Source organism: Vibrio sp. M250220 (genome assembly GCF_036533795.1).
Classification (GTDB): Bacteria; Pseudomonadota; Gammaproteobacteria; order Enterobacterales; family Vibrionaceae; genus Vibrio.
The window spans coordinates 1-57,671 of the sequence record NZ_JATABI010000006.1; the positions used below are offsets into that span (position 1 = coordinate 1).

The window sequence follows — 57,671 nt, forward strand, 5'->3', positions numbered from 1 at the left end:
GTAAGCGTTCACCAGCAGTCCATTGACAAAAAGTGTGAGTTAACGCAATTGATCCAACATTCCTAATTGAGTGATCATTTCTAGCCGTCATGCTTAATGCATGAAGAAGAAAAAATCTAAATTCTCATCTTCGCCGCCCGTGGCCTCAGATATCAACGAAGCGAATGCGCTGATTGTTGAGCTCTGGGAGCAGTTGCGCCACTATGAGGACAAGCTCAAAACTAGCAGCGCTAATTCATCCAAATCACCATCATCCGATGGGCCTAAAGAGCGGGCTGAAAGAAAAAAGCTCAAAGCTCTAGTGGTCGCAATCCGAGAGGAGCTACACAAGGTCACTCAGGGCACAAACGACAACTCTCAGAATTAAAACCATCTGATACCTTTGTTGAATGTTACCCAGATAGTGCCTGTTCTTGTTGTGGCGATACGAACCTTAAGATGAGTGATAAACCTTTTTATCGACATCAGGTTCATGAAATTCCCAAACCGACAATGGATATTACCGAGTATCGGCTCTTTTCTGGTAAATGCTCTCAGTGTGGCGAAACCGCGAGGGCCAGAAAGCCGAGCGATATACCTCAAGGCATCATGGGCCCCAATCTATTGAGTCATATCGCGATCTTGGCTGGTCAATATCATCTGAGCGTGCGTAAAATACGCTCTTTACTTAAGGAGCAATTCGGCACTACTTTTTCAATTGGCGCAATCAGTGAAGCTCAAACTCGTGTTGCCTCAATGCTTACCCCACTGCACCAAGCCATCAAAAGTAATATTCAAACGGCTCCGTTAGTACACGTCGATGAGACTTCACACTCACGAAATAGTGAAGAGCGTTTACGGTGGTGCTGGTTAGTATCGAGCGACGACTTAGTGTATGAAAAGATCCTATTCTCTCGCTCCATTCACTCAGCTAAAGCGGTTTTGGGCGCCAATTATTCTGGGGTTGTCGTCAGTGACCAATATGGTGGTTACAACTGGATATCACCAAATAAACATCAGCTATGTTGGTCACACGTGATCCGAAACCTACAACAGATTGCGGATTACACAGGTAAAGGACATACAGCTAAAATAGGCCAACGACTTGTTATGCTGAGCAAATTGGTCTTTCGAACGCGACATCGTTGGGAGTCCGAAACGATAAAATATAGCCTGTACCTAAACAGATTAAGTCGAATAAGACAGCGTTTTAATTACTGGCTCAATAAAGGGAGCAAGCAAATACCAATTCAACGCTATCAAGGTCGCTGCAAAAAACTGGATGAGCATAGCCCAAGCTTGTGGTTGTTCTTAACTAACCCCAAAATACCATTGACCAACAATGAAGCTGAACGCCGACTTCGTGGCTTTGTCATTCAAAGAAAAATCAGCTACGGCACTACCTCGGATGCAGGCGACAAGTTCCGAGACCGCCTACACTCGCTAATCGAAACTTGTAAAAAGCGAAAGATATCGTCACTTGATACGCTTTCACGCATAGTCAATGCTGTTGTTCGTCAGCAGCCGTACCCAAATGTGCTCGATCTTAAACACACGAGTTTTTACCTAAACACTTAGTCAACACGGTGCTGGTGAACGCTTACATCACCATCGGCAATCAGATGGGTGTGATCAATCAGTCGATGAAGTGGGATCAAAATGTTGTTGGAAATCATATATCCCATGCCAAACAGTAACGCAGATAAGAGAAGGGCAACAATCGCTTCTTTAATCGCCAAGGCATAAAACGCTTCTTGAATGTCGGCAACCATGATTCCGGAGCCGATAATCCAGTTCCACTCAGGAAACAATTGTACGTAAGAGATTTTATCTTTTAGCTCTCCGTCTGGGCTTTTCCACTGATACTCAAGAAAGCCTTTTTGAGTTGGCGATTTGGATATCGAAACCATCTCACGCCAGTGGAATTTGCCACCGCCGTCTTGAAAGTTTTCTGCACTTTTGCCATTAAGCTCTGGCTTGATAGGGTGGAGCACGACCGTGAGGTTTTGATTCAGAATCCAGAAATAGTTGTTGCTGTCATATCTAAGCGCTTCGATTGCAAGTAGAGCTTGTTGCTTCGCAACATCATTTCCTAACAGTTGGCGCTGATCGTAATAGTGCTTTGCTAAACTGACTACTGCTTCTACTTGGGCGCTAAGTTTGCTTTCACGCTCTAGTATGGAAGAGTTGCGTTGTAGAATCAGGTTATAGGCACAAGCCATGGCAATGAGTATTGCCGATAAAACCACGATGGATGCGAGCTTTGATTTGATAGAGAGATTACTTAGCCTCATTGTTAGCCCCTTAGAGTTATAATTATTGATATTTCTGACGTTGAATTGGAATAAATGTAGCAATTCTTCTTTTATCTGTGGCGATGTAGCTCATAATTTCAGCGGATACATTTTGTTGCACAGCAATTAAGTGCATTTGATCAAGCTAACACTAAAGAGTAAGGTCTATGGGGCGGGATATTTGTATCACTCGCGGCGACTGATGCCATACATCAAAAGGCCCCAGCAGAGTGCTAGGGCGCTAGATTTCAGAGGGATATTGATTAGTGTTGAATCAGTTGTGCGGCTTTCTTCATCGCTTCTTTGGTTGAGCATTCAATCACATTGGCGTTAGCGAAGCGTTGCGCGTCTTTAACTTGAATGTCGTGGGCTAAGATAACCAACTTCGCGTTAGCGACATCTAGGTCGGTGATGCGGTTCTGAATACCATTTTGACCTTGTGTCTCTACTTTAATCTTGATGCCAGCTGCTGCGCCTGCTTTTTCTAGTGCTTTAGCAGCCATAAAGGTATGCGCCACGCCTGATGGACAACATGTGACGGCTACGATGTTGTATTCGCCCTCACCCGCAACAGGAGCTACTTGTGCAGGAGTCGCTTCGACTGTTGTCTCTTCCGTCTCTTCTTCAGCGACCGGTTTCCAGAAGCCCACAATAAGAGCCGTTGTTAGTGAGCCCAGTGCAATACCGACCACATACATTGGAATGTTGCTTGAGACTGGCGCAGTAATCAGACCGCCCCATGGTGCGTGCAGTAGTACGTCAGTGAGGAAGCCGAACACACAACCTACGATACCGCCAGCAACGATGGATGGCAAAACGCGCATTGGGTCGTTTGCTGCGAATGGGATAGCACCTTCAGAGATACCAATTGAACCCATGATAGCGGCTGCTTTACCGGCTTCTTGCTCTTGCTTAGTGAACTTCTTCTTGAATAGGAAAGTAGCCAGTGCCATACCGAGTGGAGGCGTACAGATTGCGATACCTACACCGCCCATTAGCCACGGTTGTGTGTCTACTTGAGTTTGAGCGAACAGTGTGGCCACTTTGTTGATTGGGCCACCCATATCGAACGCTGTCATACCACCCAGAATGGTACCTAGCACCACTTTAGAAGCACCAGCCATCGAGGCCAAGAACTCGTTCATTGAAGCCATAAAGATCTTAATTGGCTCACCGATCCCCCATAGTACGATGCCTGCAGAAATCAGCGTACCAATCAGAGGGTAAATAAAGTAAGCGCCTAGCGCGGTCATGTTGGCTGAAAGAGGGATCTTTTTAAGTTGGAACACCACACCACCAGCGATAAAGCCTGCCACGATACAGCCTAGGAAGCCGCCGCCCATATCCGCCATAATGCCAGATGAGATCATAGCTGGCGCAAGGGCAGGTTTGTCGGCAATGGAGTAACCGATAAAGCCACCGAGGATGATAGGGAAAAGCACCAAGCCTTTAATGCCGATGTTTGAGATATCTGCCAGTAAGCCGTCAGCAGGGACCGCACCTTTACCTGATGCCATGACCGCCAGTGCCAGCAATACACCACCGGCAACGATAAATGGGAGCATGTGAGAGGTACCAAATAAAAGGTGACCTTTCATGGTGCTAAGTAGTTTTTTAAAGTCGCTATTGTTTGTAGCTTGAGCTGTTAGGGTACTCATAGTTACTACACCTTATGAATTGATTAAAATATCTAGGATTTGTTGTTGGTCTTTTGCGTTGTGAATATCTTGAATAAATTCATCACTGAATTTTCCAAATAATTCTTGTAGAACATAAATATGATGATCCGCACCGTTATCCGGAGAGGCGATCATAAAAAATACGGTCGGTTTGATGCCGTCTTCGTCGCCGTAATCGATACCTTCGCGCTTTACGCCAACAGCGATTGCTGGTTCTGTCACTGCTTGACTTTTAGCGTGTGGATAGGCGATGCCATCCATTGACGTAATGCTTTGTGACTCGCGATGATGGATATCATTTAAGAACGCTTGTTTGTTATTGATACGCTGGTCGCTTAATAGCATTTGGGCTAACTCTTCAAACACTTGTTGTTTATTATTTGCTTGAAGGTTGGCGTTAATTAGGCTGACGTTAGTTAGTTTTGTGATCATTTATTTAACTCAATCTTTATTGAACTTCTGAGTTAAAAATTAATGGATTGTGGCCAGTGGCGAAATAGTAAAAAAAAGCCTTTCACTGTACATTTGTATCCAGCAAATCTAACTGTGATTAGCGTCATTATTCGTGAATGACATTCTTGTGATGTTAGTCATAAATATTAATAGATTCAGTGCCTTGTGAACGGATGAAAACAAAAATGCCTCACAGCCGTGAGGCATTTTACATTGGTGCAAAGTGATTTTTTTACTTAGCTATACGCGCGTGCTACACGCCCATTGCAGTCAACGATGTAACTGTTGGCATAGGCTGGAATAAATACCGACTGGCCTTTGTCAATCACGCAGCTTTCACCGCACTGGTGCGTCAGTGTCATAGCCTCATCCAGCGGCAGCAGAATCTCGGCACCTTCGGTTTTAATCTCGCGCTGGTGGGAGTTGCTGAGGATGGCAAACTTAAAGTCCTCAACTGGGATCGGATATTCCATCACACCATCTTGCTCAAGGGGTTGCAGTAGCAGTCTGTCGATAGGTTTTTCATTGAATTTGGTACAGGAGACCAGTTCCTCTACATCCATATATTTTGGTGTCAGACCTGCACGCAATACGTTGTCTGAGTTGGCCATGATCTCAAGCCCAGTCCCCTTGATATAGGCGTGGGGCGTTTCTGCATCCAAGTACATCGCTTGACCGGGTTTTAGCGCAATCACATTCAGGATTAATGGAGCGAAAAGACCAACATCACCAGGGTATTGCTCTTCAAGCTCACTGATCAGGTTAAACAGCGGGGTCGGTGATAATTTGGCTTTCATGATTAGCATCATCAACGCTATTTCTTTCTGCTCACCTTGCAGTGACAACAAACCCGAGAAAAAGCTCGCTAAACCATTCGGTGTTTGATCGCCTGCTAAGTCGTGAACCAATGACGTGAGTTCAGGAATATCAAGGTAGTTAAAATGGGCAAGGATCTCGCTAATCGGTCTAAAACCATTCATTGCCGTGTAGTCAGTTAGCGCGTAGACCAGCTCCGGTTTGTGGTTAGGATCTTTGTAATTGCGGTTGCCAGCTGTGAGCGGGACCCCTTGCTGCTCTTCAAACTGATAGCCACGTTCCGCTTGTTGTTTGTTTGGGTGAACCTGAATCGACAAGGCTTTTTCCGCTGCAAGCACTTTAAACAGATAGGGTAACTCACCAAAGCGTTTGGCAATTTTGTCACTGAGAAACAGGCTTAAATTTTGTGAGATTAGGTTGGAGAGTTTTGTCTCTTCACCCTCGGTGTTCACGGTAGAGCAGCCATTGGGATGGGCACCCATCCAGATTTCGGCTTGGGGTTCTCCACTCTGATTGGAAATACCAAATAGCTGAGCAAAAGAACAGCGGCTACCCCATGCGTAATTCTGGATAACGTTAGTCATAGGGTAGAAGACTTGTCGAATAAAAGAGTCATTCGAGATAGAAAAATCAGACATAGAAGTCACCATGAAATAAACATGGCTTGAGGATGAAACCACTCAAGCCATAAGGGGGAGAGCGGTTTAAGCGGTTGCAGCGGCTAGTTTCGCCTTACGCAGATTTTTAAGCGCAATACATGTCATTGCAGTAACACATGCGCCAGTCGCCATTGATAGCAGAGCAAGCATAGGGAAGTTCATCGCCCCAAGCAGTGCGACAACAGGACCACCATGAGCCACGCTGTTGGTGATGCCGAATGAGAACGCCATCACTGCCGCCACCATAGAGCCAAGTACGTTCGCTGGGATAACTGACATCGGATCCTGAGCGGCAAACGGAATAGCACCTTCAGAAATGCCCACAAGTCCCATTGCGCCAGCTGCTTTGCCTGCCTCGATTTCAGAGGATTCAAACAGATCGAACTTACGGCCAACTGCGGTTGCGATCGCCATACCAAGTGGAGCGACTGGGATTGCACACGCCATTGCGCCCATAAATTGAGTTTGACCGCTAGCAATCATGCCAACAGAGAATAGGAATGCGACCTTGTTGAATGGACCACCCATATCGAAGCCAGCCATACCACCAAGAACGATACCGAGTAGAACGACGTTACCCGTGCTCATGCTGGTTAGCATTGCAGTCAGGCCATCCATTAGTCCGGCGATCGGTGCGCCGATAACAAAGATGAACAGACCAGCGATAAACAGTGAACCTGTGATCGGAGCGATCATGATAGGTACAAGCGGCTGGATGAATTTGTGGTAGTTGATTGAAGTAATGAACTTAACGAAGTAACCCACAAGCAGACCGGCTACGATAGCACCGATAAAACCAGTACCCGCTTCAGCGCCATAGAATGAACCGTTATTTGCAATCCAGCCGCCAATCAGGCCTGGGGCTAGGGCAGGACGGTCAGCAATCGCATAAGCAATGTAACCCGCTAGGATCGGGATCATCAGCGTGAAAGCGACCACGCCCACTTCAAGGATTTGGTTCCACATGCTACCGGCAGGAATTGCCATACCCGATTCACTCGGCTCACCACCAATGGCTAGGGCAAGAGCGATTAATAGACCACCCGTTACGACAAACGGGATCATGTGTGATACGCCGTTCATCAGGTAACGGTAGAGATCGGAACGAGCTTGTGAGGCTTTGTCTGCGACAGACTGGGTCGATTGTATTTGTTCTGCTTGGTAAATTGGTGCAGATAGTGCTTGTTGAATCAGTCCTTCGGCATCGCGTATAGGCGCTTTAACGTTAGTTTTGATCACGCGTTTACCAGCAAAGCGAGCCATATCGACTTGTTTGTCGCAGGCAACGACAACCGCTTCCGCTTGTGCAATCTCTTCTTCGCTTGGACTATTTTTGACCCCGATCGAGCCATTCGTTTCAACCTTGATTTCGTATCCTAACTTTGCCGCACCTTTTTCTAGTGCTTCTGCTGCTAGATAAGTGTGGGCAACGCCCGCAGGACAACCGGTCACACCGATAATCAAGCCTTTGGTTGGTGCTTGGTTCGATGCCGTTTCAGGCTGTTTTGTCAGTAAAAGTTCCAGCGCAGCATGGTTATCTTGGCAATCGAGAAACTGTTCAATAAAACCTGGCTCGATCAGCTTAGAAGAGAGTTCAGCCAGAACCTCAATGTGGTGATTGTCTCCTCCGTCTGGTGAAGCAATCATAAAGAACAGTTTCGAAGCAAGCCCATCTTCAGCGCCGTAGTCGATGCCTGTTTTATGCACACCGATAGCCACTGCGGGCTCGATGACAGCAGAACTCTTAGCGTGCGGCAGTGCGACGCCTTGTTCAAAACCTGTATTGCCAAGTTCTTCACGCGCTTTGATATCAGCAAGAAACTGTTTTTTGTCTGAAATACGGCCCTGTGCGTACAGGATCTCGATTAGCTCGTTAAAAACCTCTTCTTTGGACTGCGCATTAAGATTGAGCGCAATCAAATTCTCATTGATGAGTTTGGTGATCATTAGGAACCCCTATCATTTTATTGTTTTACTAGGGGTATTGTGAAAGGCGAGGCGAAAGTCCTGTAGTGAAGAAAAAATGCATTTACTAGACGATTGTAACTGTATTTTCGTGATGTGATTTGGATCGTGGTTGAACGCCGTTGTGTTATGGGGTTGTTGATGTTAAGTGTTTTTAAAACATTGACTTATGGTGTGATTGATCGCCTTATTGTTTGTTGATTTATGATTGTCTAACTATAAAATTATTGCTTTTGCTGGATTTTTGTATCATCAATGTGGAAGTGTGACTTTGCTCAGTAGCGCCGTGATTCATCACGGGGTATACCTGTGCGTGTAGTAGAGAGAATGTCCTGTTGAGGGGCCAAAGATGATGTTCCAAGATTTAATTTGTGCGGTACTTAATGAACGTAAACCAATCCACAATATTTGGTTTGCGGGTGACTTTCATACTCCACCAGAGTGCAGTTATCAGGTTAACTTTCCACGTTTGGAACTGGTGCTTGAAGGTGAGTACATCAATGAGATGGAAGATCATCAACGTAAGGTCAGTCAGATCGTTGCTCAGGCGGGCGATGCGATTTTTATTCCGCCAAACTGCTGGAACAAGCCAGATTGGGATACTAACTGTTCTGTGCTGAGCATTCTTTTTGGCCGCCGACAATTGGGGCTTAGCTTAGTGAGTAAGCGAAAAGGTGAAGAGAGTTTCTATGATATTCAGAAGCATAGTTTACAAACCCGTTCGGGCTTTGCTATCGACAATATCCTAGAAGCCCTGAGTTCGCTGGCGAGAGAAAGCATCAAACAACCGATGGATGAGTTATTACTTCAAGCATTGCTCCAATACTGCAATACCATGCTTGATGCGCCGGAAGAGAAATCACACAACCGTGTTCAGGATCTCTATCAGGGGATTTGTATCTATATTCAGGAAAATTTCCATCGGCAGATCACTCGAGATAGCATTGCGGAACGCTTTAGCATCTCGTCCAATCACTTATCTAGGTTGTTCCGTCAACAGGGTCATATGACCTTGGCCGATTACATTACTTGGGTACGGATAGATCGAGCGAAATTCATGCTCAAGAAATACAACTTTAAACTGAATGAAGTGTCGGTTCGTTGCGGATTTAAGGATGTAAACTACTTTTGTCGGGTATTTAAAAATCGCACGGGCAGAACCCCTTCCGATTATCGAGGCTCAATTTAATCGCTATCCAATCAATCTCGACATTGAATACATCAACAAGGCTTGCAGTTCGATGCTGCTTTTGGTCACTAACAAACGTTCAGCCAGCTGCCCAGAGAGCAGATTACGGGTTAGGTTGGTCGCAGTGATAATCTGATCGCGAGTTGGCGAGGAAGGCATCACCAGTGCTATTGCTAGATGAATTTGGCCGACTTGAGAAGCCCAGTCTATTGGTGTTTCACTACTGATAACCGCAATAGAAATATGATTGATGCTTTTGTTTTCGAACATCACGTGGGGCAGGGCAATACCAGCGGTGATACAGGTAGAAGAGCGCTCTTCACGTTTGATAAATGCCAGAATAAGCTCATCAGGATTTATCGGGTGGATCAGTTGCGCGAGTCCTTTGAGGCACTCAAATTTGGTCAACGCGGTATGTGCTTTAGCGTAGTGCCACTCCACGGGGCTCGGTGTCTTTAACTGCGGCAGACGCTTAGCAAGTTGGCTAGAGAACTCGTGGTTGATTTGCGCCCCAACCAGATCATAGTGTTCCGCAACAACATCTTTAATCACGAAGCATGCCAGTTCAGCATCAATGCCAAAGGTGGTGATCTGGCACAGATCCCCTTCAACAAGTCCGGCCTGAAGCAGTGCCACTGACTTGGTCAAATCGGCACTTCGATTGCGAGTGATGTTGATGATTCGAATCGAACTTTTAAACTTTTTCGCCAATCTACGCAGTGGCTGAGCGACGTGAGTCGAGGCGCTAGTGTTACTGACAAGAAACGTTATCTGGTATTCAGTCATCGGTGGGGTTATGCGCGGCAGTGAGTGATGAAAACTTTATCCACATTGAGCAGCACGTCTTCTATCGAGAGTCGGATACACGGAATGCTATCAAAACGCGCAGCTTGTTCAATTTCAATGTCAGATACGATTAACACTTTGTCTGCTTGAGCGATGTCGTGCGGCGTCAGAAGATTTTCAATGCCCATTGCACCTTGGGTCTCGACTTTAATCTGAACAGAGTATTTCGGCGCAGCTTTATTTAACGCATCTGCTGCCATATAGGTATGTGCAATGCCTGTTGGGCAGGCAGTGACAGCAATAATTTTCATAGTCAATCTCTGTGGGTATTTTGGCGGATATTAGCACAGCGAATTGAGATTTCATTGGCACGGAACAATAAATTCACCGATACACTTCACACTTTAATGTCAGTGTTACAATAATCCAGTTAATGCAGTTTTAGTCCTATATCTCTGACAGATAGGGCTGATTAATCTATATTCGAGCGCGAGTACGGCAGGTAGAGACAATGGACATAACAAACCTAATCCAAGCGGAAACTCTCTGTTTGGAGCTAACAGCGACCACTAAGCAGCAAGTTTTCGAAGAGTTGGTTGGTATGTTAGATAAGGCGGGAAAACTTGCCGATAAAGAACAGTTTCTGGCTGATCTATGGGCGCGTGAAAACATTGGAAATACAGGGTTTGAAGAGGGGATTGCCATTCCCCATGCAAAGAGCTGTGCGGTAGCAAAACCAGCGGTTGCGATTGGCATTAGTCGCTCGGGTATTGACTACGGCGCTGAAGATGGCGAGCTGTCGGATGTATTTTTTATGTTAGCTTCGCCGGACGGGGATGATCATCATCACATCGAAGTATTAGCACAGCTATCTGGTAAGTTAATTGAACCAGAGTTTATTGAACAGCTTAAACAGGCACAGAGCGTTGAGCAGGCCCTTGCGTTGATCATTGATGAGCAGATTGATGATCCGTTGTCACACCAACAGCTGTTGCAGGAATCCCATTTCCAGCCACAAAGTCTAGTGGCGCATCAACTTGCTCGGGTTAAAGAGCATCTGCTGTTTGGCACGTCGCACATGATTCCATTTATCGTCGCGGGTGGCGTTCTGTTGTCGCTGTCGGTAATGCTCTCAGGGCATGGTGCGGTGCCAGAGAAAGGGATGCTGGCGGATATGGCGCAAATGGGTATTGCCGGTCTGACACTATTTACTGCGGTGCTTGGTGGATATATCGCCTACTCCATCGCTGACAAGCCGGGACTCGCACCGGGTATGATTGGTTCTTGGGTCGCCGTTGACCAGTACCACACGGGTTTTCTCGGCGCGATAGTGGTTGGCTTTTTCGCTGGCTATGTGGTGTGGTTATTGAAGAAAATTAGATTGCCGGAAAGCATGATTTCGCTCGGCAGTATCTTTATCTATCCGTTGGTGGGCACATTTGTCACCTGCGGTGCAGTAATGTGGGTGATTGGCGTTCCTATCTCATCAACCATGAATTCGCTTAACACCCTACTGACGGATATGGCAGGTTCAGGCAAGATCGTGTTAGGTATGGTGCTGGGTGCCATGACCGCTTTTGATATGGGTGGCCCTATTAATAAAGTTGCTACTCTGTTTGCTCAAACGCAAGTGAATACTCAGCCATGGTTAATGGGAGGGGTTGGCATCGCAATCTGTACCCCACCGCTTGGGTTGGCACTCGCAACGCTACTATCGCCACAGAAGTTTAAGCGTGACGAGCGTGAAGCAGGCAAGGCTGCTGGGATCATGGGCATGATTGGCATCAGTGAAGGGGCAATTCCTTTTGCGGCTGCCGATCCTGCGCGTGTGTTACCTGCAATTGTGCTGGGGGGTATTGTGGGTAACGTGATTGGCTTTATGTTCCACGTACTCAATCATGCGCCATGGGGTGGTTGGATAGTTTTGCCTGTCGTTGATGGCAAACTCGGTTATATCGTTGGTACGCTCGCTGGCTCGTTGACGACCGCTTGTATCGTCATCCTACTAAAGAGAAATGTTAAAGACGAAGATGAATACGGCTCGTTGAAGCGTGTGTATTCTTCAGTTCAGGGAGAAGGTGAGGCGGATGTACTGGCGGTGACATCATGTCCGTCTGGGGTGGCGCATACCTTTTTGGCGGCTAAGTCACTGGAGAAAGCTGCCAACGCCGTTGGGGTGAGAATCAAGGTAGAAACTCAAGGTGCAGATGGGATTAACAATCGCATTACCGAGCGTGATATTGCCCGCGCTAAGTTGGTGATATTTGCTCATGATGTGGCGATTAAAGAGCCAGAAAGGTTTAAGAACATTGCCATTATAGACGTGAGTACCAAAGATGCGATGCACAATGCAGCGGCCCTGATTCAGTCAAAGCGTTAAGGAATTTAGTCAAATAGTTCCCCCGAACTATTTATGCTCCTGGCTCCATGTTTCATGGAGCCTTTTTTCATTGGCTCGAAGAGTCAAGGTGCAACTCAGTATAGCCAGTCTGTGGGTCGTATTCTCGGTTGAAATTAAGCTCATGGTATTGGAGAACAATCAGTTCAGCCGTGGTATCAATCAGGCAACCTTCCAGTAGGTGTCCACCAACCACTGAACCATCTGCGCGTGAGACAGAAAGATGAACGTGCTGGTGGTCTGGAGTCAGTGTACCCATAACGGAAACAATCTCTAGCGGCTCATTAAGTTGCAGTGTCTCAGTCGCACCAGCTAAGCGCAGTTTGAGATGCGTAAAGCAGCCGACGCAAGAGGCGATACTTCCAGCACGAATTTGGTACTGAGTGACCAATCGTTGAAGGGCAAGTTTTAAGTCGTCACCTTTGGTGAGACGCACAGCAATCGGTGTGATCAACATGAGTCCTTATTCGTTGGTAGAGTAGCGTTTGACCGCTTTGGCCTTAGGTTTTTCTTCGCTGGTAGAACCCTCGCTGTGTTCCGCTAAAGGGGACCACTTTAGTGCACCATTTGTCTCGAAATCGTTAGCTGCCGAACAAATCATGTAATGTTCACCAACCTGAAGGATAGCGCCGTCAGAATAGGCTTGATCCTGATAGTAACAAACGCGTTTGCCAATCTCGCTGGCATTCACTGCGACGATGGGTTTTGCTGTGGTGCTAATCGTATTGGCTTGTGTTGAAAATGGCATTACAACGAGTAGCAGCGGTAGGTACGACTTCATAGACTCTCTCCCAAATCAGGGCCATATTTACGTTCGTAACGAGGTAGCATGCTTTCGTTTCCAAGTAAGCCACCTTGGTGAACATAGATGATGGTTTTATCTTGATTCTCTTTATACCACGATTGTAGACACTGCCACATCATAGGGTCATAGAGGAGATCGAATTCGATAGAGGTATCTTCGAGAAGCTGTTTCCAAATTAGATAATCTTGTCGATAGAGTTTGCCAAAATGGTGCTTATGGTCCAGTTCCAGAATGTGTGGAAAGTCGCTTTCACCAAGTTGTTCAAATTGTTTGATTAAATACTCTTTGCCACCGACACAAGGGCAGGTGATAACGGGTATGGAATGTGGCTTAAGGAACTTATGCAAGTATAGTGCTGTTGTCCCAGTCCCCGCTGGCAAAGCAACAACAAACTGATTGTGAGGTTCAAAGCGAGTCCAAGAGAGTATTTCTCGTGCCAGTTGTTCAATACCTGAACGAGCCAGAGTCGAGCGTCCCCCTTCTTCTATCACAAGGCAACTGCTATCCGGTTGCCGCATTTGCTCAATAAAGTCTTTGGGATGAAGGTGGTACTCTGAGGTTGCAATCACCTTAGCCCCGAGCTCTAGAGCACCACGATAGTTACCCATCGGCCTATCGATTAACCACTGCGGTAGATGGTCAACGTAAAACTCTAACGTCCAGCCTTTGATTGATGCTAAAGCCGCCAGAGAGTAGAGCGAGTTAGCTTGTGCGCTACCATAGCTGATCAAGGTTCGAGTTGCAGGGTAATCTTGCTCCAATACGGCCATAAATTTTCGCGCTTTATTACCACTGAAATGCGTGTGGAGCTGATCATCGCGCTTAAGGAAAAAAGGAATGTCATCAAATTGATGTTGAGTAATTGGCGTATTGGCGAGTTTCATCGATCGAAGTAGTGAACCAAATGGGCGATCATATTAACGGATCACTATTGTGCTGTACCAATCTAGATCAAAATTTTATCGGGCGGGCCATCAAGAGTCTCGGGGTTAGTGATGCCGCGAGTGGTGCTTAAAAAGCGCACTAAATAAAAAAGCCCAGAGCAAAGGGGCTCTGGGCGGATACAATTAAACATAGGAGTTAATAAGAAAAAGCAGCGTAAATTAGTAGTTTCAGTAAGAAAACAAGTTTGACGGCCTGTAAACTTATCGGGTTGTTAAACCCTCGAACACTCTGCTAACTACACCTATTCAGACCGAGCAAATTCAAAACAGTTCCGAAATTTTTTTAATTTTATTTTATTCCCGTCAATTCAGCCTGTTACCACCGTCTTTTGAGTGCTGGTCAGACCAATGCTAAAAAGTGTGATGTTAATAACTTGTTGCTTTTGTGTTTCGGCTGTATATTTCAAACAGTTGTTTAATACGAGTGATTGAAATGCCAGCGAGAAACTCAACCAAAGAGAAAATCCTTGATGTAGCGGAAGCCTTGTTTGCAGAACACGGTTTTAAAGATACCTCTTTACGAACAATCACCAGTAAAGCTGGCGTTAACTTAGCCTCTGTGAATTATCACTTTGGTGATAAGAAAACTTTGGTAAGAGCGGTATTGAATCGTTATTTAGAGGCGTTTATGCCAGCGGTGCAAGATGCTCTCATCAACCTTAACCTTAATGACAGCTATAAAATGGCTGACGTGTTTGAGTCTTTACGCTCTCCATTACGTAACTTAAATGACGTAAGACCGAATGGAACCAGTCGCTTTATGTTGTTAATTGGTCGTGGTTACACCGATGTTCAGGGACACTTGCGTTGGTTTATCACCACTCGTTATCAAGACACATTATCGTTGTTTACCGAATCGGTAATGAAGGCGAATCCAAAACTAACTCAGGAAGAGTTGTTCTGGCGTTTGCACTTTACCTTAGGTACTTGCGTATTCACCATGGCTTCAAGTCAGGCCTTACTGGAAATCGCAGAAAATGATTACGGTAAAGCGATGGATGCAAAATCTGTCGTTGACCAACTGATTCCATATTTAGCAGCAGGCGTCGCTGCGGAATAAACTGATTAAACAAATAACAAAAATATTGGACCACCCTACAGTGAACAAAAGGATCTGATTATGAGCTCTCTAAGACAAAAATGGGTAAGTGACCCAGCTTTCAAAATGTTTAAAAAAGTGCTGCCTCCGTTGTCTAGCACTGAGAAAGAAGCAATGGAAGCGGGTAGCGTATGGTGGGACGGAGAGCTGTTCTCTGGTCGACCAGACTTTAATAAGTTGCATCAGTACCCGAAACCTACGCTGACGTCAGAAGAGCAGTCGTTCATGAACAATGAGCTCGAAACGCTGTTGGCGATGCTCGACGATCATAAAATTGTGAAAGAAGATCGCGACCTACCAGCAGAAGTGTGGGAATACCTACGCAAAGAGCGTTTCTTCTCTCTGATCATTTCTAAAGAGTACGGTGGTCGTCAGTTCTCGTCTTTAGCGAACTCAACGATCGTATCTCGCATCGCGACACGCAGTATCAGTGCTGCCGTATCTGTGATGGTGCCAAACTCTTTAGGTCCTGGTGAACTTCTTTCCCACTACGGTACTCAAGAGCAGAAAGATTACTGGCTACCGCGTCTCGCTAACGGTACAGATATTCCTTGTTTTGCGTTGACTGGTCCAGAAGCGGGTTCAGATGCTGGCGGTATTCCGGATGACGGTATTGTCTGTTACGGCAAACATGAAGGCAAAGAAGTTCTAGGTATTCGTCTGAACTGGAACAAGCGCTACATCACGCTAGCACCTGTTGCGACAGTACTTGGTCTTGCATTCAAAATGTACGATCCAGATGGTTTAATGGGAGACAAGAAAGAGCTGGGTATTACCTGTGCCCTTATCCCTGCCAACCACAAAGGTGTTGAGATCGGCGAGCGTCATGATCCACTTGGTCTCGCATTTATGAATGGCCCAACGCGCGGCAAAGATGTCTTTATTCCGATGGAGTGGTTAATCGGTGGACAGGACTACGCAGGTAAAGGCTGGCGTATGTTGGTTGAGTGTTTGTCAGCAGGACGTGGTATTTCACTGCCAGCGCTAGGCACGGCAATGGGACACTTAACTGCTCGCACCACGGGTGCTTATGCGTACGTTCGTAAGCAGTTTGGTATGTCGATTGGTAAGTTTGAAGGTGTGGCAGAAGCGTTAGGCCGTATCGGTGGTTTAACTTACCTTCTTGAAGCAAGTCGAACACTAACGACAACGTCGCTTGATTTAAAAGAGAAGCCGGGAATCGTCACCGCGATTGCTAAATACCACATGACGGAAATTGCGCGTAAGATCCTAGATGACTCGATGGATATCCATTCAGGTCGCGCGATTCAAGATGGCCCAATGAACTATTTGGCGGCGCCATACCTTGGTATTCCGGTCGCGATTACGGTAGAAGGTGCTAACATTCTGACTCGTAACTTAATGATCTTTGGCCAAGGTGCGACACGTTGTCACCCTTACGTACTCAAAGAGATGGAAGCTGCGGCTAACCCAGATGAGAAGCAAGGCGCTAAAGAGTTCGACGATCTGCTGTTCAAGCATATTGGTCATGCGATGAAGAACACCTTTGGTGCGTTTGGCGCGGCACTGACTGGTTCACGCTTTATTAAAGCCAGCATGAGCGGTCCGACTCAAAAGTACTACAAAGAGATGACTCGTTTAAGCCGAGCGTTGGCAGTGAGTGCTGACATCGCGATGGCAACCTTAGGCGGTGATTTGAAGCGCAAAGAGATGATTTCTGCTCGCTTGGGTGATGTTTTAGCCTACTTGTACTTAGCATCAGCAGCACTCAAGAAATACGAAGATGAAGGTCGTCAGCAACAAGACCTAGATTATGTTCACTATGCTGTGCAGCACTGTCTGTACCATGCTGCTCAGTCTCTACAGGAAGCGTTTACTAACTACCCGCAAAAGGCTGTTGGTCGCTTGCTGAAAGGCTTGATCTTCCCACTCGGCAACCACTACCAGAAACCAAGCGACAACCTAACGGTTCGATTGGCTGAAAGTTTAATGACTCCTGGCGCTCATCGTGACCGATTGACTCACCTTTGCTACATAGGCAAAGATGAAAACGACAGCGTGGGTCTGATGGAGAATGCATTCCTCGCGATGTACGGTGTGAAGGGGCTGGAGCGTAAACTGATGCGCGCAGCGAAAGAGGGTAAAGTGGCTCGTAAAGGCTTACTGAAAGACCGTCTGGCACAAGCGCTTGAAGCTGATGTGTTAACTCAGGAAGAAGTTGATCAAATTCTGGCAGCAGACCAATTGCGTTACAAAGCGATTCAAGTTGACCACTTTAGCCATGATTTCAGCGAAGTTCGCACTCATGGTGAGACAAAAAAGTCAAAAGCAAAGCTTGATAGTGCAGCGTGATCTAGACGATTTCGTCTACTCTAGATAAAAACTTGCTCATTTTTAAAGGCACCTCCAGTAGGTGCCTTTATTTTGTGCACAATTTAAGAATCCTGACTGAAAGTGCTCCAACCACTTGCATTTTACCGACATTTTTACAGAAATTAGATGCGAACTGCGGGTGAAACTTTTATCCTAGCGGGGTTTTGTTAAGGAAGTTGAATATGATCATCAAACCTAGAATTCGCGGATTTATCTGTACTACTACGCACCCAATGGGCTGTGAAGCTAACGTAAAAGAACAAATTGCTTACACTAAAGCACAAGGCCCAATCAAAGATGCACCTAAACGTGTACTTGTTGTTGGTGCTTCAAGTGGCTACGGCCTATCTTCTCGTATCGCTGCGGCATTTGGTGGCGGTGCTTCTACTATTGGTGTTTTCTTCGAGAAAGAAGGTTCGGAGAAGAAGCCTGGCACAGCGGGTTTTTACAACTCAGTTGCTTTTGAAAAGTTTGCGCGTGAAGAAGGTCTTTATGCAAAAAGCTTAAATGGTGATGCTTTCTCAAATGAAGCTAAGCAGAAAACGATCGATCTGATTAAAGAAGACTTAGGTCAGATTGATATGGTGGTTTACTCACTGGCTTCTCCAGTGCGTAAGATGCCTGAAACGGGTGAAGTGATCCGTTCATCTCTAAAACCTATCGGTGATACGTACACATCTACTGCGGTAGATACAAACAAAGACGTGATCATTGAGGCGAGCGTAGAGCCGGCAACTGAGCAAGAGATCAACGACACTGTTACGGTTATGGGCGGTGAAGATTGGGAATTGTGGATCAATGCTCTTTCTGAAGCGGGTGTTCTAGCAGACGGTTGTAAGACGGTTGCGTACAGCTACATCGGTACTGAGCTCACTTGGCCGATCTACTGGGATGGTGCACTAGGTAAAGCAAAAATGGACCTAGACCGCGCAGCTGCAGCTCTTAACGAGAAACTAGCAGCTCAAGGTGGCACAGCAAACGTAGCGGTTCTTAAGTCTGTCGTTACTCAAGCAAGTTCTGCAATTCCGGTCATGCCTCTTTACATCGCGATGGTGTTTAAGAAAATGCGTGAAGAGGGCGTGCATGAAGGTTGTATGGAACAGATCTTCCGCATGTTCAGCCAGCGTCTTTACAAAGAAGATGGTTCAGCACCTGAGGTAGATGACAAGAACCGTCTGCGTCTGGATGACTGGGAACTACGTGATGACATTCAACAGCATTGTCGTGACCTATGGCCACAAATCACATCAGAGAACCTAAAAGAGCTTACTGACTACGTTGAGTACAAAGAAGAGTTCTTGAAACTGTTTGGTTTCGGTGTTGAAGGTGTTGATTACGACGCGGATGTGAATCCAGCGGTAGAAGCAGACTTTATCGAGATTTGATAGAGAACGTATAGCTTCGAGAACGGGCTTCGCCCTGCGAGAGGCTAGAACGCTTCGCTCCGAGATACGACTTAAGGGTTGGTGCTACGCACCAACCCTTTTTGTTTGCGAGAGTTTAGAGCGCTTCACTTCTCTCTATTCAAACGTCGACCAAATCGGCGCGTGATCAGACGGTTTATCAATCCCGCGTAGTTCATAGTCAATGTCTGCCTCGATACACTTCTCTGCCAGCTTAGGCGTCGCTAGTACCACATCAATACGTAGGCCGCGGTTATCCGGGAAACCTTTTGAACGGTAATCAAACCACGAGAAGCGGTCGTTTACGTCGGGGTTGATCTGACGGAAGGTGTCAACAAAGCCCCAATCAAGTAATGTCTTAAGCCATTGGCGCTCTTCGGGTTGGAATGAGCACTTACCCGTTTGTAGCCAACGTTTACGGTTAGGTTCGCCAATACCAATATCGGCATCAATTGGGCTGATGTTGATATCGCCCATCACAACCAACTGTTCTTCATTGCTATGGTGGTCATTGAGATAAGTCATGAGATCAGCGTAAAACTGGCGCTTGTATGGAAATTTGCTCTCATGGTTAATATTGTCACCCTGAGGGAAATAACCGTTGAGAATGGTAACTGGCTGCCCATTATCGTCTTCAATCGTGACCATGATCATGCGTTTTTGATGATCTTCACTGTCTGTCGGAAAGCCTTTCTGAACGGATAAAGGTTCTTTTTTACATAGCATTGCAACGCCATAGTGCGCCTTTTGACCATGGAAGTAGACTTTGTAACCCATGGCTTCAACATCTTCTAATGGAAATGCTTCATCGTGAACTTTAATCTCTTGGAGACCAATGACGTCCGGCTGATGTTTGTCGATAACTGCTTGGAGTTGATGCAGGCGGGCGCGAAGTCCGTTGATGTTGAAGGAAATGACTTTCATTGAGTTCCCTTTTTGGCTATTTGAATTCTTGTCTGGCCAATACTAGCATCAAATAGACGAACGGTGGAAAGCCGATAAAGTACTTGGTGTTTATTTAACATATTTTTAAACTTTCGTTTGATAACCGATTCAAATGTGGTGTAATTCGTCTGTGCCTCTGGGCTAATTAACCCTCTTCAAAACACCGAGTTTGCTAAAAGGATGTATTATGCGAACGTTATCAGTGCAGTGGAAAATCACGCTCTTAGCGGGTTTCTGTCTTCTTATCACATCTCTCTCATTGATCGGCTTTTCTGTCTATAACGCTGTATCAAATCAGCAGCAAATTAAGCAGCAAAGTTCTCAATCTGTGATTAATAAGTCTGAACAGATTGTTGAGACACGTGCCTTGCTCAATGCCACAGAAGTTACTCAGTTTTTGAACGAAGCGCTCTACCGTGCAGAAATGTTGGCATCCAGTGCTATGTTTCAAAAGACGTTAAGTGAAGAGAATTTCGGTGACAGTGAAGAGCTGCGAACCGCTTTAGATGAGATGGTGCGCCGCTCTGTATTGAGTTTTGAAACCATTCAGGGTGCTTACTTAGTATTTCGACCAAATATGCTCGATAACGAAGACGGCAATTACGAGAATGCTGAGTATGTCGGCTCCAATGAAATTGGTCGTTTTGCTCCTTACTGGCTAACATCGCAAAATGGCGAAAACGTTGTGGCTAATGTACTGTCAGAAGCGGTATTGGCTGACGCGATCAACAGTGAACGCTTTTATTGCCCTATGGCGTCCAGCACCGCGTGTGTGACCACGCCGAGGTTAATTAACCAAGATGGAACTACTTTCTTAACCAGTTCAATATCTGTCCCCCTCATGCTCGACGATACCCCCATTGGGTTTTTCGGTATCGATTTGCGTCTTGATAGCCTCACAAATATCGTTGCGGAATCTGACCAACTGCTTTTCTCTGGCACGGGTTCGATTAATTTAGTCAGCCTCGACGGTTCTTTAATTGCAAGCGATGATGTGACTCAAACCATTGGTCAGCCTTATAACAGTGATATTGTCTCAAGCGATCAATTGACCGATTTGTTGTTTGGTCAAGAGGTGAAAACTCAGTGGAGTAGTGATGGTAACTGGCTGAATGTTTTTGCGCCTATCATGGTGGCTAACCAGACATGGGGTGTGTTGTTTGACATGCCGCGTGAGAGTGTCTTGGCTGATGCGGAAGCACTGGATACCATTATTAGCGAACAAGTGGCTTCAAGTGTAAAAACTGAAGTGATCGCTGGTGCAGCTTTGATGCTACTCGGTCTTGCTACTATCGCGGTCGCGGCGTCACGTCTAGTGAAGCCTATTCGAGAAGTGGTGGTGCGCTTGAATGATATTGCGTCTGGTGAAGGTGACTTGACGCAACGATTGGAAGTTAAATCTCAAGATGAGATTGGCCGATTAGCGATTGGCTTTAACCAATTCCTTGATAAATTACAGTCTATCATCAGTGATGTGGTGGACACGACGCTTCAGATCGGTACCACCACACATCAGTCTCGTGTAGCTGCACAGCAAACTCGCACCAGCAGTGATTCACAGTTTAAAGAAGTCGATCTCGTGGCGACCGCTTCTGAAGAGATGACGCAAACTGCTAGCCTAGTGGTTCAAAACGCTGAAATCGCAGTGAGGGCAGCAGAGCAGGCCAATGAAGCCGCTGCGACTGGGCAACGTGTTATTGAGCTGTCTCAAACGGAAATGGTTAGATTAGTTGATCGTATGACGGCGGCTGTACCTGTTGTGGAAGAGTTAGCTGCAAACAATGCGAATATAACGGACATTCTATCGGTTATCGAGGGTATTTCTGAACAGACTAACTTGCTTGCTCTTAATGCCGCGATTGAAGCGGCTCGAGCGGGGGAACAAGGGCGCGGTTTTGCGGTTGTGGCTGATGAGGTCAGAAACCTAGCCAGCCGTACTCAAGAGTCAGTGGGTGAAATCCGTAAAGTGATAGAGAACGTGCAAAATGGTACACGGGACGTGGTTAAGGCAATCCAAGACGGAAATGACTTAGCGAATGACTCAGCGCAGCAAGTTCAGAATGCTGCAGCAGAACTGAACCAAATTTTTGAAGCAATCGCGTCAATCAACGATATGAACTCGCAAATTGTCAAAGCGGCTGAAGAGCAGCAATCTGTCTCCGCAGAGGTCAATCAAAGCGTGAGTAATATTCGTGATTTAAGTGCTCAAATCTTAACTCAAGCCGAAGAGTCGGAGATGGTAAGTAGGCAAATTGGCGACTTGTCTGATAAACAACAGCAGTTGGTCAATCAGTTTAAAGTGTAGCGCTGAGCCATGATCAGATAAATGCGAAAAGGGCTTCGAATCATCGAAGCCCTTTGTTCATTGTTGTGGCAAGATCAGCTTATCCAATCGGTATTGGTCTAATCGTTCTTAATCTGCGTGAGTTTGTCGTAATCTCTTCTCAATATCCGATTGAACAATTTGCAGTGCTTTTAAAGCGATATCTGGCTCTACTTCGTTGCTTTCTAAGAGGTAAATAAGATCAACCGCCAGTTTGATTTCATCCGGAGCGTTTTCAAGTCCTTCATTGGTCGACGACATTATTGGTTCCTTTCACGATAGGTTATCTGCTTTTCAACTTTCAGTTTGGCTTCTTGGCAGCGTTTAAGTCTCTGCTCGGTAGCAATCAAAGCTTGCTGTGCCGCTTGCTGTTGAAACGGAGGAGCATACTGTAGAGCCAGCTCCTTGTCGCGAACCATTTCAAGTAAGCGACGCTCCCACTCCTGATGCTGAGCAAGATTTTGATATAGCTCGTTGATCGGTTTTTGAAAGTGGCTTTTATGCTTAGGCTCTTGTTTACGAATTTTTGTGGTTGCGAGTTCTCGTTGTAGTGCGCTTACTTGTGAGAGCAAACGCTCCGTTAGATATTCCGCTCGCAGTGCCGTTAGTTTGCCGGCGGTCTGTTCTCTGATGATGCTTTCAAGAGTCCCTTGAGTCTCTTTAACACATGGAACGAGCAATTTGGAACGACTCTGGAACAGTCGCTCGTCAAATAGTGGCTGGTGGTGCTCGCCCCTTTTGCGGTCGAGTGCAGCAGCATCGACAGCAAGCTGTTCCAAGGTTGATTGAAGCTGATTGAATTTGCTCATGGCGTTCTCAACTATAGATTAACAAACCAAGCTTCGTAGGCCAGTTTGACGGCTAAGATACTTACGACTGTAACAAAAACTGGTCGGATAAACTTAGCTCCGAATCGTATTGCTGAATGTGCGCCGACGAAAGCCCCTGCCATGAGACAGAGACCCATAGTCAATCCGAGTACCCAATCGATATGCCCCAGAATTGCGAAAGTAACTAATGAAGTAAAATTACTTGTGAAATTCATTGCCTTGGCCAGCCCCGAAGCAAGAAGAATATTGAGACGATACAGGGCCATCGAACTTACTGTCCAAAACGCGCCAGTACCAGGGCCTGCAACACCGTCGTAGAAACCTAAAGTCAAACCTTGCGCGTACTGTTTTTTGTTAAGTACTGGACAAGGCTGAGGCGTATCGTTCTTTACCGTGCTAGGGGTTTTATGCCAAATGGTATAAATAGCCGCGGCGAGGATCACCAATGGCAGAATTTTTTCCAGCCACTGTGTACTAATGAGGTCTACCACCAAGGTGCCGATAATTGCTCCGATCAAAGTCGAGAAGAAAGCACGTTTCCAGCAACTTGGCTTAAATAGCTTCTTACGGTAGTAGGTAAAAGCCGCGGTTGATGATGCAAAGGTGGCGGCTAATTTATTCGTTCCTAATGCAATATGGGGTGGTAAACCTAATGACAGTAGTGCAGGGACGGTCAGCATACCACCCCCACCAGCAACAGCATCAATAAACCCAGCAAGGAAAGCAACCAGTGCCAACACCAACAGTACGGTTGGCTCAAACAATTCCATAAAATAGTTCTTCTTATATAAATACGGATACTTATTCGATGATCCGCTTGAATGGTGGCAGTGAATCGAGTAGGGCGCTGCCATAGCGTTTGGTGATCACGCGACGATCGAGAATGATGACTTTACCAGAATCCCTCTCTTTACGCAGCAAGCGTCCGACAGACTGAATTAATTTTTTACTCGCTTCAGGAACCGTGATCTGCATGAAAGGATTTCCCCCTCGACTTTCTATGTATTCAGCGTGCGCCTGCTCTACTGGTGAAGTAGGTACAGCGAAAGGGATTTTGGTAATGATCAAGTTCTCTAGCAGTTCACCAGGTAAATCTAATCCTTCAGAAAAACTGCCAGTACCAAATAAAACGCTGGTCTTTTGGCATTGAACTAAGGTTTTATGTTTTTTGAGTATTTCTGAGCGCGACTCCTTACCCTGAACTTGCAGTGCCCAGCCTCTTTTTACGAAATCGGTTGAGAGGGCTTGCGCGACTTGATTCATCTGCCAGTATGAAGAAAACAGGACTAAATTGGCTTTTTTGTCTGCAATTAAATCAGGCAGCTTTTCAATCAAGTGTTCAGTGAATTGTGGCGCTTGCGGTTCATACGCCATTTTAGGGACATAGAGCTCCGCTTGATTCTGATAGTCAAAAGGCGATGCTAAAGCCAAAAATCGCACACCATCTTCGCCCTTCTCACTGATGCCTGCTTGGCGACAGAAAAAGCTAAACGAGTTTAAAGCACGCATAGTGGCAGAAGTGAGTACCGCGCCAATGCAACGACTCCAAAGTTGCTGGTCAAGTTGCCAGCCTACTTCCAAAGGTGAAACGTTGACGATAAAGTCGCCTTCACGCTCGGGGCTGACTTCCAACCAGCGAGCTAACGGCGCACCTTTTTCCCTTTGTGGTTCGGCCATTAGGTTCCATACCTGAGCGAGATTATCCATACGTTGGATATAAAATCCCAGTTCAGCAAGAGCTGGCTCTGCCAATCGATTTGAAAGTTCACCTTCTTTAACTCGTTCGGCAATCAGGTCTGCAATTTTTGCGACTGCTAGCGAACCTTTGTGGCTGAGTTTTTTGAGTTCTATAGATTCCTCTGTGAGCCACTGAGGCAACTCGCCATTCTCAAAACGATAAATGTTTTCTTCGAAATGGGTGGGATCAAAGCGAGTTGCTAGCTGAGTTAAAGATGGGATCAGTTGCTGAACTGAGTCTTGTAGTTCGTTTCGAAATCGAGCGACACGTTTTTCGTCTGCCATATTGGCAAATTTCGTCACCGCTTGATTAAGGCGTTCTAGCCAGCTAGCCGCGCCCTTCAGGCTTGCTGCGGCAGAAGAGTGGTCCCTGGCTACGTGTGGTAGGTGATGCGCTTCATCAAAAACATAAATTGTATTTTCTGGTTCAGGCAGAATGACACCACCACCAAGGCCCGCATCAGCCATGACTAAGCTATGGTTGGCGATGATGACATCTGCTTTATCCATTTCAGAGCGCGCTTTTTGAAACGGACAGTTGCGATGCGCTGGCATACTATTGTTGCAGCTATGTTTATCGCTAACGATTAATTGCCAAATATCATCGGCGATTGGCTTAGGCCAGGAGTCTCTATCGCCGTCCCACTTATTTTGCGCTAGCGAACGGTACATTGTTTCGAGTTGTTCGATATCTTTCTTCTTAGGTTTTGTCTCGAACATGGCTAACTGACCACCATCAACGCCACTGGCGGTTGCAAGTTTCTCGGCACAACAATAGCGCTGACGTCCTTTCGCTAAAATAAAAGAGAACTCACGATCAGTCAGGCGGCGATATAAAGGTAAATCCTTATTGACCAGCTGTTCTTGTAAAGCCACTGTCGCAGTAGATATGACCACTTTTCTATTGTTATGAATCGCGACAGGGATGGTCGCCATTAAATAGGAGAGGGACTTACCAATTCCAGTCCCAGCTTCTGCAACGAGCATACGGGTAGATTTGTGATACTCACCACATAATGTTTTCGCTATCTCCGCAACGAGGTAATTCTGAGCTCGACGAGGCACAAAGTTTTCAAGCTGAGATTGGAGGTTTTGATAACTCGTTCGAATGGATTGTTGGATTTTACTGGTATTCATATTGTGACCTGTATTGCGGGTAGCGCATCATAGCACAGTTTGCTAAACGCTACTTAGTTCACGAAATAGAATCCTTAATAACGAAATGTGGATCTTCTTCACAAAAAAAAACTGAACCTTCAGGCACTTACAATTAATTCTAAATGTAAAAAATATATCACGCCAAACTTGGGATTTGACTGGAATAATATTCTGATTTTTATGTTTAAGTATGTGGTTTTAGGATTTATATGCTGTGTTGATGGTTTGTTAAGTTTTCGATACTGCGAGGCTAAAAGTTATGAAGTCGCTCGAAAATTGCTCATAATTTTATGTAACTAATTGATTTTAAATAAATAAATGTTTTTTTATTTTCTGTTTTTAGAATATTTGACACGCCGAATAATCTTTTGCAATCTAGACCTCGAAATTTAGTGACGTTGATATCCGACCCATTAGAGGAAGGAATCATCATCAAAAAACATAAAGGGAACCGGACAAGGATTTCCCATTCTATAGAAAAGGCAGTGGATTATTATGAAAAAGACTCTAGTCGCTCTAGCTGTACTAGCAACAGCTTCTGCAAACGCAGCTGAGATTTACAACGTAGATGGTTCTTCTCTAGAACTAACAGGTCGTGCTTTTGCAATTGTTGAAACTAAAAAAGCAGAAGCAACAGGTACTGACACAGACGTACACGCCCACGACTCTCGTCTAGGTTTTAACGTTCGTCACCAAGTGACTGATGGTGTTGCAGCTGTTGGTAAATTTGAATTCCAACTAGCAGAAGAGGATGATTTCGGCGTTAAAAACCGTGATGTGTACGCTGGTCTAGATTTTACTGATACTGTTACAGTAACATTTGGTCGCCAAACTACTTCTTTTGATGACCTATCATTCCGCGGCGGCTTCGATGAATACTACGGTTTCTCTCAAGATCTAGAAGACCGTGGTCGTGAAAACGGTATTATTAAAGTAACTACTGCTAACCTAAACGGTTTAGTTGCATCTGCTTCTTACCAGTTTGATGAAGCTGGTGTTACTGGTGCTACTTTTGCAGGTTCTTACGACGCTGATTTCGGTCTAGGTCTATCTGCTGGTTACTTCGACTACAAAAAGTCTGGTGTTGAAGACCACGCTGCAGGTTTTAACCTAGGAGCTAGATACACATTTGGCGATGCGAAAGTAGGTGTGGATTACGCATCAGAAGAGCTCTTCGATAAGAGCGAAGCTGACGCATATCGCTTAGGTGGTGAATACAACATTGATGCGTACCGTCTATACGTAGGTTACGGTGCAGTTGAAAACAAGCAAGTTGATGGTGCTAAGACTGACTCTGATGGTTTCTACGCAGGTGTGGCATACGCATTCGGTTCGAAAACAACTCTATTCATCGAAGGCGCTAGCTACGATAAAGAAGGTTCTGCTTTAGACGAAGACATGCTAGCACTTGGTATGAATGTAAACTTCTAATCTAACTATTAGATAGTTTTATTAAGAGTCGCCTTCAGGCGACTCTTTTTTTATCTCTATTCCATTTAAATGGTCAATATTTGAAGGTGTGCTAATGAAATTTCTACTGACTATTATCGCAGCACTAGTCTCTTTTTCTACATTTGCTAATGTATTAGAGGTAAGGTCTGGTGTTGAAGTACTGGCTGTGAACGGGCTAAAGGTTAAAGTTAGTGACTCTTATGAAATAAACAAAGGCTTCAACCAGATAGTCGTCCGTATGTCAAAACGATTAACTAACGGTAGTACGAGAGAGCAGTTTATTTCGAAACCTTACATTATTTCTTTTAATGCTGATCGTGACGTTTTAGTAGAACACCCAAAAGTTTTGAACTTTACTGATGCTGAAAAGAAATTTCGACATGCCCCTAACTGGAGCATTTTACAGGGCGGCAGCCCTTTAGTTTATGACTCTAGGTTCCTTCCTGGTAAAGAGGGCTTTATGCCATACCTGCAATTGGAAGATATTATCAATGAGTACAATGAGGTGAATGGTATTGTTTTAACTGCAGATCTAGACACTCCTGCTGGCCAACTAAAAAAAGCAGAAAAAGCCAGAAGTGAAGAAGTCGTTAAGCAGTTGAAGTTGTGGTACAGCAAAGCAAACACATCGCAACGAACAGAATTCCGCCGTTGGATGATTGACCAAGAGTAAAACAAAGCTTGAAGTTTCGAGTCGCGAGCTACTCGCCTCGAAACTTAAGTGTTAACCACTAAAGCATTCTTCACAATTCAACGCACATTCAACCGCATCTACTAATGCTTCTATATGCTCAGGTTCACTAATGAACGGCGGCATCATATAAATCAGTTTGCCAAATGGGCGGATCCAAACCCCTTTCTCGACAAACAGTGCTTGAATCGTTTCCATATTGACTGGCGTCGTGGTTTCAACCACGCCAATGGCACCAAGCCAGCGAACGTCTTCTACCAACTTGTGCTGCTTTAACTTAGGCAGTAACTCAGAAAAAAGCTGTTCGATTTGCTTTGTCTGCAGCTGCCATTCATTTTGCTCTAGCAATTCCATGCTGGCTGTCGCGACTGCGCAGGCCAACGGGTTGGCCATAAAAGTAGGGCCATGCATAAAGCAACCGGCTTCTCCTCCACAGACGGTATTAGCGACAGCGCTAGACGCCAACGTTGCAGATAATGTCATATATCCACTGGTCAATGCCTTGCCCACGCAGAGTATATCGGGTGCGATCTCGGCATGCTCACAGGCAAACATCTTACCGGTACGACCAAAGCCAGTCGCTATCTCATCAAGAATCAATAGCACGCCAAACTCATCACATAATGCTCTAACACCTTTAAGAAATTGAGGATGATAGATTCGCATTCCGCCAGCGCCTTGAACGATAGGTTCTAGGATCACGGCCGCTATCTGAGAATGATTTTGAGTGAGCTTGTGCTTAAAGTCGGCTAAATCAGCTTCATCCCACTCCTCCCAGAAGCCAGTTTTTGGAGAAGAGGCGAAGATGTGTTCAGGCAGAAATCCTTTATACAAAGAATGCATTGAGTTGTTAGGGTCTGTCACCGACATTGCAGCAAACGTATCACCATGATAGCCATCTCTGAGTGTTAGAAACTTCGGTCTCACTTGACCTTTTGCATGCCAGTATTGCAACGCCATTTTCAAGCTGACTTCCACCGCGACAGAACCCGAATCGGCCAAAAATACATGCTGAAGATTATTTGGTGCAAATGAGAGTAGCTTTTTACACAGGTTAATCGCTGGATCATGAGTGATCCCGCCAAACATAACGTGTGACATCTTATCAATTTGGCTATGTGCGGCATCATTGAGATGAGGGTGATTGTATCCATGAATCGCAGACCACCATGATGACATGCCATCAATTAGCTGCTCACCAGACTCTAAATGCAGCATGACTCCTTTGGCGGAAACAACTGGGTAGCAGGTCAGAGGTGTCAGCGTTGAAGTATAGGGATGCCAGATATGACGGCGGTCGAAAGCGAGATCCATGTTCAGTTCCTGAAATCTTAATGATTAAAAATTAACCAAGTGTAAACTTTTGAAATTGCTGGGTGTTGACAGTCTACCTTGTGTCAGTAGACTAGCCAAGTATTCAAACTGACAATAATTAAAGGAAGTCCCGTGGAAGTACGTCACAACTGGACAGTTGCTCAAGTTAGAGAACTTATGGATAAGCCATTCATGGATCTTCTATTTGAAGCGCAACTGGTGCATCGTCAATATCAGCAGCACAATCATGTCCAAGTCAGCACCTTGCTTTCGATAAAAACAGGCGCTTGTCCTGAAGACTGTAAATATTGCCCCCAGAGCGCAAGATATACAACGGACGTAGAGAAAGAGCGTCTGATGGAAGTCGAGCGTGTTTTAGATGCAGCGCAGAAGGCTAAGAATGCAGGTTCGACCCGCTTCTGTATGGGAGCGGCATGGAAAAACCCAAAAGAACGCGATATGCCGCATCTGACCGATATGATTAAGGGCGTCAAAGGGATGGGGTTAGAAACCTGCATGACGCTGGGTATGCTTACTTCGGATCAAGCGAAAGCTTTAGCCGATGCAGGGTTAGACTACTACAACCACAACTTAGACACTTCGCCTGAATTCTACGGCAACATTATTACTACTCGTACTTATCAGGACCGTCTGGATACACTTTCTCACGTTCGTGATGCAGGCATGAAGATATGTTCTGGCGGTATTATTGGTATGGGTGAGAATGCCAATGATCGTGCGGGATTGTTGGTTGAACTGGCAAACCTACCTACTCACCCAGAGAGTGTGCCAATCAATATGTTGGTGAAAGTGAAAGGTACCCCACTAGAGAAGGTGGAAGATGTTGAACCATTCGATTTTATCCGTCTGATAGCGATTGCTCGAATCATGATGCCTAAGTCTGCGGTACGCCTGTCTGCTGGTCGTGAGAACATGAATGAGCAGATGCAAGCGCTATGCTTTATGGCGGGGGCCAACTCCGTTTTCTATGGTTGTAAACTGCTGACAACACCAAACCCTTCTGAAGACAAAGATATGCTTCTGTTCGATAAGCTTGGCATTAATAGCCAGCAAGTGTCTCAGAAGCCCGATGAAATCGAAGAGAATGATCTTCTTGATCGAGTTGTGGAACGAGTGGCTGCACGCCCAACGAAAGACGACTTATTCTACGATGCAGGCGTTTAATACTCGAATTGCTAAAGCCCTTGAGCAACGTAAAACTCAGGGCTTAAGCCGTACTTTATTCAATATAGAACAAGGTAATCGTACCCACTTAGTTCACGAAGGTAACAGTTACCTTAATTTTTCCAGCAACGATTATCTTGGGTTAGCCGCGGATAAAGAGTTAACCAAAGCGTGGCAGCTAGGCCTAGAGCGTTATGGCAACGGTAGTGGGGCATCGCCATTGGTGACGGGTCATAGCTCTGCTCATCGCGATCTAGAACAGAGCTTATGCCAATGGCTGGGGTTTGAAAGGGCGATATTGTTTAGCTCGGGATTTTCTGCCAATCAAGCCATGCTATTTGCACTATTAGAGAAAGATGACCTGCTATTACAAGATAAGCTCAATCACGCCTCACTGATCGAAGCTGGTATGTTGTCGACTGCGAAAATGAAGCGTTTCAGACACAACGATGTTGACCACCTTTGCTCTTCCATTGATGGCAATACTTTGGTCGTCACAGAAGGGGTTTTTAGTATGGATGGTGATTTATCACCATTGGCAGATATCTATTCAGTGACACGTAAAAAAGCCTGGCTTGCGGTTGATGATGCTCATGGTATTGGTGTGCTTGGTAAAGATGGTCGTGGCAGTTGCCATCATGCGGGTATTCAACCTGATTTGTTGGTAGTGACCTTTGGTAAAGCATTTGGTCTATCTGGAGCTGCAATTATGTGTAGCCGTGAGGTGGGGGACTATTTAACTCAGTTTGCCCGACATCATGTCTATTCGACCGCGATGCCCCCTGCACAGGCAGTGGCCTTAACTCAAGCGATCACTATGATTCAGGAGCAGTCATGGCGAAGAGAAAAATTGTGCGAACTCTCTGAGTATTACCATTCTCTGTTAGGGAATGAACAAGGTTACTGTGCAACTCAAACTCCGATTAAGCCATTTATTCTTGGTAGCAGTGAAAAGGCAATCAATATCGCATCACAGCTCAAAGCTAACGGTATCTGGGCGACGGCGGTCCGTCCCCCTACAGTTGCTGTTGGTAGTGCACGACTGCGCGTGACTCTCACAGCTAGCCATGAAAAAGCACACATACGAGCATTGGCAAATCAGCTAAAAACAGCTTTGAAGGAAGTGGATTAATGGAACAAGCGGTATTGATTACTCCTGACCGTGTCAACGACAAAGCAGCGATTGCTGATGCATTCGGCAGAGCAGCCAAAACGTACGATCAACATGCAGAGTTTCAGCGTGATGTGGGCTTACGTTTGTTGGCCAAAATGCCTCAAGATCTTACGGGTAAAACGGTATTGGATTTGGGATGTGGGACAGGCTATTTCTCATTAGAACTGATAAAACGTGGTGCGACGGTGATCTGTTTTGACCTGTCGCAACAGATGCTCGACGCCGCTAAACAGCGCTGTGGTGAGATGGCTACGTACTTGCAAGGAGATGCCGAAGCGTTGCCATTTGAAAATCATAGCATTGATTTTGCATTTTCCAGCTTAGCGCTACAGTGGTGTGATGACTTATCCGTGCCACTTCGTGAGCTGCGTCGAGTGATAAAACCGCTGGGTTCAATTTATTTTTCGACTTTACTCGACGGTTCTCTAAACGAGCTAAAACAAGCGTGGAGCAAAATTGATTCATATCAACACGTGAATCAATTTATCTCAGTCAATCAGGTAAAAATTGCGTTAGCGCAATCTGAATGCCATACGCATCAACTAGACTTACCGACCATTACGGTTTGGTACAAGACGGCATTTTCTTTAATGCGTGATCTTAAGGGTATTGGTGCAACGCATGTGGGTGGCAGGGCAAATGGCTTGACCGGTCGCAAAGCGTTACAACGTGTCGAACAAGAGTATCAAACAAACCGAAATCATCAGGGTCTTCTGCCTGCAACATATCAGGTCTGTTTAGGGGTTATTCATCTATGATTGATGCATTTTTTATTGCGGGTACGGATACCGATGTTGGAAAAACAGTTGCGTCTAAAGCGATTTTAAACGCGCTAGCGGAAAAGGATTTAAAAACCATAGGCTATAAGCCTGTCGCCGCGGGTTGCGAAAAAACGGAGTTTGGATTGCGAAATTCGGACGCGCTCTATCTGCAAAAAGCCGCTACGTTGGAAGTGGCGTATGATGACGTCAACCCATACGCACTAGCGTTGCCAGCGTCACCACATATTGCAGCTAAGCGAGAAGGAGTCGTCATCGATTACGCCGTACTGAGTGATAAGCTGTCACAGCACAAGAAAAATGCGGATATCGTGTTAGTTGAGGGCGCTGGCGGTTGGCGAGTACCTGTATCGGACTCTGATTGTTTGTCAACGTGGGTGCAGCAGGAAAAACTACCTGTTGTCCTTGTGGTCGGTATTAAACTTGGCTGTCTTAGCCATGCAATGTTGACGCTCGATGCAATCAAAGCGGACGGTTTACAAGTCATCGGCTGGGTCGCAAACCGGATCAACCCAGGAACAGAACACTATGCTGATATCATTGAGATGCTAGAGCAAAAAATTGATGCGCCGAAAATTGGTGAAATACCTTACGTTCCAAGCGTGAAGCGCCAAGGGCTTGCAAAGTATATTGATGTGACGCCTTTGCTAAGGTGCGAGTGTTAGAGATATTAAAAGGGCCTAACGAATCGACGTTAGGCCCTTTTTGTATCTGGAAACTGCTGTTAGCGGCGTTTTGGCTTACGCCCTGCTGGTGGCTTACCCACGTGACTTGCCGCAGGCTTACCGCCGCGGTTGCTACTCGGTTTGCTATCCGGTTTACCATTGCGTTTTGGCGCGGAACCACCTTTATGATTCGCTGATTGGCCTTTGCCTTGTCCACGTTGCTCGCCTTGCAGTTTTTCAAAGCCAGGTTGGCTCTTGGTATGCTTAGTGGCAAAACGTTGTGAACCGTGTCGACCTGACTTACGGCGCTGAGCTGGGGTTTTAGCCTCGATATCTTCCTCTGGTACCAGACAACCTGGTTTGTCACCAATCAGGTGCTTTTTACCCATGTTGACGAGTGCTTCACGAATCAATGGCCAGTTTGCTGGATCATGATAGCGTAGCAATGCTTTGTGGAGACGACGTTGACGTTCACCTTTAGCGACAGGAACCTCTTCACGCTTTTTGTATTTAACGCGTTTTAGTGGGTTGGTCTCTGAGTAGTACATAGACGTCGCATTACACATCGGCGATGGATAGAAGTTCTGTACTTGATCACATTCAAAGTTGTTCTTTTTCAGCCATAGCGCGAGATTCAGCATGTCTTCGTCTTCCGTGCCAGGGTGTGCAGAAATAAAGTACGGGATAAGGTATTGTTTTTTACCTGCTTCTGCACTGTATTTCTCAAACATCTCTTTGAAACGGTCATAGGCTCCCATGCCTGGCTTCATCATCAAATCCAGCGGACCTTTTTCGGTGTGTTCTGGAGCGATTTTCAGATAACCACCGACGTGATGGGTCACCAGCTCACGCACATATTCAGGCGATTCAATCGCAAGATCATAACGAACGCCCGACGCGATCATGACCTTGTTGATGCCTTGAACTTTGCGGGCAGCACGGTAGAGATCAATCGTGTGTTTATGGTCGGTGTTCAGTTTGTTACAGATACCAGGGAAAACACATGACGGGCGACGACAATTCGCTTCCGCTTTCGGATCACTACAACCTAGGCGATACATGTTGGCCGTTGGCCCGCCAAGGTCGGAGATTGTGCCAGTAAATCCAGGAACTTTGTCGCGAATTTCTTCTAACTCGTTAAGAATCGATTCTTGTGAACGGTTCTGAATAATTCGACCTTCGTGTTCGGTGATAGAACAGAATGAACAGCCACCAAAACAGCCTCGCATGATGTTTACCGAGGTTTTAATCATATCGTAGGCTGGAATCTTCGCTTTACCGTACATTGGGTGCGGAACGCGTGCGTAAGGCAGCCCAAACACGTAATCCATTTCTTCCGTTGTAAGTGGAATTGGCGCCTGGTTGACCCAAAGTTCGCGATCACCATGGCGTTGAATCAATGCACGACCCGAATACGGGTTGGTTTCAAGGTGCATGATTCGACTGGCATGAGCGTAAAGAATACGGTCATTGTTGAGTTTCTCGAACGGTGGGATACGTACCGCTGTCGTAGCTGCATCGTGACGAGATGGTCGGATCGTAATCGGCTTGGCTTCAGACTCTTGCGCCTTTGCCTTAGTATCACATTGTTCCTCAACCGCATAAGGGTTAGGCGGAATAAAGGCTTCTTTGCGCGGCTTCTCGATACGCGAAGAGTCGATCACTGTGTAACCTTCTGGCTCTGCAGGAAGGCTGACGGCAGTACCACGAATGTTGGTCATGCTGGTGATCTCTTCACCATCCGCTAGTCGATGTGCGACTTCGACCAAAGCACGTTCTGCGTTACCAAACAACAGGATGTCTGCTTTAGCGTCAAATAGGACAGAACGACGTACTTTGTCAGACCAGTAATCATAATGCGCGAGGCGACGCAGACTGGCTTCGATTCCGCCCAGTACGATAGGTACCCCTTTGTAGGCCTCACGACAGCGCTGCGAGTAGACGAGTGTCGCGCGGTCTGGGCGTTTGCCACCTTCGTTGTTTGGTGTGTAGGCGTCATCATGGCGCAGCTTACGATCAGCAGTATAACGGTTGATCATCGAATCCATGTTGCCAGCAGTGATACCAAAAAATAGATTTGGTTTGCCAAGAGCAGTGAAGGCATCTTTATTGTGCCACTCTGGTTGAGCGATAATACCGACTCGAAACCCTTGAGCTTCAAGAAGACGGCCAATAATCGCCATACCAAAGCTTGGGTGGTCGACGTACGCATCACCCGTTACGATGATAATGTCACAGCTGTCCCATCCTAGGGCATCCATTTCCTTACGATTGGTCGGCAGGAATGGCGCAGTGCCAAAGCATTCTGCCCAATATTTTTTGTGCTCGTGAATAGGAGTGATATTGCTGTACATATTTTGCTCTCAATGCCAAGGAGCGCGAATTATAGCGACTTGAAGGGCGACTATCTACCTCATTATAACTAAGTCTATTTAGCTACCGCGGACGAGGATTTTCTTGATCGGGAACTGATTGACTAAAGTGTTATCTCATCAACGTATTGTTTATACAACTCAGCCGAACCAGTTGGTATCTCATTGTTGTCGCTTTCATTCAGCTCGCGAAACGCCTTAACCTAAAAGTGATAGCAGAGGGTGTAGAAGCCCAACAAGATTTGTGTCGGGTATATCGACCGGCCAAGCATGAATCTGCATTTGACATCAAACATGGGTACCGACCATGAGTCTACTAAGGAGCATGCATACTGGAACAAACCTGCTAACCGAATTATGTTGCCCGTTATCAGCGAAATTGATTGGCATACCCCACAATCTAAGGTAGCGAGTCTCGTCAAACAAAACAGGCCGTTCCCTTGGTGTTTAGTTGATGAGTATGGTCATTTTAAAGGTTTAGTTGGCCCGCTAGCCGCGCTTAGTTGCCTTGCTAATAATAAATCTGTCACTTAGTTGAGTTTGTTCTAACTTTAATATTAGGGATTGCTCAACGATAGGATGAGTCTATGTACAGGGAGTTAGGCTCCGTACGTGATTTTAAGGCAAACGAGCAGACAACGAGTACGCAACTAGAATGGCAGTGGGATACTGAGCATCATCAACTGCAAATTGATGAAGATTTGTGTCGCCAACTGCTGAATTCAGACCTTCCTACTTTAACGGGCAACGTACTACTGCCGTGCATGAGCTATCACGATCAAACGGAGCTGTTAGCGCTATTGGCTCAGGCATGTAAATACCAGAGCAAACATCGTTTTTGTTGTTGTTTACAACTTAGTGATGACCAGTGTTGCTATGCGGAGTTAAGTTTTCGTGGTGAAAGCCACAGGCTTGTAACTGGAACCCTGACTCCGTTACTGTTTGTTCATGCGACGACATCAACGTTAAGTGCTCTATTTGAACAACTGTTTAATAACCCTCATCACGGTGTCGTTTTGGCAGACGAACAGCGCAACATCGTGGTGTGCAATGATTACTTCCTAGAACATGCCAGTTACAGTAACCAACAATTGGTTGGTCGACCAATGGATCTGCTAAATTCGGACAAGCACAGCGGTAGCTTTTATCAGAAGATATGGCAGCAAGTTGACAAGGAGGGCAGTTGGTCTGGTGTCGTTCTTATTCAATCATCTCATGGTAAAACCTACCCTCAAGACTTAACTTTACAGAAAATTATCCTTGTCGAGGGAATATTCTATCTTGGCGTATACCTTGACCTTTCCAACAATCTTTACCGGATTGCCGACGTTGAACTAGGTGGCGTTGAGTTGCTCACTCAATTGCCAACTGAAAAGCAGTTTGTTCGCGCCATTACCCAGCAATGGATGGAAAGTGCTGAACCCAATATCCATATGGTGGTCGCCTTTCGCCCAAGTTTTGGACCGGTTGATGATTTTGAACTCAAGTCGATGTTGTCTGAACATCTTACCAACAATAAGGTTGCTAAGTTTGTTGGCTATTTAGGTAGTAACCATTTCGTCGCTTGCTTAGAGTGTGACAAGGTCACGGGGCCAGCTCAGATACGGTTGATTCATCAGGCCATACGCCGCTTCTTTGCCTCTCTCAATCAGTCGGCAGGGAGAACCATACACAGTGCTATCATTAACGGTAGTGTCGGGGTTTCCGTATTGGGCCACGATACCCATAACCCCAAGTTGCTGGTCTCTCATGCCGTACAGGCGATGCTGGAACAAACCTCAGAGCAGCGCGGACAGATTACCTTCTACCATGGAGCTTTACACAAAGAGGTTTTACGCCGCAAAGAACTGGAAGAGTGGGCCGAGAAACTGATCCGTACGCAAAATATAGAAGTCTATTATCAGCCAATCATAGATGTAAAAAATTGGGATATTGTGAAGTTTGAGGCGCTTAGTCGTTTTAAAGCGAACAACGGTAAGATTCTCAATACGCAAGAAATGGTGATGATAGCGGAAGACCTTGATTTGGTTTCGGATCTAGATTGGTGCGTAGGTAAGAAAGCACTGCATGATTTGAATATTATTCAGGAACGTTTTGGTCACCAGCTAGGTGTAACCATTAATCGTTCGTTAAACACTAAGCTAGCAGTAGATGAAGTACTACGCAGTGCTGATTCTCTCATTCATCAATATGCGAATCGACCAGAGATGGTCACCATAGAATTAACGGAAAGTGCTTATTTCGATAGTGAATCTCGACAGTCATCGTTAATCCGAAATATACGTCAGAGAGGGGTGAGTGTTGCGATCGATGACTTCGGTACCGGTTACAGTTCTTTTGCTTACCTCAGTGATTGCAACTTCGATATTCTCAAGATTGACCGTGAGTTTGTTAAGGACCTTAAACATGGGACACACAAATTCTTTATTGTAAAAATGATCACCCAACTGGCACATACGCTGAATGTAAAAGTGGTAGCGGAGGGCGTTGAGACGCTTGATGAGCTGAAAGTGGTGTGCGGTTTAGGCGTGGACTATATCCAGGGGTACTTTTTCTCTAAACCATTGCCTTTAGAGCAATTAGAAAATGCATGGGGTTATTACGATAAACTGGAAGCGTTCCTATCAGGCTCAGAGCACACAAGGCAGTCTGGGATATTGAGTATCACTCAGATTCACATTCCGAGTCTTGCTCCCAATGATAATATCGAAAGGGCGAGAGCACTGTTGAACTCTGATCAATACCGAATCGATTTCATTCCTATTCTAAATCGGAAAATGTGCGTTGGGGTCGTTGGACGAGAAGAGCTCAATTACCATTTGTCACCGACATTAGGGACAAAACTTGAAACCAGCAAAGATTTGTCTATTTGCAAAAAAACACTCAACCGAGTGATGCGAACCAACCTTCACACTATTCGGCATCAGACACCACTTAGCGAGATTTCTAACATCATCAAATCGGGCATAAAACCCCCTTGGCTGGTGGTGAATGATTCGGGAGAGTATTTGGGCATTGTCACCAATCAAGACATTTTAAAACACTTCGCCAATGGCTAAAATTGTTCAGTCTGCTATTATCCGCATCCAAATACTCACTTAATTTAATTTCACTATGGTTCAGCAACTTCTTGCCGTTTTCGCGCCTATGTTGTTAGGGGCGCAGCTTATTCTCACTCTGATCTTAGTTAAAGGCGATATCTGTCCAGGTCAAAGAGGTCGTATTCATAAAATGCTTCCAACCTTGGCGATTCTTTGGCTTGCGGTCTCTTCATTGCGTATTGAAGCCATGATGGTTGTGTTCGCAATTGCTTACTTTTATACCCAAGTTCAAACCAAGAAAACCCGCGATCAAGGTCCGCTTTGGGTGATGTACCTTGCCAATGGCTTGGCGTTAGCCTATGTCGGTATAGAAGTGACGACGCAAAGTTCTCTCGCTGCCAGCCTGAGTGTTCTGATCCAAGTTTTCCTTTTAGGGGCAATCTTGGCTCATCTGCTGCTGACCATTGCTCGTACTCGCTTACAGGCGTTTCATAGAATATTGCCTGTGACAGGTGTAGTTGCGGCAATGCTAATGAGTTTAGCCATACTGCTCAAAGCTTCTGGTTTGCCTGCTGAGGCATTAACCAACATTACTCAGCCGTTACTGGTTGGTTTGGCACTACTTATTACCGCGGTGGTCATTTGGTGTTGGCACATGTTGACCTCAAAAGAGATAAATAAACTGCAACTGGCGATGGCACTGGCATTTTTACTCCTTTCAGCGACCTCAAACCAAGCACTGTTAATGCTGTAAGTTTGTTAGCTTGCTTCTACAAAGATTAGAGCTGAATCACTTCAATTTTCTCCGTTTAGGTCTAGGCTTAGAAGGCGAGTGTGCAAAAGGAGAGGGTGATGGATCTTAGTAATGCCGGCAGCTTTGACAGCATAATTCTACTAGGTATTGTCAACGAAAAGCTGCGCTTGGAATGTGACTCTTTTGAAGAGTTAGTCAGCATGTATGAAATGGATGTCGAAGCGGTGATAGGTAAACTGGATATGCTAGGTTACAACTATGACCCATTGACGAACCAGTTTAAAGCGTACCAAAGATAACGATAAAGGAGGTGTATGCCTCCTTTTTTGTTTCCGCTAAACCGTTTTTATACCGTCTAAATGGCTTTGAGATTGTAGACGGGCAGTATTAAAAAATGCCTGTAGGTAACGCTTGTCCCTATCTGAATGGCGTATGGCGGCGAATAGCCGTCTCCATAAACCATTCCCCAGTGGGATGCTGGCAATCAGTCCCTGTCTCGAAAATTCACTGATGGCCCAGTTAGGCAATGCGGCAACCCCAAGACCAGCAGAGACCATCTGGATCAGCATCAGAGTGTTGTCAGCCTGCTTCCATTTTGCTGGTTCTACGTTGGCGGGTTGCAAAAAGTGTTTAACGACATCCAATCGATTCTTCTGAACCGGATAAGAGAGCATTGTCTGATCGGCTAAATCCTGTGGCTCAATGGCAGGTTTTTGTGCCAGGGGATGGGAAATCGATGTCACCAATCGCATTTCGAAGTCAAATAGAGGCTCGTAATGGACTTCGGATCTTGGCTGAATGTCGGAGGTAATCACCAAATCCAACTCGCCTGCAAGTAGCGCAGGTAATGGTTCGAAGCCAAATCCTGACGAAAAATCGAGCGTCACGCTTGGCCAAGCAAGTTGATACTCCTTGAGCGCAGGCATCAGCCACTGAAAGCAAGAGTGGCACTCAATCGCCATGTGTAGCCGACCATTTACGTCCTCTTTGAGACTGGCAATCTCATTCTCAGCTTTGGCAACGCGAGGTAACACCTCATCGGCGAGCTTTAAAAAAATCTCGCCTTCGGAGGTGAACTTAACTGGACGCGTTTTACGCAGAAAGAGTTGACCACCAATCCTCGCTTCAAGATCTTTTATCTGATGAGAAAGTGCGGACTGAGTTAAATGGAGAGTCGTGGCCGTCGCGGTCAGCGAACCAGTGTCTCGCAGTGTTGTTAGCGTACGGAGGTGTTTTAGCTCGACCATGAATTCCCTTCAGATAGATGTCATTCGCATGAATTATATTAACCTAGCTTGTTTTTTTGGGTATGTAAACATCTAGATGGCTAAAAATAGAATTCCAATCTCTATGAGCCCATTGAGCTAAGCCAAACACCACTATGAAGAAATCTAATAAACATGTTGAATATTTGGAGATTGTTGTCGTGAAGATTTGGCGAGATAGTTTAGCCATCCAGACATCTTAATGATGTTGTAAATGCACAAACAGACGCTAGAAACAGAATCAAAAGGAATCACGACATGACAACAACGACACACATTCTTGGTTACCCGCGAATTGGTGAAAAACGCGAACTGAAATTCGCGCTCGAAAAATACTGGCGCGGAGAAATTGATCAGGCTGAACTGAAACAAGTGGGTTCAACACTGCGTCATAATAACTGGGCGACACAAGCAGAGGCGGGGCTGGATTTTGTATCGGCAGGGGATTTTGCTTGGTATGACCACGTTCTGACGACCACTTTGCTCCTTGGTCATGTACCTAAGCGTCATCGAGATGGATTCCCTGATCTTGATACACTTTTTAAGGTCGGACGAGGTCAATCTCAGGCAAGTTGCGGATGTAGTGGTCATGCGGCGTCAGATATGACTAAATGGTTCAACACTAACTACCACTACATCGTACCTGAGTTCAGCAAGGATGACAGTTTTGAAGTAAGCTGGCCCCAGCTGTTTGAAGAAGTTAATGAAGCGATTAAAGCGGGTCACAACGTTAAACCTGTGCTGCTTGGCCCATTAAGCTACTTGTACTTAGGCAAAGAAGTGGACGAAGGCTTTGACCGTTTGTCACTGCTTCCTCGCCTGTTAACGGCTTATCAAGCTATCTTGGCAAAACTTGCAAAGCAAGGTGTTGAGTGGGTACAGATAGATGAGCCAATCTTAGCGCTTGAACTGGATAAAGCATGGCAAGACTCGTTCAAACTTGCCTATCAGGTGATTCGTAGTGACGTTAAAGTGTTGCTTACTACCTATTTTGATTCGGTCGTTGATACGCTTGATAAGATTGTTGAACTGCAAGTGGACGGCTTACATATCGATTTATCTGCGGCTCCAGAACAGCTAGATGTTGTGGCAAAAAATTTACCACAAAACTGGATTTTATCTGCGGGTGTGGTCAACGGTCGTAATGTATGGCGTGCCGATCTCAGTACACAGCTTGCGTTATTGCAACCAGTGAAAGAGACGCTCGGAGAGAGACTTTGGGTGGCAACGTCGTGCTCACTGTTACACAGCCCTGTTGACTTAGAACTAGAGTCAAACCTGAGTGAGGAGGTCGCTAGTTGGTTTGCCTTTGCCAAACAGAAGGTGACGGAAGTGGCGTTGTTGGGTAAAGCTTTAGATGGTGATCATGAGGCGATCTTAGCGTGTGATACTTACAGTGCGCCAATTCAAGCGCGTAAGACCGCAACGCACGTTAACAAACCACAGGTGCAATCCCGCCTCAACAAGATTACAAAGTCTCTGGCAGAGCGCAGTGCACCCTATGTGGAGCGCGCCGCGCATCAGAGTGAAGTCTTGGGTTTGCCGCTTTTCCCTACGACCACAATAGGCTCATTTCCACAAACGAGCGAAATTCGAGTACAACGCAGTGCTTATCGAACGGGGAAACTGTCTGAGCCTGAGTACCACCAAGCGCTCAAAGGTCATATCGCTGATGCAGTGAAGCGACAAGAAGCGCTAGATCTTGACGTACTGGTACACGGTGAAGCGGAGCGTAATGACATGGTTGAGTACTTTGCTGAGAATCTAGCGGGTTTCCAGACCACCCAATTTGGTTGGGTACAAAGCTATGGTTCACGTTGTGTTAAGCCAGCCATTGTTGTTGCCGATATTGAGCGCGAAAAACCAATTACCGTTGAATGGTCGACCTATGCACAATCATTAACATCGAAACAGATGAAAGGGATGTTAACGGGGCCAGTGACAATTCTATGTTGGACGTTTCCGCGTGAGGACATCTCGCGGAAACAGATTGCTGAGCAATTGGCACTTGCGCTGCGTGATGAAGTTTCTGACCTACAGGAGGCGGGTATTAACATTATTCAGATCGATGAACCTGCAATTCGTGAAGGCTTACCGCTTAAAAAGCGTGACCATAAAGCGTATCTTGAATGGGCGGTCGATGCGTTTAAGATTTCAGCGGCTAGTGCCAAACCAGAGACTCAGATCCACACCCACATGTGTTACTCAGAGTTTAACGAAATCATTGATTCTGTCGCAGCGCTGGATGCTGACGTGATCACCATTGAAACGTCGCGCTCAAATATGGAGCTTCTCAAAGCATTTGAAGAGTTTAACTACCCGAATGAGATTGGCCCTGGCGTGTATGACATTCACTCGCCTAACATTCCGAGTAAAGAGTGGATTGAGGGGTTGATTAACAAGGCCGCTGAGAAAATTCCGGCTCAACGTCTATGGGGAAATCCAGATTGCGGTCTCAAAACGCGTAACTGGAAAGAGACGGAAGCGTCACTCACGAACATGGTTCTTGCTGCTAAGGAGCTGCGAAAAACCTACCAGTCATAGAATTACCCTGAAAAACTAATAATGCCGACCTCAGGTCGGCATTATTGTTTTAACATGTTTAAATCGCTTCGCCATTGACTGTAACCGCAACATCAATATTACCACGAACAGCATTTGAATATGGGCAGACTTGATGAGCCACTTTCACTAACTCAAGTGCTTGCTCCTGAGGTAGCGCTAACGTTGCCACTAAACTTACCGTTAATGCGAAACCACCTTGTTGGTTCGGGCCAATACCCACTTGAGCTGTCACTGGGGCGGATTTCAAGGCAACTTTTGCTTCTCGTGCAACGTGAAGAATGGCGTTAGAAAAACAGGCAGAGTACCCGGCTGCGAATAATTGTTCTGGATTAGTGGCAAGACCAGCGCCACCCATCTCTTTAGGGTAAGAAAGCTCTAAATCCAGTAATCCATCGTCTGTTTTAACTTGACCATTACGGCCTGCCAATGCGGTGATCCGTACCTATAGGCCATTGCTTGAGAACTTAGATCTTACCTATTCGCAGTACCTGGTGATGATGGTGTTGTGGGAGAGTGATGGTATCAATGTTAAGGATCTCGGTAGTCGATTACACCTAGATTCAGGCACCTTAACGCCGCTTCTGAAACGCTTAGAAAGCAAAGGGTTTGTTATACGTGGACGTAGCGAGCAAGATGAACGAGTACGAGTACTAAAACTGACTGACTCTGGAGCCAAATTACAGCAGCAAGCATTACAGATTCCAGCAGAAATGAAGTGCAAAATCCCATTAGAACTTGAAGAGCTCATCGTCCTAAAAAACCTGTGTCAAAAGGTACTGAAAACTCTAGAGGATTAGGCTTCCTCAGTGATTAAGGCAAGGATAAAGATAGTCAGCAGGTAAGAGGAATATATGATAGAAACATCACGACTGATCCTTCGCCAGTGGCGTGAGTCTGATAGAGAACCTTATCGCCGATTGAATGCAGATCCACAAGTGATGCGCTATTTCCCCTCACGCCTCACTAGTGAGCAAAGTGATTCGCAGCTGGACGTTTTGCGTCAACTTATCAATCTAAACGGGTGGGGATTTTGGGCGCTGGAGATCAAACAGACTCAAGAGTTTATCGGCTTCGTTGGCTTGCATCAGCAAGCAGAAGACAGTGGAATCCCTAATGCACCATTGGTTGAGATTGGCTGGCGACTTGATGTTCATCACTGGGGGAAAGGCTACGCCCCTGAAGCGGCTTGTGCGGCGTTAGATTATGCGTTTAGGCAACTTAACCTTGAACAGGTTTATTCATTTACAGCTTTGACCAATGTTCCTTCGCAAAGAGTGATGGAAAAAATAGGCATGCTCAACACTGGGCAAGATTTTGACCACCCGAAATTGCCGACTGGTCATGAGCTTAAGCGTCATTGCCTATATAGAATGACGCGTGAACAGTGGCGACGAACTGATTCGATTGTCACCAGTACTGTAGGCGATGGTCTAACTGATCTCGGCCAGTCAGCGACCATGTTTGCGAACGTACCATGCTCCAATGCCGCCTCATGAATCATTAGAGCATTGGCCTGTATTGACCTGATTTTAGCGTGATGGCGAATGATGCTTGGATTTGCGGCTTTATTGTCCCATTGCTCATCAGACAGCATCAATAAGGGCTCAACTTTAAAACCAACGGTCATCACCGATTTTCCGCAGTTGCTCGGCAGATAACGGGCGAGATAGCAAGGATTCCAACTGCTGTTCACCACCTTTACGCTGAGCCGCTCGATGGTAAATGTCATCAAATTTTTCCAAAGCCAATGTGATCGTCTCCTTTAATAATTGCGCTTCTGACCAGAGCAAAACACAAGTTAACCGCTCAATGACATAGTAGCGCCACAAGGCATTAAAGTCTGCGCAAAAAATAGGAGTTCAAAGAATGAAAAATTTATGGTTAACGCTTGCGGTGAGTATTTTTGTTTCTGGTTGCCAAATTAACCGTGTCGAAGGTGAGTATCGCGATGTTGAAGTTAAGGTTTCGAATAAAGAGTCATCGTCAAGCTCCGACTCAAACTCAACCTTCTGTCCGCCAGGTCAAGCCCAAAAAGGACGCTGCTAGCGGGGCGTCGAAAGTGAAAAAGCCAGAGCAGTGTCGCTCTGGCTTTCGCGTATATTTTCAAGTTTAAAGTGTGAGTAGGTAGTTGACCAACTGGCTGTATTCTTCGAAGCTGCCGATCTGTTCTGTTTTAACGAGATACTTATTGTTGACCACAACCCCTGGCACGCCAGTTAGCGTGCTCTTGTTGAACTGTTTGTCAAAACCACGTTGCATTGAATTAACGACGAAACTGTTATACGCAGAATCGAATTTTTTACCATCGATACCATTGTCAACAAACACTTGGCGAAGAGCCTGCTCATCTTTAGGAGGAGCTTTCAGTTCATGGATTTGTTTAAACATAGCGGGGACCATGGTTTCCTCAGCGTCTAGTGCAACCATGGTGGCGTATGATTTTGCCATAGGCACAGCCATGTCGTTCCCCATGAAGGCAACGTGTACTTTTTCTAGCTTTGTGCCCTCGGGAAGGCTCGCTTTCAACTGATTAATCACTGGCTCGAAGTTGTAACAATGCGGGCAGTAGAAGGAAAAGAACTCGGTTACTTTCGAGGTTGATGATTTTGGTTCTTCCAACACTTTGTAGTGAGTGCCTTGTTCAAATTGCGCAGCGTTTACAGCAAGCGAAAACATCATAGTAGTGAAGAATAATAATATTTTTTTCATTGCTTATTCCTAATGAATTCAATAAGTAAATAGATAGATTGCCTTACAGTGGGAGGCAGGAAAATTGAATCTAGGTTTAAGTGATAGGAGGACGAAATAAGGTTTTTGAACGTGTGATAGCCTTGCCAATATCATCAAGATAGCGAGGGGTCAGTGTCGGTATTTCTTGAACACCGATAGAAATAGACTGCGTCGTTGATAACTTGAGCAGGCAGATTGAAGCACAACAATGATGACCGGAAGCTTGGCTATAGCTCACTAGTTTAGGGCATTGAACAGGGTGGATCTGGTAGTGGTTTTTACTGCTGTCTAAGGATAAAAATGTTGACTCAGCGTTAGGTTCGCTAGCTTGCACGCTCACGATAGCGCTGCTAAAGAGCAGAGCCAATGTAACGATGAATGCGATCATGATAGAGCGACTAACCAACAACAATTTGATCCTAACTAACTTATGGTGTGGAGCTTAACGGATTTTTTCATCAATATAAATCTCCGTTGACCTAGGTTGGGGATGAGTTAACATTTCGGCAAAAAATACGGAACTTACTCAATAGGTTAAATTCTGTTACGTAAACGCTCTCTGAGGGACACTCTTGGTACATGAGAGGGGCGTTTTTCTTGGTATAGGTTGATCAGATTGCCCGCTAACATCAGTAATGCGCCAGCCAGAAGTGAGATTTGGAATTCTTCTGCATAGAGAACAACGCCCACCAGAGCGATAACAGGTAAACGCAAAAAATCCATCGTCACTACGATGGAAACATCGGCTAATTGAAGTGCTTTGGTCATACAGTAGTGGGCGGAGAGGGCCGTCACCCCAATAATGGCTAGCCAAAACCATTGGCTGCCTGCGGGAAATTGCCAATCAGGGACGGCGAGTGAGAAACTCACTGGCAACTGAATTAAACACATCAAAAACAATATCGTTAGTGGGTGCTCTGTGCGAGCAAGGGATTTTGTTGATGAGTGAGATACGGCGTAGCAAACGGCTGACGCGAGCACGATTAATGCTGCGGGAGTCACGATTTCGAATCCTGGTTTGACGATGAAAAGCACGCCAACAAACCCCAAAGTCATAGCGACTAGCTTACGCTTGGTGAGTTGCTCTGCTAAAAATAGGGCGGCAATAATCGCTGTCCACAGGGGGACGGTAAATTCAATGGCAAATACTTGAGCAAGAGGAAGCAAGCCAATACCAATAAACCACCCGTATTGACCTGCGAAGTGAAAGAGATTGCGTACCGTATGAAGCTTTAGTCGGTTGGTATAAATTAAGTGCTGTTGCTGAGTGACTAGGATGACGATGGATATGATCGTTAAGGCTATCAAACCACGGAAAAACAAAACCTGAAAAGTGCCGAGTTGCCCACTTAACTCTCTAGCACCAACGGCCATCAAGCAGAAAGAGAACAAGGTGCCAAGCATCCATGTGGCTGATCGAATAACGATATTACTCTCCTTAGTTAAAATGTAACAAGCGTCTACTTCCTACTGCTTGTGAGGACTCGCGTCAACTTATGCCCGATAGCGAAGAAAATGATGCACACACCGAGTGTGAGCAAAATGGAATAAGCGTAACCGAGACCGGCGGAAACACCGAATCCCCATACAAAGGAGAAGACCAGTCCCTGAAGCGCTTGATAAGGCCATTGAATGATCGGAAAGTGAGAATCGCCCGCAAGCAGGTAGATAAGTGCCAGCAGACTAACTGAGGCAGTGAGTAAGCCGATTAAGTTCTCTTTTTTCATGCGCTGTTTACGTCGTAAAAAGAAGATATTACGAGTAATTTCAGTAGCTGGCTAGAGGAATGTTTGATGCAGACAGCCAAGCATAAGGCTGTCTGCAATCTGGTTAGTGGTGAACCAGTGTCAGACCACTTGGAAGTGCGTCACCGAATACTCGTTTGGATTCACTGTCGGACAACGCCTTGACCTGTTCAACCAGAAGGAGCCATGAGTCGGGAACCTTACTCTGTTTTAGCTTCGCTATGACTTGAGCTCGGACATCGTCGCTAATATCGAATAGGCGATCGCCCGTCTTGCGGCAAATCATCACCGCAGCAAAAGCGATCATTGGTTCTTTCTGCCAGTTTTGTTCAAGTAATTTAGGTAACCACTGTTCCACTTGCTCGCGAGAAATGACGGCGTGTTGGCTGCCATAAAGGGGAGTACGTGATGCGAGTCGACCTAGCGCCCACCAGTGAGCCTGTTCAAACTGGTTAAAGTTGATGGCCTTGCTTAAAAACCATGACGCAAGTAAAACCTTATCTTCGACCTCAAGATGCTCAAGAGAGGCTGCCAAGCGAACCATGGACTCATAGCCCATATCTTGCGCTGCTTTCGCTGATTGAGGGTTCTTCATCGCGCCTGGATGAAGGTATTTTGCAATGTCTGCTAAAATCGTTTCCTGCTGTTCTTGGTTTAATCCACCAGCGATGCGACGCCAGAATACCCACCAGTCAGTCCATCCCTGATGGTTTTTGAATTGAATACCTTGCTGGTAGAGTCCCCACACTTGCTCGATCCGCCAAGAGTCAGTGGCATCGCCAAAGCCAGGTCGCATCGCAAAACCCGCAAGACGAAGCCAGTTTTTCTCGTGTTGCTCTGAGCGACGTCGACGTTTGCGGCCGAGTGCAAAGGAATCAAACAACTGACGCAGCGTGGTGAAGTCCCAATCGTCGCGCTTACCCAGTTTTTTCTCTAAATCTTTCGCGAGTGTCTTAATTTCATTCGATTCAGCGCTTTTTTTATTGCCACTGTAGATGCGAGCAATCAGCTCTTTGCATTCATTCAATCGAGGATGCAGTGCTTGCTGTTGGTCTTGTTCGGCTTTTTGATTACGGACTTCGAATTCCACAGCCCAGCGCTTGGTGTCATCCTCAGTATGAACACACTCCATTTTAAGTGTGCCTACTTCCGTCAACTGGCAAGCCAATTGCACTTCAACACGCTCTTTTTGGTTAGCCTGCAGTTCAACCCCTTCGCCTTGCAAAGTAGAGATGTAAGGGGGAAGAGGCGCAAATAGGTCAGGATCGACATCGACCATAACACCGTTCTGGATGGCCGTCTTGTTAGCAAGTGTATCGTGAGTCGTGGTGAGAAGATTGAAACGAACAGGCTCACCCAAAGTGAGAGAGAAGCGACGTCCGCTTAAGCGGATTTCATGCCCTTCTTCCGTTCCTTTGGCTAATAGACATAATGCTTTGCCCATTTTGTTCTTTTCTTGCAGATGCAAAAAGTAAGAACGGGCTGCACCACCACCAATCTTTAACTGAGCACCACGGCGTGCTTTGCCAAAGGCGACAGCACCCAGTGCGACAGACCAGTCAGGATGAGGGTTGTCGAGTACAGTAACCGCCGAACCTCGCCAGTTGTTGAGAAGCCTAGTCACACGTTCAGTCACGAGTTCACTGTTGAACACGCCCCCGTTGAGTAGAAGCCCTACAGGGATAGCCGGTTGGGATTCATCTTGCTGGTTAAGTGCGGCATAGGAAACTTGCTGGTGTTGATTTAGGAATTCAGCGATGTGCTTACTAACAGCAGGATCGGCGACATAAGGCAGGCCAAATTCGACAACGGCGCTTCGTCTCTTATCGGGTGTGTGGTTAAAGTCGGAGAGAGGGAAGAAACCATCGAGTGCGATTTGGTGAACTTCCTCTTTGCTGAGTGCAATACTTTTGGTGCCACCAAGCAGCTTGGAACCGCTACCCAACATAGTAATTTTAACTTCTTCAGGCGCGTCAGAAGAAAGCAGGTTTTCTTTTGCTTTGCGTGTTTGCTGAATAAGCTTGGTTAAGCAAGCTGCATTGAGTTTTTTACTTTGGCTGAATCGCTGTTCTGCTAAGTGAGCTAGGGCGAGATCGAGGTTATCCCCCCCCAGCATTAGATGTTCACCAACGCCTATACGATCGAGATTGAGTGCTTCGTCATGGTTGGCATCGGGGTTGAAGCGAGCTTCGATTAAACTCAAATCGGTAGTACCACCGCCCACATCACACACCAATATTAAGGGCAGTTGTTTCAATTCATCGGCAGCACTGTGCTGGTGGCGTGCATACCAATCGTAGCAAACGGCTTGAGGTTCTTCGAGTAAGACGATCTTGTCCAGTCCGGCCAGTTGAGCGGCTTCTAGGGTCAACTTACGCGCGGTTTCGTCAAATGATGCAGGAACGGTTACGACGACATCTTGGTCTTCCAGCTTATTACTAGGATGACGGTAGTTCCATGCTTGTCGAATATGGTTGAGATAGCTTGCACTGGCGATGACCGGCGATACTTTGTCGACATCTGTTGCTCCTGCCCAAGGAAGAATATCAGAGCGGCGATCGACCGCTTGGTGTGATAACCAGCTTTTAGCACTTGATACCTGACGGCCCTCCACTTTGGCGCCCAGTTCACGAGCCCATTCGCCGATAATGACATTGGGAATATCGCCAGCAACGGGCTGCTCGTCCCAAGGTAATGTCAAATCAAGCGGAGATATCTGACCCTGTGCGGGATGGTAGCGAAAAGAGGGAAGAAGCGGCTTTCTAACCACTTCGCCAGGTCCGATAAGCTGGTCAATGTCGAACAGGGACACGTTGGAATGTTGTAGGTCGTCAGTAATTTCACAGAATGCGACAACCGTATTGGTTGTACCTAAATCGATACCGACTAAAAAACGAGGCGATGCCATAGAACAAAACCCTTGTTTACGAGATAAGGAAAAGCGGCACCAAAAGGTGCCGCTTAAATTTTTATAGTGATTGTGTATTCGAGCTTGCGTCTTCGCGCACGTCAAACTCTACATGCCATTTTTGGCCATTGTCGGCAGCGATAGCTTCTAGGTATAGCGTGCCGAGCTCAGTAACGCGTGAGGCTAGGGTAACCGGCACGACTTCGCCTTCACGGCGACCTTCGGTGACGGGTAGTGTTACCTGAATTTCTGGTAGCTCGTCTAGCTCTTCTGGTGCCCAGTGGTCAAGATGTGTCCCAGCCTCATCGTCACGGCGAACCGTAGAACCAAAGAACTGGAAGTTGACAGGCTGACCAATGATCAGACCAAATTCCTGACTTGGTACATTAACTTGAGAACCTTCTTCCATGCCAAATGGTGCAACACATAATGCTTCCATTGGTGGAGCCATACCAGGAATGGCTGGCATCGCACTTTCGATCCCCACATAGTAGCTTGAAGCAATACCACCGCGGATACGTACGCCCTGACCACGACGAACAGCACCATAGTAAGAGGCACCACTTGCGACTGCAAGATCTAGGTCAACGCCAGTGAGTCGTTTTGCCATTTCACAGTCAGCATCAATCAACCACTCATTGATGGTCTCTTCAAGACGGTGAGCGAGCAAGTTAGATTTAAGTACACCACCATTAAACAAGATAGCAGTAGGCTTAATAAAATCACTCGATGGTTGAGCACTGCCACCCATGCCAGGCATATTGGCAAAAGGATTGAAGTCTTGAGCCGGATTCTCGCCGTTTTGAGCATTGGCCTGTTTCGTTAAAAAGGCGGCGATGTGGCGTGTGATGCCTGCATCCTGAGCGTAAGGCAGCCCCATTTGAGTTAGAGCACCACGGTTACGCTGCACAGGTTGTTCAGTGACCGCCACTTTAGGGAAAAATCCATCAACAAGGGTCTGTTGAACTTCCTGCTGTGTTAGCTCAGTTTTTAAAGTTGCGCCTAGCAGCTTAGAGCCGCGACTAGGTACCACAATAGGAACCGACTGTAGCTCGCTATCGTTGAGAAGGGCCTCTTTCGCGTCGCGACAAGCGTGTGTCATGGCTTGAACTTGCCACGGCTGAAGTTCTTTCCCTTCTTGAGCTAGTTTCATTTTCAAGCGATAGGCGAGGGCGAGATCCATGTTGTCACCGCCAAGGAGTATATGTTCACCAACCGCGATACGATTCAGGGTGAGATTGCCTTCATCCTCAGTCACTTCAACCAAAGAAAGGTCGGTTGTACCACCACCGATATCGACAACCAGAACGATATCGCCAACCGAAACCTCATCGCGCCACTTGTCATTGCTGTTATCAATCCAGTTGTACAACGCTGCCTGAGGCTCTTCAAGTAAAGTAAGGTGGACAAAACCCACGTTGCGAGCGGCTTCTGCGGTCAAATCACGTGCAGCAGGGTCAAACGATGCCGGTACGGTGATGGTCACGTCCTGATCGGCAAGTAGATGATTCGGATTTCTGTAATCCCACGCTTGTTTTAGATGCTCTAAATAGAGCTCAGTCGCTCGCAGAGGTGACACTTTTTCAACCTCTTCTGGGCTGCCTGCGGGTAGGAAAGCGTCACGGCGGTTTACACCACCGTGACACAGCCAAGATTTTGCACTAGCAATCAAACGAATCGGTGTTTTTGAGCCTAGATTTCGCGCAATTGCACCAACGAGCGCGGTTGGCTGTGATGTCCATGGAAGGACTCGAGACACAGGGTTCATCTCGTGCTCATGAGGCTGGTATAGGAACGAGCCCAACTGATTCCGATTCTCCACGGTGCCAGGTGCGGTTAGTTGTGGAATCGCCATAACTTCAACACGCGCGTTTTCATCGGTTGTATCGACGTAAGAAAGCACACAGTGAGTGGTGCCTAAGTCGATACCCACACTAAATTTAGCCAGCGGCTCTTGAGTCGGTTGTTGAGCAATGTTTTGCGTTTCCATTACAGCTCTACCTCTGCAGGAGCAATAACGGTTGCGTCATAGTTCTCAGCCAGCTTTGGCAGATTCATCGAACTTGCTTTCCAGCCTTTGTGAACGAGTGTGCCATGGAATGGTGCACTGCCCGTTACGTTACCTGTAAGGCGAACTTGTTGTGGGTTGAAACCTTGTTCAATAGTGATTCGCGTCTCTTCGTCTTCATTGCGAATATGTTCTAGTGTGACGTAGTCACTAAGCACTTTCTGACCACCGGTGTGGATAACACGAGCGGCTGCACCGACTTCTTCATCTGAGAATGAAGTCAGGTCTTCTTTGAGGAAATCAATCAATCGTGCTTCTTGCTGCATTAGCGCAAGGAGTTGCATCGCCGAGTCGGTTGAAGCGGTTGCAAGTTTTGATTCTACTTCGACGACTTTCTCGACGATTTTTTCGACTTCAACGACTTTTTCAACTTCAACGATCTTTTCGACAGGTTTTTCGACTTCGACGATTTTTTCAACTGGCTTCTCAACCACTTTCTCGATCACTTTAGATTTGCGAGACACCGCAATAAGAAGAAGTAAAACGCTTGATGCAGCGAGGCCTGCGTGAAGCATATCGAACGTTTGAGGGATCATTTGTAAATCGAACGTCATGACATTTCTCTTAACTATTTAATGAAAGGAGAGATTGGCTCAATCTCTGCTTTGGTTCTCAGCTTGGAACGAGAACCACGTTATTCTGATAAATTGGGGCAGATAGTAACATAATCAAGTCGCCATTCGGCTAGTAAAACAAGTCTTATCAGGAATTTTAGTCACCGTTTGGTCTGTTTTTGACCGAATTTTGCCGCAAAAAGAGGCATGCGCCACGAAACGTAAATTGTTTCATATCAAATTGTTGTTTGCGCTTTAAGTCATCAATTGGATAGGGCTACAATGTGACCGATATTTCGACAAAGCTGTAAACATAAAATGCGTTATGCAACGACTTAATAAAAAGCACTTCCTTTATCCCTTCTTAACATTTCTATTTTCTCTGTTCGTTGCATTTTATGCGGTTTACTTTGCGTATCAGTCACAGCTGAAATATACCATCTCGTTAGTCGATAAACTGGCTGACCAGCAAGCAGAAAATCTCCAACAAATTGTTCAGAGTGATCTCCATTTTATCGGTGCTGGGGCGAACTTTTTTCATTCTACGCAACCACAGGATTGGGACAGATTTCCGGTTTTTGCTGATCAAGTGGTTTCGTCTTCACCAACGCTGATCGCTTTGCAATGGATGCAACGTGTCGAGAAGCAGGATATTCCCAGTCATATTGAACAGGTTCGGAAAACATTTCCTGATTTCAATATTTACACAGTACCCAAAGATGGTGAGAAAACAACCGGCTATATCATGACGGATAACCAACCTGTCTACACCGCTTCTGATGTTTATCCTCGCAGCCCAGAAAACATCAGCGTATTGGGTTACTACTCGTCGCGTGAGCGCTTTCAACGAGTACTGAATAACATAACGATGAAAGGCGAGCCAAGCGTATCGGATAAAGTTCGTTTGCTACAAGATGGTCTCGACAGGAGTATTACGAAATCGGGTCTTCTTGTTTATCACCCAGTGTTCGATTTAGAAAACGAAGATCAACTGATTGGTGTGGTAATTGGTGTTATACGTTCAACCAAATACTTTGAATCGATTGTGGTAAGAACCACAACGGAACAGGACTTATTAGTACAAGTTACGGACATGGGGTTTGATGCCGAAGATGATCCTATCCTCTACCGCAGCCCAAACTGGAACTACACCCAAGGTATCGAGATTACTAAACGCGTGGTGTTGCCCAATCGTGAATGGCTAGTCGATTTTAAACTCGACAGGCAGGTTACCCGCAATGACTCTTTGGTGCTCGCAGCTATCTTTCTCTCTGGCCTAACGATCGCTTGTCTGTTGAGTTTTATTGTCTATTTGCTAGTGAGAGACAAAGAGCACTTAGCGGTACTTCTCGATGAGCGTACTCAGGAGCTACAGTTCCTAGTTGTGCATGACTCTTTAACGGGTATTTATAACCGTAGAGCGTTTAACCAGTATTTACGCGAGCTGGTCAAAACCAATCAGAGCTTTGCCCTGATCACCTTTGACATTGATAGATTTAAGTTAATCAATGATCACTTTGGTCATGTTGCAGGTGACGAAATGCTTGTGTGTGTCGCGAAACTTATTCAACAACATTTGGTTAAAGAAGATATCTTTGTACGTATGGGCGGCGATGAGTTTTGTATTCTTTCTAAAGTCACGAACAAAGATCAGTTAAGAGATTATCTGAATGTAATTCGTTGTGCAGTCGCTGAGCTTGTGCATACCCATGGTGGACAAAAGATTCGTTGTACATTGAGTATTGGCGCTGCCATTAGACGTCACGAAGATGAGGAGAGCATAATGCAAGTCTCTGACGCACAATTGTACAAGAGTAAACAGACTGGCCGTAATTGTGTATCAATCGCGGAATAACTGAGCACTCAACGGCCAAGCAGTCGAGTTTTTCAAATTTCTGATGTAGAATTTTGCGCTTTCACAATATTGTCAACAAAGGCGAACCATGAACCATAACCGTGTAGTTTGTTTCGATTTGGAAATGTGCTGTTGGAATGAAAACGGTGTCGGTACCACTGGCGAAATTATTGAAGTCGGGCTTGCGGAAATTGATCTCGCTAGCGGTGAAATTGTTAAGAGAGCTCAGTACTACGTTAAACCTGAGCGCGATGAAGTGTCACTGTTCTGTTCTCAATTGACCGGAATTACACCGCGAAAAATAGAAAAACAAGGGCGTCCGCTTAGCGAAGTGATTAAGTCGATGGTGAAAAACTTTGGTGGCACAAATAAGATATACGCCGCTTGGGGGCGAGATGATCGCGTGTTGCGTGCGGAGTGCAAAGCAAAAGGGATTGATATGCCCTTCAATGAATTCATCAACCTTGCTACTTTATATCGGATTCAAAACCGCTTGAAAGACAAGAGAATAGGTCATAAAGCCGCTCAAGAAAGTAAAGGTATTGAGTGGGAAGGTCGCCAGCACTCTGGTTACGTAGACGCGTACAACTTAGCTAAGCTGGCACTGACAATGCTGTGATAAAAACGAAGGGAGCTCACGCTCCCTTTTCTATTTTTGGTCAGTGACCGACAACTTGGCGCGAATAAACTCACTGTGGTCAACGTAGAGTAACTCGGCAGTTTTTCGAATCACAGAGTCTTCTAATGGGTCGATTTGTCCATCGGCGTTCGCCACTTGCCACATCGCTTGTATCAAATCAAAACGTTTTTCTTGGCTCAGTTCTCTAAGTTGAGAGGTGAATTCATAGAGTGATGAAGCCTCTTTGCTGTTTTGTTCCGCTCTTGCGAGCAGACCTCTTGCCTGATTTTCATCAATCGCGAGAAGTTTTTCGAGTAGATGTCTCTTGGCTATTTTTTCTTGTTCACTGACCTGATGATCGGCACCGGCAACCTCGCACAGAAGGGAAGCGATAGCCAGAGTTGGCTCGCCTGTGTTAGCGTGTCCCAGATCTTGCCCATCAAGGAGTTGCTTAAAGAGTTGGGTAATGGAATTCAACATAGTTGTTGCCTCAAATTCGTCTCTACAGCTATAGATAGTGATGAATAGCTGCAATAACAAGTCACTTTACATAAACCTTACTTTTCCTTTATCGGAGGAAAGTCCCATTCAACGCCCTCTGCGGTCAAAATCGAAACTCGCGATGGTCTGCCATGTTGATCCAGTTTCAACTCACCGATTGCGCTGGTGTTAACTAATCTACGTGTTCCTGGTGTCTCTGGATCGCGCTTCTTGATTTTTAGCCGCTTACGTTTGGTGAGAAAGTTTAGCGGAGAGCGGGGGGAATATAGTAAACGGTCGGCATGATCGCAGATTGCCAGCAGAGGTTCTGGAAAATGATTTTTAAAACCGCTGCAGGTGATTTGGTATATGTTTGGGCTGTTACGTCGGAACCTCAGTTTGATGTCGTAAGCAAATGAGTAGTGAACATCGCCCGACAGAATCACAAAATTGGTCGGTGTTTTGGTATGGGTAAAGATACTTAGGAGTGTGTTCGCGCTTCCTGGGTGCGCCATCCAGTTTTCAGCATCAATCACCAAAGGTTGTCCAATCACGGTGGCCGCTTTCTGCAAAGCTTCGATCACCTTAACGCCAAACATTGGCGCCGCCGACACCACTACGACCTTATCTTGATGCATTAGCTCATGTTGAAACTCGATCAAGGCTTCCCAATCCATCAAACCGGAAGGTTTGTTCATGCGAGATTCAGACCGCCAGCGTCGTGTTCTGGTATCCAACACGACAACTTTTGGGGAGCTGTGAATGGTGTAGTGCCAGCGTTCAAAAGTATATAGGTAGCGGATAAAATCGTCTTGTGCGTGGCAACTAGGTTGTTGGATAAAGCGATTCGCTACATCGAGAAACTCTTGGTTGAAGTTGTCAGGCTCGTTTCCCCAGCCTTGACAGAGCCAGTACGCAATTAACCCATTGCCAATGATTCGGTTTGAAAGAGGGTGGCTGTACGCCGCCTTTTCCCATCCGATAGTGAGGTTCCAGTCATCGGTGACATCGTGGTCGTCGAAAATCATGTAGGTAGGGATGTGGGCGAACAATCTTTGTACCATAGGTAAGCCAGTGACAAACTGGCTTATGATTGCTTTTTCCTCGCGCCACTTGTGTTGAAATTTTGGTGATATCGATTGGCCACCATGTGTAAAGCCAGCGTCGAGCAAGCGATCCATATTGACGCAATGCCAAAGAGCGGGTGACCAAACCAGCAGATACATCGCGAAGAACTCTGAGAAGGTAACCAGATGATTCTCTGCTTCGCGAGAACTGAATATTGGCGCGTTTCGATGTGGCAACAGTTTGGTTAACCAATGACCGTCGTCAACATAGTGCGGGAGGAGTTTATCTCTCGAATAATAGCAGTGTGGGTGTGCAAACAGCTGCTTGCTCGAGGAGAAAGGTGCGCCTTCGAAGCGCTCGTCTGGTAATCCAAGAAGTTGAATGGTTTGAATAATGGCATCCAGCGTCGGGCCAGCGACATGGTCTGCATAGATTTGATCACCACTCATCATTAGCAAGTCAGGACGCTGCTGCAACTCTTGCGTCGCGACTTTTCTATCCGCCGCAACCAGTGCATCTTTGCTTGGATGGTGAGGATTACGGCAAGAGCCATGAAGTATATAGTCAGCTTTGGTTGAGATACGAAATGTT

At 46.0% G+C, this 57,671-nt stretch carries 47 protein-coding genes and 7 pseudogenes (1 of these 54 running past the window's edge); 25 read left to right on the forward strand and 29 right to left on the reverse strand.

Going from position 1 to position 57,671, the window contains the following annotated elements; all coding sequences use genetic code 11:
- Positions 1-100 precede the first annotated feature (100 nt).
- Entirely contained in the window at positions 101-367 is a 267-nt protein-coding gene (locus QTN94_RS03860) for a DUF6444 domain-containing protein (RefSeq protein WP_240800883.1), read from the forward strand.
- 20 nt (positions 368-387) lie between these two features.
- Positions 388-1,557, forward strand: a pseudogene (tnpC, locus tag QTN94_RS03865) (IS66 family transposase); the annotation flags it as partial.
- Positions 1,558-1,565: 8 nt separating this feature from the next.
- Here the strand turns inward: tnpC and QTN94_RS03870 are convergent.
- The 5 genes and pseudogenes from QTN94_RS03870 to QTN94_RS03890 all read right to left on the reverse strand — a co-directional run.
- Positions 1,566-2,273, reverse strand: a pseudogene (locus QTN94_RS03870) (cache domain-containing protein); the annotation flags it as partial.
- Between the two features lie 263 nt (positions 2,274-2,536).
- Positions 2,537-3,931 (reverse strand): fructose-specific PTS transporter subunit EIIC, encoded by a 1,395-nt coding sequence (locus QTN94_RS03875; protein WP_331426934.1) that lies wholly within the window; start codon positions 3,929-3,931, stop codon positions 2,537-2,539.
- A 12-nt stretch (positions 3,932-3,943) separates the two neighbouring features.
- Positions 3,944-4,384 (reverse strand): PTS sugar transporter subunit IIA, encoded by a 441-nt coding sequence (locus tag QTN94_RS03880; protein ID WP_331415940.1) that lies wholly within the window; start codon positions 4,382-4,384, stop codon positions 3,944-3,946.
- A 257-nt stretch (positions 4,385-4,641) separates the two neighbouring features.
- Positions 4,642-5,859, reverse strand: coding sequence for a mannose-6-phosphate isomerase, class I (gene manA, locus QTN94_RS03885; protein WP_331426936.1), 1,218 nt, complete (start codon positions 5,857-5,859; stop codon positions 4,642-4,644).
- 66 nt (positions 5,860-5,925) lie between these two features.
- Positions 5,926-7,827, reverse strand: coding sequence for a PTS fructose transporter subunit IIABC (locus tag QTN94_RS03890; RefSeq protein ID WP_331426938.1), 1,902 nt, complete (start codon positions 7,825-7,827; stop codon positions 5,926-5,928).
- A 367-nt stretch (positions 7,828-8,194) separates the two neighbouring features.
- On the opposite strand from QTN94_RS03890, the gene QTN94_RS03895 reads away from it, so the two are divergent.
- Positions 8,195-9,034, forward strand: coding sequence for an AraC family transcriptional regulator (locus tag QTN94_RS03895; RefSeq protein ID WP_331415937.1), 840 nt, complete (start codon positions 8,195-8,197; stop codon positions 9,032-9,034).
- 3 nt (positions 9,035-9,037) lie between these two features.
- Here the strand turns inward: QTN94_RS03895 and QTN94_RS03900 are convergent, their stop codons facing one another.
- Together QTN94_RS03900 and QTN94_RS03905 are read right to left on the reverse strand one after the other, a co-directional pair.
- The gene (locus QTN94_RS03900) at positions 9,038-9,820 is read right to left on the reverse strand and encodes a PTS sugar transporter subunit IIA (RefSeq protein WP_331426940.1); all 783 of its coding nucleotides are present in this window, start codon (positions 9,818-9,820) and stop codon (positions 9,038-9,040) included.
- 8 nt (positions 9,821-9,828) lie between these two features.
- Positions 9,829-10,131 carry a PTS fructose transporter subunit IIB gene (locus QTN94_RS03905; RefSeq protein WP_331426942.1) on the reverse strand — a complete coding sequence of 101 codons (303 nt, stop codon included), beginning with the start codon at positions 10,129-10,131 and terminating at the stop codon, positions 9,829-9,831.
- A gap of 200 nt (positions 10,132-10,331) precedes the next feature.
- Between QTN94_RS03905 and QTN94_RS20625 the strand changes: the two are divergent.
- Positions 10,332-10,773: pseudogene (locus QTN94_RS20625) on the forward strand (PTS sugar transporter subunit IIA); the annotation flags it as partial.
- Positions 10,774-10,847: 74 nt separating this feature from the next.
- A pseudogene (locus QTN94_RS03910) lies at positions 10,848-12,200 on the forward strand (fructose-specific PTS transporter subunit EIIC); the annotation flags it as partial.
- A gap of 67 nt (positions 12,201-12,267) precedes the next feature.
- Here QTN94_RS03910 and QTN94_RS03915 read toward each other — a convergent pair.
- From QTN94_RS03915 to QTN94_RS03925, 3 genes are read right to left on the reverse strand one after another with little or no spacing between them, the layout of a single operon-like run.
- Positions 12,268-12,672 carry a PPC domain-containing DNA-binding protein gene (locus QTN94_RS03915; protein WP_331427015.1) on the reverse strand — a complete coding sequence of 135 codons (405 nt, stop codon included), beginning with the start codon at positions 12,670-12,672 and terminating at the stop codon, positions 12,268-12,270.
- 9 nt (positions 12,673-12,681) lie between these two features.
- Positions 12,682-12,999 (reverse strand): DUF1496 domain-containing protein, encoded by a 318-nt coding sequence (locus QTN94_RS03920; RefSeq protein ID WP_331426945.1) that lies wholly within the window; start codon positions 12,997-12,999, stop codon positions 12,682-12,684.
- Positions 12,996-13,907 carry a 1-aminocyclopropane-1-carboxylate deaminase/D-cysteine desulfhydrase gene (locus tag QTN94_RS03925; RefSeq protein ID WP_331415933.1) on the reverse strand — a complete coding sequence of 304 codons (912 nt, stop codon included), beginning with the start codon at positions 13,905-13,907 and terminating at the stop codon, positions 12,996-12,998. Before QTN94_RS03925 ends, QTN94_RS03920 begins: the two co-directional genes overlap by 4 nt.
- 493 nt (positions 13,908-14,400) lie before the next feature.
- Between QTN94_RS03925 and QTN94_RS03930 the strand changes: the two genes are divergently transcribed.
- From QTN94_RS03930 to fabV, 3 genes are all read left to right on the forward strand, one after another.
- A complete protein-coding gene (locus tag QTN94_RS03930; protein WP_331415932.1) occupies positions 14,401-15,027 on the forward strand; it encodes a TetR/AcrR family transcriptional regulator in 627 nt (208 codons plus the stop codon).
- A gap of 60 nt (positions 15,028-15,087) precedes the next feature.
- Positions 15,088-17,379: an acyl-CoA dehydrogenase gene (locus QTN94_RS03935; protein WP_331426947.1), complete on the forward strand. Its 2,292-nt coding sequence runs from the start codon at positions 15,088-15,090 to the stop codon at positions 17,377-17,379.
- A 203-nt stretch (positions 17,380-17,582) separates the two neighbouring features.
- Entirely contained in the window at positions 17,583-18,785 is a 1,203-nt protein-coding gene (gene fabV / locus QTN94_RS03940; RefSeq protein WP_138970278.1) for an enoyl-ACP reductase FabV, read from the forward strand.
- A 135-nt stretch (positions 18,786-18,920) separates the two neighbouring features.
- Here the strand turns inward: fabV and xthA are convergent, their stop codons facing one another.
- Positions 18,921-19,727: an exodeoxyribonuclease III gene (gene xthA, locus QTN94_RS03945; RefSeq protein ID WP_331426948.1), complete on the reverse strand. Its 807-nt coding sequence runs from the start codon at positions 19,725-19,727 to the stop codon at positions 18,921-18,923.
- A 208-nt stretch (positions 19,728-19,935) separates the two neighbouring features.
- Here xthA and QTN94_RS03950 point away from each other — a divergent pair, with 208 nt between their 5' ends.
- On the forward strand, positions 19,936-22,053 hold the full coding sequence (locus QTN94_RS03950) for a methyl-accepting chemotaxis protein (protein WP_331426950.1): 2,118 nt from the start codon (positions 19,936-19,938) through the stop codon (positions 22,051-22,053).
- A 108-nt stretch (positions 22,054-22,161) separates the two neighbouring features.
- Here QTN94_RS03950 and rsmS read toward each other — a convergent pair whose 3' ends face one another.
- From rsmS to dinG, 4 genes are read right to left on the reverse strand one after another with little or no spacing between them, the layout of a single operon-like run.
- Positions 22,162-22,332 carry a pleiotropic regulatory protein RsmS gene (gene rsmS / locus QTN94_RS03955; RefSeq protein WP_331415928.1) on the reverse strand — a complete coding sequence of 57 codons (171 nt, stop codon included), beginning with the start codon at positions 22,330-22,332 and terminating at the stop codon, positions 22,162-22,164.
- The gene (locus QTN94_RS03960; protein ID WP_331415927.1) at positions 22,332-22,880 is read right to left on the reverse strand and encodes a primosomal replication protein; all 549 of its coding nucleotides are present in this window, start codon (positions 22,878-22,880) and stop codon (positions 22,332-22,334) included. Before QTN94_RS03960 ends, rsmS begins: the two co-directional genes overlap by 1 nt.
- Positions 22,881-22,891: 11 nt before the next feature.
- The gene (locus QTN94_RS03965; RefSeq protein ID WP_138970282.1) at positions 22,892-23,671 is read right to left on the reverse strand and encodes a sulfite exporter TauE/SafE family protein; all 780 of its coding nucleotides are present in this window, start codon (positions 23,669-23,671) and stop codon (positions 22,892-22,894) included.
- A gap of 31 nt (positions 23,672-23,702) precedes the next feature.
- Positions 23,703-25,775 carry an ATP-dependent DNA helicase DinG gene (dinG, locus tag QTN94_RS03970; RefSeq protein ID WP_331426952.1) on the reverse strand — a complete coding sequence of 691 codons (2,073 nt, stop codon included), beginning with the start codon at positions 25,773-25,775 and terminating at the stop codon, positions 23,703-23,705.
- A 516-nt stretch (positions 25,776-26,291) separates the two neighbouring features.
- On the opposite strand from dinG, the gene QTN94_RS03975 reads away from it, so the two are divergent.
- Together QTN94_RS03975 and QTN94_RS03980 are read left to right on the forward strand one after the other, a co-directional pair.
- Positions 26,292-27,227: a porin gene (locus QTN94_RS03975; protein WP_331426954.1), complete on the forward strand. Its 936-nt coding sequence runs from the start codon at positions 26,292-26,294 to the stop codon at positions 27,225-27,227.
- Positions 27,228-27,321: 94 nt separating this feature from the next.
- A complete protein-coding gene (locus tag QTN94_RS03980; RefSeq protein ID WP_331426956.1) occupies positions 27,322-27,921 on the forward strand; it encodes a YccT family protein in 600 nt (199 codons plus the stop codon).
- Between the two features lie 51 nt (positions 27,922-27,972).
- Here the strand turns inward: QTN94_RS03980 and bioA are convergent, their stop codons facing one another.
- Positions 27,973-29,253: an adenosylmethionine--8-amino-7-oxononanoate transaminase gene (gene bioA / locus QTN94_RS03985; RefSeq protein WP_331426958.1), complete on the reverse strand. Its 1,281-nt coding sequence runs from the start codon at positions 29,251-29,253 to the stop codon at positions 27,973-27,975.
- 132 nt (positions 29,254-29,385) lie between these two features.
- On the opposite strand from bioA, the gene bioB reads away from it, so the two are divergent.
- From bioB to bioD, 4 genes are read left to right on the forward strand one after another with little or no spacing between them, the layout of a single operon-like run.
- Positions 29,386-30,438: a biotin synthase BioB gene (gene bioB, locus QTN94_RS03990; RefSeq protein WP_138970287.1), complete on the forward strand. Its 1,053-nt coding sequence runs from the start codon at positions 29,386-29,388 to the stop codon at positions 30,436-30,438.
- Positions 30,425-31,570, forward strand: coding sequence for an 8-amino-7-oxononanoate synthase (gene bioF, locus QTN94_RS03995; protein ID WP_331427016.1), 1,146 nt, complete (start codon positions 30,425-30,427; stop codon positions 31,568-31,570). Before bioB ends, bioF begins: the two co-directional genes overlap by 14 nt.
- Positions 31,570-32,370 carry a malonyl-ACP O-methyltransferase BioC gene (bioC, locus tag QTN94_RS04000; RefSeq protein WP_331426959.1) on the forward strand — a complete coding sequence of 267 codons (801 nt, stop codon included), beginning with the start codon at positions 31,570-31,572 and terminating at the stop codon, positions 32,368-32,370. Before bioF ends, bioC begins: the two co-directional genes overlap by 1 nt.
- The gene (bioD, locus tag QTN94_RS04005; RefSeq protein ID WP_331426960.1) at positions 32,367-33,056 is read left to right on the forward strand and encodes a dethiobiotin synthase; all 690 of its coding nucleotides are present in this window, start codon (positions 32,367-32,369) and stop codon (positions 33,054-33,056) included. The genes bioC and bioD overlap by 4 nt, the downstream gene beginning before the upstream one ends.
- Positions 33,057-33,115: 59 nt before the next feature.
- On the opposite strand, the gene QTN94_RS04010 is transcribed toward bioD, so the two are convergent.
- Positions 33,116-35,410 carry a YgiQ family radical SAM protein gene (locus QTN94_RS04010; RefSeq protein ID WP_331426961.1) on the reverse strand — a complete coding sequence of 765 codons (2,295 nt, stop codon included), beginning with the start codon at positions 35,408-35,410 and terminating at the stop codon, positions 33,116-33,118.
- A 288-nt stretch (positions 35,411-35,698) separates the two neighbouring features.
- Between QTN94_RS04010 and QTN94_RS04015 the strand changes: the two genes are divergently transcribed.
- The 4 genes from QTN94_RS04015 (at position 35,699) to QTN94_RS04030 (ending at position 39,522) form a co-directional block, all read left to right on the forward strand.
- Positions 35,699-35,962 carry a hypothetical protein gene (locus QTN94_RS04015; protein ID WP_331417055.1) on the forward strand — a complete coding sequence of 88 codons (264 nt, stop codon included), beginning with the start codon at positions 35,699-35,701 and terminating at the stop codon, positions 35,960-35,962.
- 53 nt (positions 35,963-36,015) lie between these two features.
- Positions 36,016-38,487 (forward strand): EAL domain-containing protein, encoded by a 2,472-nt coding sequence (locus tag QTN94_RS04020; RefSeq protein WP_331426963.1) that lies wholly within the window; start codon positions 36,016-36,018, stop codon positions 38,485-38,487.
- 55 nt (positions 38,488-38,542) lie between these two features.
- Positions 38,543-39,223, forward strand: coding sequence for a hypothetical protein (locus QTN94_RS04025; RefSeq protein ID WP_331426965.1), 681 nt, complete (start codon positions 38,543-38,545; stop codon positions 39,221-39,223).
- Between the two features lie 98 nt (positions 39,224-39,321).
- A complete protein-coding gene (locus tag QTN94_RS04030) occupies positions 39,322-39,522 on the forward strand; it encodes a DUF4250 domain-containing protein (protein WP_138973282.1) in 201 nt (66 codons plus the stop codon).
- 36 nt (positions 39,523-39,558) lie between these two features.
- Here the strand turns inward: QTN94_RS04030 and QTN94_RS04035 are convergent, their stop codons facing one another.
- A complete protein-coding gene (locus tag QTN94_RS04035) occupies positions 39,559-40,470 on the reverse strand; it encodes a LysR substrate-binding domain-containing protein (RefSeq protein ID WP_331426966.1) in 912 nt (303 codons plus the stop codon).
- Between the two features lie 276 nt (positions 40,471-40,746).
- On the opposite strand from QTN94_RS04035, the gene metE reads away from it, so the two are divergent.
- Positions 40,747-43,032 carry a 5-methyltetrahydropteroyltriglutamate--homocysteine S-methyltransferase gene (metE, locus tag QTN94_RS04040; RefSeq protein WP_331426968.1) on the forward strand — a complete coding sequence of 762 codons (2,286 nt, stop codon included), beginning with the start codon at positions 40,747-40,749 and terminating at the stop codon, positions 43,030-43,032.
- A gap of 58 nt (positions 43,033-43,090) precedes the next feature.
- Here the strand turns inward: metE and QTN94_RS04045 are convergent, their stop codons facing one another.
- Positions 43,091-43,489, reverse strand: coding sequence for an organic hydroperoxide resistance protein (locus tag QTN94_RS04045; RefSeq protein ID WP_331427017.1), 399 nt, complete (start codon positions 43,487-43,489; stop codon positions 43,091-43,093).
- Between QTN94_RS04045 and QTN94_RS04050 the strand changes: the two are divergent.
- Together QTN94_RS04050 and QTN94_RS04055 are read left to right on the forward strand one after the other, a co-directional pair.
- Positions 43,476-43,850, forward strand: a pseudogene (locus QTN94_RS04050) (MarR family winged helix-turn-helix transcriptional regulator); the annotation flags it as partial. The gene QTN94_RS04045 and the pseudogene QTN94_RS04050 overlap by 14 nt on opposite strands.
- Before the next feature lie 54 nt (positions 43,851-43,904).
- Positions 43,905-44,441, forward strand: a pseudogene (locus QTN94_RS04055) (GNAT family N-acetyltransferase); the annotation flags it as partial.
- 50 nt (positions 44,442-44,491) lie between these two features.
- On the opposite strand, the pseudogene QTN94_RS04060 reads toward QTN94_RS04055, so the two are convergent.
- Positions 44,492-44,801: pseudogene (locus QTN94_RS04060) on the reverse strand (DNA-3-methyladenine glycosylase I); the annotation flags it as partial.
- Positions 44,802-44,919: 118 nt separating this feature from the next.
- Here QTN94_RS04060 and QTN94_RS04065 point away from each other — a divergent pair.
- On the forward strand, positions 44,920-45,099 hold the full coding sequence (locus QTN94_RS04065; protein ID WP_331426970.1) for a hypothetical protein: 180 nt from the start codon (positions 44,920-44,922) through the stop codon (positions 45,097-45,099).
- Positions 45,100-45,162: 63 nt separating this feature from the next.
- Here QTN94_RS04065 and QTN94_RS04070 read toward each other — a convergent pair whose 3' ends face one another.
- The 7 genes from QTN94_RS04070 to QTN94_RS04100 form a co-directional block, all read right to left on the reverse strand.
- Entirely contained in the window at positions 45,163-45,762 is a 600-nt protein-coding gene (locus QTN94_RS04070) for a thiol:disulfide interchange protein DsbA/DsbL (protein WP_138973276.1), read from the reverse strand.
- A gap of 76 nt (positions 45,763-45,838) precedes the next feature.
- Positions 45,839-46,192: a hypothetical protein gene (locus QTN94_RS04075; RefSeq protein WP_331426972.1), complete on the reverse strand. Its 354-nt coding sequence runs from the start codon at positions 46,190-46,192 to the stop codon at positions 45,839-45,841.
- 125 nt (positions 46,193-46,317) lie between these two features.
- Positions 46,318-47,187: a DMT family transporter gene (locus QTN94_RS04080; protein ID WP_331426973.1), complete on the reverse strand. Its 870-nt coding sequence runs from the start codon at positions 47,185-47,187 to the stop codon at positions 46,318-46,320.
- A 56-nt stretch (positions 47,188-47,243) separates the two neighbouring features.
- Entirely contained in the window at positions 47,244-47,510 is a 267-nt protein-coding gene (locus tag QTN94_RS04085; protein WP_331426974.1) for a hypothetical protein, read from the reverse strand.
- Positions 47,511-47,613: 103 nt separating this feature from the next.
- Positions 47,614-50,436 carry an Hsp70 family protein gene (locus QTN94_RS04090; protein ID WP_331426975.1) on the reverse strand — a complete coding sequence of 941 codons (2,823 nt, stop codon included), beginning with the start codon at positions 50,434-50,436 and terminating at the stop codon, positions 47,614-47,616.
- A gap of 61 nt (positions 50,437-50,497) precedes the next feature.
- Positions 50,498-52,426, reverse strand: a complete 1,929-nt coding sequence (locus tag QTN94_RS04095; protein ID WP_331426976.1) for an Hsp70 family protein — start codon at positions 52,424-52,426, stop codon at positions 50,498-50,500.
- Complete coding sequence (locus QTN94_RS04100) at positions 52,426-53,058, reverse strand: DUF2760 domain-containing protein (RefSeq protein WP_138973271.1); 633 nt, start codon at positions 53,056-53,058, stop codon at positions 52,426-52,428. Before QTN94_RS04100 ends, QTN94_RS04095 begins: the two co-directional genes overlap by 1 nt.
- A 325-nt stretch (positions 53,059-53,383) precedes the next feature.
- Here QTN94_RS04100 and QTN94_RS04105 point away from each other — a divergent pair, with 325 nt between their 5' ends.
- Both QTN94_RS04105 and QTN94_RS04110 read left to right on the forward strand, forming a co-directional pair.
- Complete coding sequence (locus QTN94_RS04105; protein ID WP_331426977.1) at positions 53,384-54,913, forward strand: sensor domain-containing diguanylate cyclase; 1,530 nt, start codon at positions 53,384-53,386, stop codon at positions 54,911-54,913.
- A gap of 88 nt (positions 54,914-55,001) precedes the next feature.
- Positions 55,002-55,532, forward strand: a complete 531-nt coding sequence (locus QTN94_RS04110; RefSeq protein WP_331426978.1) for a 3'-5' exonuclease — start codon at positions 55,002-55,004, stop codon at positions 55,530-55,532.
- A gap of 30 nt (positions 55,533-55,562) precedes the next feature.
- Here the strand turns inward: QTN94_RS04110 and QTN94_RS04115 are convergent, their stop codons facing one another.
- Both QTN94_RS04115 and QTN94_RS04120 read right to left on the reverse strand, forming a co-directional pair.
- Positions 55,563-56,012, reverse strand: coding sequence for a tellurite resistance TerB family protein (locus QTN94_RS04115; protein WP_138973268.1), 450 nt, complete (start codon positions 56,010-56,012; stop codon positions 55,563-55,565).
- A 77-nt stretch (positions 56,013-56,089) separates the two neighbouring features.
- On the reverse strand, positions 56,090-57,671 hold the 3' portion of the coding sequence (locus QTN94_RS04120; protein ID WP_331426980.1) for an alkaline phosphatase D family protein. The gene runs 320 nt beyond the window's last position; 1,582 of the gene's 1,902 nt are visible here — the last part of the coding sequence; the start codon falls outside the window, past its right edge; it ends in the stop codon at positions 56,090-56,092.

Bases quoted from the DNA above. Each gene is read 5' to 3' on its own strand.
- QTN94_RS03925 (WP_331415933.1), bottom strand. From the start codon at position 13,907: ATGAAACTCGCCAATACGCCAATTACTCAACATCAATTTGATGACATT.
- QTN94_RS04035 (WP_331426966.1), bottom strand. From the start codon at position 40,470: ATGGTCGAGCTAAAACACCTCCGTACGCTAACAACACTGCGAGACACT.
- QTN94_RS04105 (WP_331426977.1), top strand. From the start codon at position 53,384: ATGCAACGACTTAATAAAAAGCACTTCCTTTATCCCTTCTTAACATTT.
- QTN94_RS03890 (WP_331426938.1), bottom strand. From the start codon at position 7,827: ATGATCACCAAACTCATCAATGAGAATTTGATTGCGCTCAATCTTAAT.
- QTN94_RS04065 (WP_331426970.1), top strand. From the start codon at position 44,920: ATGAAAAATTTATGGTTAACGCTTGCGGTGAGTATTTTTGTTTCTGGT.
- QTN94_RS03860 (WP_240800883.1), top strand. From the start codon at position 101: ATGAAGAAGAAAAAATCTAAATTCTCATCTTCGCCGCCCGTGGCCTCA.
- QTN94_RS04090 (WP_331426975.1), bottom strand. From the start codon at position 50,436: ATGGCATCGCCTCGTTTTTTAGTCGGTATCGATTTAGGTACAACCAAT.
- QTN94_RS04070 (WP_138973276.1), bottom strand. From the start codon at position 45,762: ATGAAAAAAATATTATTATTCTTCACTACTATGATGTTTTCGCTTGCT.
- xthA (WP_331426948.1), bottom strand. From the start codon at position 19,727: ATGAAAGTCATTTCCTTCAACATCAACGGACTTCGCGCCCGCCTGCAT.
- QTN94_RS03920 (WP_331426945.1), bottom strand. From the start codon at position 12,999: ATGAAGTCGTACCTACCGCTGCTACTCGTTGTAATGCCATTTTCAACA.
- QTN94_RS03975 (WP_331426954.1), top strand. From the start codon at position 26,292: ATGAAAAAGACTCTAGTCGCTCTAGCTGTACTAGCAACAGCTTCTGCA.
- QTN94_RS04025 (WP_331426965.1), top strand. From the start codon at position 38,543: ATGGTTCAGCAACTTCTTGCCGTTTTCGCGCCTATGTTGTTAGGGGCG.
- bioF (WP_331427016.1), top strand. From the start codon at position 30,425: ATGCAGGCGTTTAATACTCGAATTGCTAAAGCCCTTGAGCAACGTAAA.
- QTN94_RS04020 (WP_331426963.1), top strand. From the start codon at position 36,016: ATGTACAGGGAGTTAGGCTCCGTACGTGATTTTAAGGCAAACGAGCAG.
- QTN94_RS03895 (WP_331415937.1), top strand. From the start codon at position 8,195: ATGATGTTCCAAGATTTAATTTGTGCGGTACTTAATGAACGTAAACCA.
- rsmS (WP_331415928.1), bottom strand. From the start codon at position 22,332: ATGTCGTCGACCAATGAAGGACTTGAAAACGCTCCGGATGAAATCAAA.
- QTN94_RS03905 (WP_331426942.1), bottom strand. From the start codon at position 10,131: ATGAAAATTATTGCTGTCACTGCCTGCCCAACAGGCATTGCACATACC.
- dinG (WP_331426952.1), bottom strand. From the start codon at position 25,775: ATGAATACCAGTAAAATCCAACAATCCATTCGAACGAGTTATCAAAAC.
- bioA (WP_331426958.1), bottom strand. From the start codon at position 29,253: ATGGATCTCGCTTTCGACCGCCGTCATATCTGGCATCCCTATACTTCA.
- QTN94_RS03965 (WP_138970282.1), bottom strand. From the start codon at position 23,671: ATGGAATTGTTTGAGCCAACCGTACTGTTGGTGTTGGCACTGGTTGCT.
- QTN94_RS03980 (WP_331426956.1), top strand. From the start codon at position 27,322: ATGAAATTTCTACTGACTATTATCGCAGCACTAGTCTCTTTTTCTACA.
- metE (WP_331426968.1), top strand. From the start codon at position 40,747: ATGACAACAACGACACACATTCTTGGTTACCCGCGAATTGGTGAAAAA.
- QTN94_RS04010 (WP_331426961.1), bottom strand. From the start codon at position 35,410: ATGTACAGCAATATCACTCCTATTCACGAGCACAAAAAATATTGGGCA.
- QTN94_RS04115 (WP_138973268.1), bottom strand. From the start codon at position 56,012: ATGTTGAATTCCATTACCCAACTCTTTAAGCAACTCCTTGATGGGCAA.
- QTN94_RS03880 (WP_331415940.1), bottom strand. From the start codon at position 4,384: ATGATCACAAAACTAACTAACGTCAGCCTAATTAACGCCAACCTTCAA.
- QTN94_RS03900 (WP_331426940.1), bottom strand. From the start codon at position 9,820: ATGACTGAATACCAGATAACGTTTCTTGTCAGTAACACTAGCGCCTCG.
- bioC (WP_331426959.1), top strand. From the start codon at position 31,570: ATGGAACAAGCGGTATTGATTACTCCTGACCGTGTCAACGACAAAGCA.
- QTN94_RS04015 (WP_331417055.1), top strand. From the start codon at position 35,699: ATGAATCTGCATTTGACATCAAACATGGGTACCGACCATGAGTCTACT.
- QTN94_RS04085 (WP_331426974.1), bottom strand. From the start codon at position 47,510: ATGAAAAAAGAGAACTTAATCGGCTTACTCACTGCCTCAGTTAGTCTG.
- manA (WP_331426936.1), bottom strand. From the start codon at position 5,859: ATGTCTGATTTTTCTATCTCGAATGACTCTTTTATTCGACAAGTCTTC.
- QTN94_RS03960 (WP_331415927.1), bottom strand. From the start codon at position 22,880: ATGAGCAAATTCAATCAGCTTCAATCAACCTTGGAACAGCTTGCTGTC.
- bioD (WP_331426960.1), top strand. From the start codon at position 32,367: ATGATTGATGCATTTTTTATTGCGGGTACGGATACCGATGTTGGAAAA.
- QTN94_RS03930 (WP_331415932.1), top strand. From the start codon at position 14,401: ATGCCAGCGAGAAACTCAACCAAAGAGAAAATCCTTGATGTAGCGGAA.
- QTN94_RS03875 (WP_331426934.1), bottom strand. From the start codon at position 3,931: ATGAGTACCCTAACAGCTCAAGCTACAAACAATAGCGACTTTAAAAAA.
- QTN94_RS04080 (WP_331426973.1), bottom strand. From the start codon at position 47,187: ATGCTTGGCACCTTGTTCTCTTTCTGCTTGATGGCCGTTGGTGCTAGA.
- QTN94_RS04095 (WP_331426976.1), bottom strand. From the start codon at position 52,426: ATGGAAACGCAAAACATTGCTCAACAACCGACTCAAGAGCCGCTGGCT.
- QTN94_RS03950 (WP_331426950.1), top strand. From the start codon at position 19,936: ATGCGAACGTTATCAGTGCAGTGGAAAATCACGCTCTTAGCGGGTTTC.
- QTN94_RS03935 (WP_331426947.1), top strand. From the start codon at position 15,088: ATGAGCTCTCTAAGACAAAAATGGGTAAGTGACCCAGCTTTCAAAATG.
- QTN94_RS04100 (WP_138973271.1), bottom strand. From the start codon at position 53,058: ATGACGTTCGATTTACAAATGATCCCTCAAACGTTCGATATGCTTCAC.
- QTN94_RS04110 (WP_331426978.1), top strand. From the start codon at position 55,002: ATGAACCATAACCGTGTAGTTTGTTTCGATTTGGAAATGTGCTGTTGG.
- fabV (WP_138970278.1), top strand. From the start codon at position 17,583: ATGATCATCAAACCTAGAATTCGCGGATTTATCTGTACTACTACGCAC.
- QTN94_RS04030 (WP_138973282.1), top strand. From the start codon at position 39,322: ATGGATCTTAGTAATGCCGGCAGCTTTGACAGCATAATTCTACTAGGT.